Source organism: Dyadobacter sp. UC 10, assembly GCF_008369915.1.
Classification (GTDB): domain Bacteria; phylum Bacteroidota; class Bacteroidia; order Cytophagales; family Spirosomataceae; genus Dyadobacter.
This window is the reverse complement of sequence record NZ_VSRN01000001.1, coordinates 6,120,660-6,178,330: the sequence shown is the minus strand read 5'-3', so window position 1 is coordinate 6,178,330 and position 57,671 is coordinate 6,120,660. Positions and strand designations below refer to the sequence as shown.

Genomic DNA, 57,671 nt, shown 5'->3' with positions numbered 1-57,671 from the left:
CAGTCTTCCTGAGCCGACATCATTGTCCGGAATCACGTTTCCGGACGTCCGGAAATGCGTTGCAGGGCGCTTTCTGATTTCACAGGCGCTTTTTTTGTGTTTTCAAAAACATCAAAGCTGTCGAAAAATGAATGCAAAATTGCTACCGCTGATTCTCCTGATCTGGCTTTCTTCCACTGTCTGTAAATCTCAAAGCAGCGACAAAACCGCGGGGGAATTTGAAATACAAATCAATAAAAATGTGGAGCTGCTGGGCTTCGTTTATTTCCTGGGTTATGAAGGAGCGCAGGCTGAAACCAGCGATTATTCTCCCCGGACGAAAGCGCGCTACGCTTACGGACTGAATTTGTACCGCCAGTATAAATCCTTTGAAAACAGCAAAAATCTGGCAGTAGCGGTTGGTTTTGCGCAGGATATCTGGCTGGATTACTTCATCACTCTGCTGGTCCAGCTCGACGATTTTCCCCATGCAAAGCTGCACGACGATATTGATCCCGCCCATTATCTCCGGTTTTCTTCAAAAAAGGATACAGCAGAAGCGAAAACGAATGCAGTAGCATTTATAGCGGCGATGAACGGGTTGTGGCAGGAAGTAGATTTCGACATTTACCTTAAACAAAATCGGCCGAAATATGCCAATGCGATAGGACAGGTGAAGAGCGGTTTGCCCGACAGTAGCTTCATCTCAACCATGGAAAAGTTTTACCAGGCGCATCTGGACAGCTATATCCTGGTTCCGAGCCTTACCATTCCGCCGGGAATGGGTTTTGGCATCAGGTATTCGGAGCAAGGAAAAAAGTACGCTTTCCATGTATTCGGCGCGTTTCATATACCCAATTTCAAAGATTCACTGAGACTTGATATGGGTTTTGACGATCAAAAACATCTCCTGGAACTGAGCACGCATGAATTCGGGCATTCGTTCGTGAACCCGGTGATTGATAAACTTCCCGGAAATATGATTTCCGAAACGAAAAGTCTTTTTGAGCCAATTAAGGAGGTCATGTCCAACCAGGGCTATACAGCCTGGAAAGCCTGCGTTTACGAACATTTCGTGCGGGCGGGCGAAATTATGATTTCACGAAACCGCGGGAATGCAGCCGATACCGAGCGATTGAGAAAGCATTACGAGGAAGACCGGAAATTTATTTATCTGCCGCTGATATTGGCGGAACTATCGAAATACGACGAATTGAAAGAAGTAACGTATAAGCAAGCTGTCCGCAACGCAGTGGAAAAACTGGTGGAAAAGGCCACTCAAAAACAAGGTAATTAAGCAGGGTCTCTGCTTGGTTATTTGAAGAAGTTTCAATCCGTTTCGCGCATCAGAAACGCCGCACTTTCATTCCCTAGTCGCTCTTGTCTTTGAAATAAGACCGGCTGGTATCCCGAAAACTGTTTGAATTCTTTAATGAAATGCGATTGGTCCGTGTACTGCAAATAATGCGCGACTTCTGACAGGTGCGGATAATATTTGCACAGTACCAGTTCGAGCGCCTGCTCAAAGCGGATGATGCGAAGGTAGGTTTTCGGTGAGACACCTATCGATTCGCTGAATTTTCTTTCCAGGCTTCGTTCTGAAATCTCGTACCGGTTCAGGTATTTCCCGACCCTGAAATTACCACTTTCGGCATCGCGGTGAATGATGTCATTAATGACCTTATCTTCGAATTTTGTTTGGTTCAACCTGTTGACAAAGAATTGATTGAGTTGCGCTATCTTTTCCTGCGGCGTTTGTACCTCACAGATTTTTTCCAGTGTGCCGGCCGGAATAAAAAGCGACAGGTCAACGGTCTGGTCTACCAGTTCACAGCAGTCGATATTGAAAAAAACTTTTAACGCCTGAGGATAAAAACTGGCGCCAATGTGCGCGTATTCGCCGCGGACCTGATATTCTGTTGCTTTGGTGTCAATGCCGGAGAGATAGGATCCCGGTAATTGTATATTGTCCTCACGCCGGGTCACGGTGCTCTGCCCAGGCTCTCGCACGACAAGTCGGGGGTAGCGATCGGCAAAGCATTTCACCGACTTTTCAGCGGCCTGACAGTCACGGAAATCAATGATACTGTAATACCGGATATACTGCCTCAAAATTTCCGGCGCGGGGATCAGTTGACAATTCATGTTTGTAGACGTCATTTTTGACTCACAAAAATAACATAACTGCCCCGGATCCACTTATCTGTAGTTACCGGGGCACTGCCGCAATTCCTGTCTATTCAAATTGACCAGGTTTATAATTGCCTGGTACACTGCCTAATGCGCGCAACACCCTGTTCCAGGTATTGATCTGGCTGACGGCCAATATCAGGTCGGCGATTTGGGATTTGGTAAAGAAGCGGTCGAGGTCGTCGAATGCTTTTTGTGGCAAATCCTGCACATTGATATTGGTGAGTGCCTCTGCAAATGCGAATACCGCGCGCTCCGTTTCGGAATAGTAAGGCGCTTCCTTCCAGGCAGCCATTCCATGTAACCTTAAATCACTCTCGCCCAGACGTATCGCTTCTTTGGAATGCATGTCCAGACAATAGGCGCAACTATTGATCTGCGATACCCGATATTTCATCAAAACGATCATTTTAGGATCTAATTCTGACTTTTTGAGGAACATTTCATTTTTCCAGAGACCGTCCATAAGACCATGGCGGTATTCAGATTCTGAGATTCTTGGATTCATAATTCACTCTTTTGTTTCAATATTTAAACAAACCATTCCTTTTTACGCACAAAAATATAAACCCAAACTGAGCCGGAATAGTAAAAAACCGACAAATAGCGGATTGTCGGTTTTTTACTATCCTGCTGTGAAACAGCGTCCTAGTTTTGCAATATCTATTTGGTTAAAATTAAAATCCATGAAACGCCTGTATAAATACTCGATTATAAGTCAGATGGTTTTTGCCATTGGACACATTATTTACACTCCGATAGCGCATGCCAGCTTGAATGAACCGGCCGTCTGGTTTTTTTCAGGCGCTTTAACCTTGCTGTTGAGCGGATTTTTGAATTATATGAACCTTGTTATCCCCGATCGTATACTTTATCGTGTTACGGCGCTGGCGAATTTTCTTTTGGTGCTGTTCACTTCTGTGCTGGCATTTGTAGTCCCTGAACCGCAATGCATTGCGCTGGTTTTCGCAAATATTTTATTATTGATTTTTGGGTTGACCGGTTCTGCTTTCAGTCGGCCGGAAGTGAAAAGGTTCTCCGATTTCCAGTAAACAAAATTTTGATAGCCGGGATTTTCAAATAGCTTTGTCGAAACTTTAGGGGTGTCCCGATATGCGGACTGAGATAATACCCTTTGAACCTGATGCAGTTAGTACTGCCGAAGGGAAAAGTAAGAGATACTGCTATTGTATCTCAATGTATCTTTCCAAAGGTCCATTCCTGAAGTTTTTCTCACAAAACGTTTTTCAGAATGGAAATTACCGTCAACGATCAATCCAGAGAAATTCCCGACCAGTATTCGGTACAGCAGCTTTTGTCAGGTCTTTTCCCTGATACGCTCAAAGGCATTGCCGTCGCGATCAACCAATCGGTGCTTGCGAAGTCGGAGTGGGAGGGGTACCTGCTCCAACCCCACGACCGCATTACCCTGATCAAAGCCACGCAGGGCGGCTAGGGGCATTTATCAAATTAGTCAATTGAAAATATTCACCGCACCGCGCCATTCTTCGGCCGCGGCCTGCCCAAAATCCTTATTTTATGAAAGTCGAAAAAACGCCCGAAAGCGGCGTGATCACCAGAACCCCGTTCCCGGCGTCGCGGAAAATTTATGTACCCGGAAAACTGCACAACATCTCCGTCGCCATGCGCGAAATAGCGTTGCACGATACTAAAATTCACGGTCGCAACGGTGCTGTGGAGCCAAATTCGCCTGTTACCGTGTACGATACCAGCGGGCCTTTCACCGATCCCGACCTCGAAATTGATGTGAAAAAAGGACTTCCGCAGCTGAGATCAGAGTGGATTAAAGCGAGGCAGGATGTGGAGCAGCTGGAAGCGATTTCGTCGCAATACGGTCAGCAGCGGTTGGCTGACCAAAACCTCGATCAACTGCGATTTGCGCATATCAGCAAACCGCTTCGCGCGAAAGCCGGACAGAATGTTTCCCAACTGCATTATGCGAAAAAGGGCATTATCACGGCCGAAATGGAGTATATCGCAATCCGCGAAAACCAGCGTATCGAGCAGCATTTTGATACATTAAAAGAGAAATCGAACGCATTGGCGCACCAGCACGCGGGTCATAGTTTTGGCGCGAATACGCCTAAAAACTTCATTACGCCCGAGTTTGTCCGGCAGGAGGTGGCGGCGGGCCGGGCGGTGATTCCGGTCAATATCAATCACCCGGAAAGCGAGCCGATGATCATTGGCCGGAATTTTCTGGTCAAGATCAATGCCAATATCGGTAACTCTGCGGTTTCGTCGAGCATTGAAGAGGAGGTTGAAAAGGCTGTCTGGGCTTGCCGCTGGGGCGCAGACACGATCATGGACTTATCGACCGGCAAGAATATCCATGAAACGCGTGAGTGGATCATCCGAAATGCTCCGGTACCAATTGGTACTGTACCAATTTACCAGGCTTTGGAAAAAGTAAATGGAAAAGCCGAGGACCTTACGTGGGAATTGTTCCGTGATACGCTGATCGAGCAGGCCGAACAGGGGGTGGATTACTTCACGATCCATGCGGGTGTTTTGCTCCGTTACATTCCGCTGACGGCTAAAAGGCTCACAGGGATTGTGTCGCGGGGCGGCTCGATTATGGCAAAATGGTGCCTGGCCCATCACAAGGAAAACTTCCTTTACACGCATTTTGAGGATATATGCGAGATTATGAAAGCGTATGATGTAGCATTCTCACTGGGCGACGGGTTGCGTCCGGGCTGCATTGCGGATGCAAACGATGCTGCTCAATTCGCAGAACTGGAAACGCTGGGCGAGCTGACGAAAATAGCCTGGAAGCACGATGTGCAGACGATTATCGAAGGTCCGGGGCACGTGCCGATGCATCTGATCAAAGAAAACATGGAAAAGCAGCTGGAACATTGTCAGGAAGCGCCATTTTACACATTGGGACCGCTGACAACAGACATCGCGCCTGGCTATGACCACATTACATCCGCAATCGGCGCGGCGATGATCGGCTGGTTTGGTACAGCCATGCTTTGCTACGTGACGCCGAAGGAACATTTGGGGTTACCGAATAAGAAGGATGTGAAAGACGGAGTGATCACCTATAAGATCGCTGCGCACGCAGCAGACCTTGCCAAAGGACACCCGGGCGCGCAGTACCGCGACAATGCATTGAGCAAAGCCCGGTTCGAATTCCGGTGGGAAGACCAGTTTAACCTATCGCTCGATCCGGATACTGCCCGCGAATTTCACGATGAAACTTTGCCGGCCGAAGGCGCCAAGATCGCGCATTTTTGCTCGATGTGCGGACCTAATTTCTGCTCAATGAAAATCACGCAGGATGTGCGGGACTATGCAGAGGAAAACGGGCTGATGGAAGAATCGGCGCTGGCGGAGGGTATGCAGGAAAAGGCGAAGGAGTTTGCGGAGAGAGGCAGTGAAATTTATTTGTAATGATATGAAAATCATCGTCATATCCCGGTCAGACTTCTTTTCGAACGAAGCAGCAGCTATTAACCAGCTTTTCGCAGATGGATTACAAACCCTGCATCTCAGAAAACCGGATTGCGCAAAAGAAGATTTGCGGCAGCTGATAAAAAGCATTGAGCCAGCGCATTACGATAAACTGGTATTGCACCAGCACCACGATCTGGCAGAGGAGTTTGGCATTACCGGACTTCATTTTCCAGAAAATCACCGGCGTCTGACTACCGAAAAGTTATGGCAATGTCTGAAAACAAACGGTTACCAGCTGAGCACTTCCATTCATGATCTGTCGCAGCTGGAAGAGTTGTCGGATGCATTCAGTTACACGTTTTTCGGGCCGGTTTTCGATAGTATTTCCAAGAAAGGTTATGCTGGTGTTTTGGATGAAAATTTCATTTTAACGAAAGATCGGAAAGAACCGGAAGTGATCGCATTGGGAGGAATTAATGCTGATAACATTCAAAAAATCAAAAGAATGAACTTCGATGGTGCGGCTCTGCTTGGAGCAATCTGGCAAGAAAATCAATCACTTAAATCAATTGAATTTGATGAATCAAATCAATTAATTGACTCAAATAGATCAATTCATTCATATAATCTGGAAACCGGGGGCTTAAGCCCCCGGCAATTGATTGGGGCTGAGCTGCGCCAGCAGCATCTTGCTACTGGCGCAGCCCCCAAGCAATTTATTGCAAATGGGCAAAGCCCAAAAAAATCAATTGCCGGGGACTTCAGTCCCCGGACCCAGATAGGGAAGTTGCAGTTTATATCAAATGAGAATAGGGGGATGTCTCATATTCAAAGCATTTTATTGGCATTGGAGGCTGGGTGTAAATGGGTTCAGTTGCGGGTGAAGGATCGGGTGGAAGCAGAGGTTTTGGAGCTGGCTGTTGAAGCTAAGTCGGTGTGCGAAAGCTTTGGTGCGCAGCTGATCATCAATGATTTTCCAGCCGTGGCCAAAAGTGTGAAAGCTTACGGTTTGCACCTCGGATTGGACGATATGCCTTTGCCCGAGGCAAGAAAAATCGTTGGAAATGAAATGATCATCGGCGGCACAGCTAACACTTTCGAGCATGTGGTGCAGCGGATTGAGGAAGGGGCGGATTATGTCGGGCTGGGGCCTTACCGGTTTACCACTACCAAGAAAAACCTGAGCCCCGTTCTCGGCCTGGAAGGTTACCGGCGCATTTTGGAAATGCTTGCGGCCCGAAACTTGTCTGTTCCGATTGTGGCGATAGGCGGTATCCAGCAGGAGGATATTGCCGGTTTGAAAGCGGCTGGTTTGCACGGTGTGGCGATGTCTTCTGCATTGCTCGATACACAAAACAGGAAAGAAGCAGTACTTGAAATCCAGAAATTACTATGTTGAAAATAGCAGATCATTTATTCAATTCCCGGCTTTTTACGGGTACCGGAAAGTTCAGTTCTTCCGCTTTAATGGAAGAAGCGCTGGTGGCTTCGGGCTCCGAACTGGTTACGGTTGCGTTGCGGCGCGTGGACGTTGAAAATACGCAGGATGACATTTTGCGGCATTTGAATCACCCGCAGATCAAACTTTTGCCTAATACCTCAGGTGTCAGAAATGCCAGGGAAGCGGTTTTTGCGGCACAACTGGCGCGGGAGGCGCTGGAAACGAACTGGCTCAAACTGGAAATCCATCCGGATCCCAAATACCTCATGCCCGACGCGATTGAAACCCTCAAAGCGACCGAGGAACTCGCCCGGCTCGGGTTTGTGATCCTGCCTTATATGCACGCCGATCCGGTTCTTTGCAAACGACTGGAAGAAGCGGGCGCCGCGGCGGTAATGCCGCTCGGCTCGCCGATTGGAAGCAATAAGGGGCTGAAAACCATTGATTTTTTGGAGATTATCATTGAGCAAAGCAAAGTGCCCGTCATCGTCGACGCGGGCATAGGCGCGCCTTCGGATGCTGCCAAAGCCATGGAAATAGGTGCCGATGCGGTGCTGGTAAATACCGCTATCGCCGTTGCGGGAGATCCGGTGGCGATGGCGGTTGCATTCAAAATGGCAGTTGAGGCGGGTAGGATGGCCTTTGAGGCGAAGTTAGGAACACAGGGAAATCTGGCAGTTGCCAGCAGCCCGTTAACCGCATTTCTGGATGAGCTTTAAAGAGGTATTTGACCAGTACAGCTGGGACGAAGTGCGGGAAAGTATTTATTCAAAAACCGCAGGAGAGGTCGAAAAAGCACTTTTTGTACAAAAACGAACACTGGAAGATTTTAAAGCGCTGATCTCTCCCGCCGCTGCTGCCTACCTGGAACCGATGGCGCAGCTGAGCCGGAAACTGACGCAGAAACGGTTTGGAAAAACAGTGCAGATGTATATTCCGCTCTATTTGTCGAACGAATGCACGAATATCTGTACCTATTGCGGTTTTAGTCTGGATAACAAGGTTAGGCGGCGCACGCTGAACGACAAGGAGCTACTAGAAGAGGTCGCAGTGATCAAGGAACTGGGTTATGATCACGTTTTACTGGTTACCGGCGAAGCAAATCAGACGGTTCATGTCGATTATTTCAAAAGGGTACTGACACTGATCCGGCCTCATTTTTCGATGGTCTCGATGGAAGTTCAGCCGCTTGATACGAACGAGTATCAGGAGCTGATACCGTTGGGCCTGAATACCGTTCTGGTTTATCAGGAGACGTATCATCGGGAAGATTACAGAAAACATCATCCCAAAGGCAAGAAGTCGAATTTCAACTACCGCCTGGAAACGCCCGACCGACTTGGTAAGGCCGGCATACATAAAATGGGACTTGGTGTGCTGATCGGGCTGGAAGACTGGCGAACAGACAGTTTTTTTACCGCACTGCATTTAAATTATCTTGAAAAAACCTATTGGCAGACACGTTACAGCCTTTCATTCCCCAGATTAAGGCCGTTTTCCGGCGGGCTGGAACCAAAAGTTGAGATGACCGACCGGGAGCTCGTTCAGCTGATCTGCGCCTACCGCATTATGAACGAGGAAGTGGAGCTTTCGCTTTCGACCAGGGAATCTGAAAAATTCCGGGACCATTGCATTTCGCTGGGGATCACTTCGATCAGCGCGGGAAGCAAAACAAATCCGGGCGGGTATGCGGTGGCGCCGGAGTCGCTGGAACAATTTGAGATATCCGATGAAAGAACGCCCGCACAAATTGCCACACTGATCCGCAGCAAGGGATATGAGCCGGTTTGGAAGGATTGGGGCCGTTTTTTGTGATTCAATATTGCCTAAACCCGCTTTGTACACGTCAGTATGGAAAAACCCCGCTTACACCTAAAATGGCAATTGATATGATTCAACCAGTGAAAACTACAATTCAGACTTAATACCGTTTTTCCCGGTGTGCCCATTTGAGATATTTGACATACAAAATAACACCTATTAGCTACGTCAAATAAAATCACTTTCAAATGAGAACATCTGTTAGCCATGATTATTTCGCTGACCAGCGTCAGCTCAATGAGTTTCACGAATCGAATGTAATTGTTGTATACCACCTGGGAAGGGCATTAACTATTGCCGGGCGGGATGTTGCCTACCTGGAAGGGGTTGGTAATTATACTTTCGTATGTACGGCATCCAACAGGTACCTGGTGGCCAAATGCCTGAAAATCGTTCAGGAAATGCTCGGCAGCGACTTTGTCAGGGTTCACAAATCGTATTCTGTAAACCGCCACCACATTAGGCAGCGCTGGTTTGATAATATCCAGCTGCATTGCGGCAAGAGTCTTCCGATTGCCCGCCGACGCCTGAGCAGCGCGCACGAAGCGCTTTCGGCGACGTTTATTTCCCCATCCAGTTTTTAAACTCGTTCACACGCTCCCTGCTGACGATCGCTTCTTTTTCGAAGGCAGGTTTGAGCGTCAACGCCAGGCGGTTATTGTAGTATGGCTGCATTTGCATAACCGCCTGGTGGGTGACGATAATACCTCTGTTAATACGGAAAAAGCGGGCAGGGTCTAGAAATTCATCAATTTCTTCCATTTTGTAGTCGATTACAAATTTCTGGCCCTGCTGATTTTTAAAAAAACACAAGCCTTCTTCAATGTAGAAAAAAGCTATTTCGGAAGTTTCCAGCGAAAGCATCCGCGCTCCCTGCTTCACCAGGAAGCGCTTTCTGTATTCTACCGGAGGCTGGTTCAGCTTTCGCAATATGGTCTCAAGGTCCGTCGGCAGAACAGCGGGTGAGGGGCCTGTCCGGGCGCCTGTGAGGTCATAGTATTTATTGATACTCCGCAAAAGGTCCTCTTTTTGCACTGGTTTCAATAGGTAGTCAATACTTTTTACCTTGAAGGCCTGCAAGGCATATTCATCATAGGAAGTAGTGAAAATGACCGTGCTTTTGATGTCGATGCGGTTGAATATCTCAAAGCTCTGTCCGTCGGCCAGTTCGATGTCGAGAAAAATAATATCCGGCTCGCTTTGTCCTGCGGCCCGGTTTTCTGCGATCCATTCCACGGTCGCTTCGATGCTCGGTGTGGCCCCTTTGATCACGAAGTCGGGCGCAACTTCTTCCAATAGCCTGGTCAGTTTGCGTACCGCCAGTTTTTCGTCTTCAACAATTAGGATATTCATCGGTTCTCTGGTATTGCAGTGAGTAGGGGAAGCTGAACGGTGAAAAAGTCAGGTCCCGCGTTGATAGCGGGCTGGTTTTCTGATAATAGTTCGTATTTGGCTTTGATATTGGCCAGTCCGAGCCTGGTAGACAAGACCGGTGTGGATTTTTCCAAAAGATTGTTTTTCACTTGCAGTATGTTGTTACCAAGTGAGCGGATTTCGATAAAAAGGGGATTTTTTTCAAGAATGGTATTATGCTTCACGGCATTTTCGACCAATAGCTGTAAAGTGAGCGGGGGAATGAATTTATCAAAATCCGCGTCATCGATGGCAATGATCAGTTCGAGGCCCTTGTCGTGCCTGGTGCGCAGCAAATGGTAATAGGATTTGATAAAAAGGATCTCCGCCGAAAGGGTAGTGAGTGCTTCCTGATTGGTTTGCAGCAGATAACGGTACACTTTTGCCATCTCGTCCACGAATTGCTCAGCCCGTTCCGGCTCGTCGACGATCAATGCGGAAAGGGTATTGAGGCTGTTGAAAAGGAAATGCGGGCTTACCTGACTTTTCAGACTTTGCAGCTGCCCCTGCAATCCCGCTTTTTTAATGGCTTCTTTATTGGTTTTTATTTCCTTCCATTTGGTCAGCGAATAATTGACTTCGTAAAGGCAGGTCAGCAAAACGATGGCTACCAATTCAAAAAGGTACACATTCACCATTTTCCCGGGATCCAGTTGCGCATTGAGGGGGTGAAAATACATGATGAGCGCGCCGTAAACCGTCACGTACACGCCGGTAAGTACCAGAAACGACAATGCTGTATATGCAGCCCTTTTCAACGAGGAATTGAATGAGGGAAACCTGCGCGCAATGTATTGTGCAGCCCAGTCGTGAGGTATGAATGCCAGGACGGTCATTGCCAAAACCATCAGTGTGCCGAGGAGAAAGTTGGTAATGCTCGCAAGGTAAGGCGGACCAATCAGCAGGTAACTGATCGTGGGGACAAACCAGGGTACCAGAAGTACAAATATCCATCTGCCGAATAAACTGAGCCAGATCAGCCTCCCAAGACCACTGAAATTGTAACTGGCTCTCATGTGTAAATCAAAGGCAAGGTAACTGTGAAAAAACCGCCTTCTTCCCTGATCTGGATCGTGCCGGCCTGGTTGAACAGCAGCCGGTAACGCGAGATGAGCGTTGCGAGGCCGGCATTGCCGAACGGGATGCCGATAACACGTTTCTGCATATTGTTAAAAACTTCCAGCTGCCCCGTCGGCGTGGTCCGGATAGTGATCCGCAGTGGAAGGGAAGATGAGACGATGTTGTGCCTGATTGCATTATCCAGCAGCGTTTGCAGCGTAAGCGGCGCCAGCTGGCCGCTCAGGTATACTTCGGCGATTTGCACGGTGACATCGATGCCGTGTTCAAACCTTGTCTTTAAGAGATAGATATAGGATTTGACAAAACGGACTTCCGTTTCAAGCGTCACCAAACTGTCTTCCTTATCTGGTGCATTTACATTCAGAAGGTAGCGGTAAACCTGCGACATTTCGTCGACAAACTTTTCGGCCACATCCGGCGATTCGTAAATAAGAACGGAAAGCGAGTTCAGACAATTGAAAAGAAAATGCGGGTTAACCTGCTGCTTCACCACTTCCAGTTCAGTTTGCAACTGCTTATGTTCCAGCTGCTGCAATTCATGCTGATTCGTTTTCCATTGTTCAAATGCATAAAAAAGCTCCGTGAGCCCGGCAGTAACCAGCGAGCCTGCCAGCAGCGAAAGTGCCAGCCACGAAGCAGTTACCTTTTCAAATTGATACCCGAATACGTGAAAAAAGTGGTAAAGTGCGAGGCTGACAGTCAGCAAAGTGATATTGACGACCACATACAGGCCGAACCAGAAAGCAACGCGGTGAATAGATTGGTAAGTATCGGGATAAATCGCAGGAACGAGGCGGGATCCGCTGAGATTGAGAAGGTATGCAGTCAAACAAAAAAACAGGTTCAGAATGCTACCGCCGACCATCACTGCCGGATCCGAAAAAAACTTGTTACCCCACAACGCAAAGCCCACCACCGGCAGAAGGCAAACCATAACGCCGGTGCAAATGATATAATGCAGGCGATTCCGCCGGAGAGAATCCGAATACTTGTCAATAAGACCGAAACGCCTGCTCATGCCATGTTGCTGTGGAGGCTGCTTCCACGTTTCTGTTATGTGTTTATTTTCAAAAGCTGACATGCAGGGATTGCTCCCTAATATTCTGGCATTTTTTTAACCGGCCGGCTTTGTGTCAAATTTACACGCCGTGCAGATTCACCCGTTGTTTTCCTTTGTCAATTGTCAGGAAAGCACATTCAATCGTCAGATTAAGCGGGTGAAATGTTAGCCAGGTCCAGGTCGATCGCGCGCGCAACATTGATTTCTTTCAGAAAATATTCGTCGTGCGAGATGACCAGGAGCGTACCTTCGTACTCATTCACTGCCGCCGAAAGGATTTCAATATTCTGAATATCGAGGTTATTGGTCGGCTCGTCCAGTACGATCATATCGGGTGCATGGTTACTTACCGCAAGTGAGCAGAGGATGAGCCGCATTTTTTCACCTCCGCTCAGTGCGCTGCAAGGTTTTACCCAGCTCTCCTGTCCGAATAGATAGCGGTTAAGCCGGATCTTGATCTCGTGTTCCTGCAATGCCCCCGAATTGAAGCGTTGTACCTGTTCATAAACCGTAAGTGCGGGATCAATCAGTGAATATTCCTGATCAATATAGATTGCGTTGAAATCCATAATTTCCAGTAGTCCTGCCGAAGGCTGCAACGTATTGAGTACCATTCTTATCAGCGTTGTTTTACCAGATCCGTTCCGGCCTTTGATCGCAATTCTTTCACCGCTGACAATCTGAAAATCGAGGGGGAGTTTCCACAGCTGCTGACCGTCATAAGCAAAATTGACTTGCTCAGCCTTCATCAGGATCTTTCCTTTATGCAGGCCTGAATGATCAAAATCCATTTTCATTTTACCAACCTCAGGAAGCTCGCGGCGCAGGTGATGTACTTCCTGTGCGATCGCCCCGGTTTTCTCTGCGTGGACGTTTTTTATTCTGGAAGTACTTTTCTCGGCGTTATTTCGAAAGGTATTCATCGAGATGGTCGGCAGTCCTGCTTTTTCCTGCTTCTTTTTGCCTCGGGCGTCGAGCTTTTGCTGTCTTTCCACCGACTCCCGTTCTATTTCCTTCGCCTTGCGCAACGCTCTTTCCTTGTTTCGGATGTCCTGGCTGAGTGCTTCGTTCTCAATTCGTTTTTGTTCGAGATAGAAATCATAGTTGCCTCCGTACAGCGAGATACCTTGCCTGCTCAGCGCATAAACCGTTTCAGGAATGTTGAGCAACTGTCTGTCATGGCTCACTATGACCAGGGTTTGCGGGGTATGCTGCACATACTGATAAAGCTTTTTTCTGGCCGCCAGGTCTAGGTGGTTGCTGGGTTCGTCCATTAAAACAATGTCGGGACTGTGAATGTCGATTCCTGCCAGAAATACCTTCGTTTTCTGACCGCCGCTTAGTGTTTGCATGCGCTGGGACAGGTCAGGCAGATCGAGTTCCCAATTGGCGAATGCTTCCGCGCACCGCTCCTCAACCGACCAGTCGTCGCCCACGGATACCAGGTGCTCATCAGTAACTTCACCGTTGAGAATCTTCCTTAAAGCGTTGATTTTCTGATCAATATATAAAGCCTGTGCAATAGTTAGGTCGTTCGCCTGGCCAACGAGCTGAGGTATGTAATAGGGTATGGATTCGGACTTGATCAGGCCGGAAGTCGGCTGTAATACGCCCGCCATCAATTTTAGCAATGTAGACTTGCCGGTACCGTTGTGCCCGATCAGGGACACTTTTTCATTTTTATTTATGGAGATATTGATTTGCTTCAACAGCATATCCCGGTTGGGATGCGCGTAAGCGACATCTTGCAAAAAAAGCATAATTTCTTTCGTGGAATGAGTGATGAGTTGCGGGCGCAACCATGCAGGTGCCCGTTTATCTGATCTGAAAGAAATTGCTTATCACATGTAGCAGCTTGTTTATTTGAGGTTACAAATCTATTAAAAAACAATTTGACAACAAAAAATGCCTGCACATCATTCTTCCGCCAGCTCAATCCATACGGGAGCGTGGTCACTGGACTTTTCCCAACCCCTCACTTCCTTATCTACTCCGGCGTTTTGAAGTCTGTTTTTAAAATGCGGGCTCAGCAGGAAATGGTCAATGCGAAGGCCTGCGTTGCGGCCGTAGGCATTCCGGAAATAATCCCAGAAAGTGTAAATTTTCTCGTCGGGATACAGCGTCCTGAGGGCGTCTGTCCATCCCTGGTCGACCAGGGATTTGAATGCGGCTCGTGTTTCGGGGCGGAACAGTGCATCGTCCAGCCAGCGTTCTGGTTTGTAAACGTCCAGTTCGGTGGGCATCACATTGTAATCTCCGGTCAGTATCACAGGTACATCGTGGCTGAGCAATTCTGCTGCATGGTTCGCCAGCCGTTCAAACCAGCGGAGCTTGTAGTCGAATTTCGGCCCGGGAGCGGGATTTCCATTCGGCAGATACAGGCATCCGATCAGCATGTTATTAATGATAGCTTCAATGTACCGGCTGTGGGTGTCCTCCAAATCTCCCGGCAATTCGCGGCGCACTTCCTGGATCTCCAACCCGCGCGCGAGTATTGCCACGCCGTTCCAGCTTTTTTGTCCGTGCCAGATTGCCTGGTAGCCTGCATCTTCGATTGCTTTGAAAGGAAACTTCTCCTGCGGCGCTTTCAGTTCCTGAAGGCATACCACGTCAGGCGCGGCTTCCTGTAGCCAGCGGAGCAGTACCGGCAGCCTGCCATTGACGCCATTTACATTATAGGTAGCTATTTTCATTCTGATATCGGTCATGGAAACACGAAAGCATATTAAAATCAGGCCCTGCCTGACAAAAGCTATTGATCCAATCCCTGACTATAAGCAAGTAACCTTTCCAGATCATCTTCCAGCGTAAAATTGACGGGATTCTCCTTGAGATACTGGCTTATCTGGTTCTTGTACTTAGGGAAAAGTCTGACAATACTATTTTTGCCGGGTATCAGATAACGGTCATTTTTATCAACAAAAAAATACAGTGTGCGATGCCCGAAAATAGCTTCTGTATCCATTTTAAGTTTTTTTCCAGCTGGTGCATTTGCGTTTGCATAAGAACTGTAGGTAGTCACGGAAGAGGCTGTATAGGAGATACCATAAGGTCCGCCCTTTTCGTCTCCGATCCTCGTCAGGGCATGTTTCTTGGATAGTTTAATACCTCCGTAATTGGATACCATCTCACAAAAGCCGTATTGTTTATCATTATAAAAAATGGCCCCCTGAATGTCCACTACCTTCACCAATTCTTTATCAAGCAGTTCCAGCGTGTCTTTATGATCTTTCAGGAAAAGTATTTCGCCGCTCAGATAAGAGTAATTCAGCAACGCCTCCGCCATGCGACCGCCATAGAACAGCACTTTTCCTTTTTTAAATTCCGGGTACTGAAACTGTGCGGCGACCGGAATGACCTTGTCGGGATAATCCCCGGCCTTTACCTTAAAAGTAGGATTGTCTTGACCGAATGCTCCGGCAAAAACGCCGGCAAGGCAAAGTAATACGATACCGGTATATATTGGTATTTTCACTTTTGATGATTTAAAGGGTAATTATAAAAATGCTTTGAAAGGACAATTTATAGCAAAATCAGAGAAAAGCGTTATGGGACAGGCGACAGTGTCTAGTTCCTGCTGGTTGAGATGATGTAGGAAATCGGGATTCCGAATGCAATGATTAAGATCGATATTCCGAGCAGGGCGGCTTCCGGGTCGGATGGCAGCTTGGCGGAGAAGACGATCCGCAGCACACCCAGGTTCATGACCAGCCACACAAAAATCCCATACAATATCCCGCTGATCAGCCGCTGTTTTTTCAAAAATTCGAGTCCGGGGTAAATGATGTAGTAGAATGTGGAAAACAGGAATGCGATCAAGTAATGCAAAAGAAGACCAGCCAGTACCATCAGGCTACCGCCTGAAAACGCAGCTTTGCCAAATACGCCGCTGGCGATGGACATCAATATCATTGAGGGGCTTGTTTGCTCAAGCACAATGGAATAAACCAGGATAGCCGCCAGGATATCCAGCGTACCGGCAATAAATGTGGCGGCAAGAATGACGTTGATGGCTTTTTTTCGGGATGCAGGCATGGTAGAAGATGATTGATGTTCAAGTTCATTTCAGAAAAACAGACCTGGTCGGGATTTCGTCGGCGTGCGCAAAAGGCAGTTTATATTGCGCTGCGTACCTGGCAGCCAACTGGGCATTTCCCTGTGCTTTCGCAGTTTGGAACAAGCCAATCAGCGACCATCCATTTCCCGGATTTTTAGCGAGATCCGCGCGGTAAACCTGGCCCGCCAGTGCCGTCTTGCCGCTTTTTAACAAAATATGCCCTAAAAACTGCCTGCTGGGTAACGGCCAGTCTTTTGGCTCTGTGTAGACAAGATTGTCTTCCAGCTTCACCGCTGCTTCCAGACTGGCAATTGCTTTTGCCTGATCCTTTTGCGCATAATATACAACTCCGGTAAGGATCTTCTCGGCGATCCGCGCGATTTCAACGGGTGAGTTAAAAGGTATCCGTCGTTTCGTCAGAACAGGATCGTTAATCTTTTTTCTAAGACTGTCCAACTCCCGCGCTGCCGATTCGGTGTTATCTGTATTGACAAAAGCAATTCCTTTTGCAAAGTGCGAGAGAATGCCCGCATAAGTCCACCTGGGATCAGCCGCTACCGTATCGTTCAGTATTTCCTGCCATTTGCCCATTCGCACTTGCGCCATAACGGGCAGCATGAACAGATATTGATCATAAGTGGCTTCATAGGAAGGGGTGACACTTTTTCTGGCGCGCTGCGCATAACGCAATGCATCTTTATACATGCCGCCAGTTAGCGCACAATAGGTCTGCACTGCAAAGTAATGCGATGAGTGCTTGTTTAAACCGAGATTTCTGGCCAGCATGTCGTAGCGTAACAGGTTGTCATCGGCGAGATTGTTTACTTCCACTCCTTTATGATACAGTGCATTACGCTCGTATTCGTGGCTGGCCATGTGTACCATGTGCGCGACGCCAGGCAGCAAATCTCTCAGCGTTTCCGCACTGCCCAATGCAACGCCCGGATTGCGCGATGCTTCGGTCAGGTGGATGTGGTAATGCAACGCCGCCGGATGTTTTGGGCTTACTTTTAACACTTTTTCGCAAAGCTTCACAAGCTCGGGCGTCCAGGTTTTTGGCGTTCCGTCCCGGTTCCAGAAGTCCCAGGCATGCAGCAGCATCATGGCGTCGATGTACAGTATTTTGAACTCTTTTTCTTCGGGGTGTGCGGCGACAAGCGACTTTAAGCTGCGGGCGTAGGCGGTATTCAATGCCTGCCGTTCCGCATCGCCGGGGCTGTCGGAATACCTTGTGTTCATGGCTTTGATCAGCTTTTGTTCTTTGTTGGTGGCACCGGCGGCTGCTTCATTCATTCTTGCCAGAACTTCCGGGATTTCGGCGGGTTTGGTATAGCTATGCGCCGCGTTGTAATAAGGTCCCATGGCAAGTGCCTGCCCCCAGTAGGCCATCGCATTTTGCGGGTCAAGCCGGGCGGCTTCCCTGAAAGAAGCTACCGATTCCCGCATATGGTAGCTGTAATACATATTTAAACCCTGATCGAAATAAAATTGCGAGCTGTCGACAGTGGTGGTAACCGGAAAAGAATAAGAACCCCAGCCAGGCAGCACGCCGACGAACTTGCCGTTTTCATCCGCCGTTGAGTTTGCACTGTAAACGGGCCCGCACATGGTTATTTTCTCAGCAGGATTTGAAGCCGGTGTCGCAACAGGAAATAGCTTCAAGGATAAAAGCCCAAGCCAGTAAATGGCCAATGTAATAATGGGGGAAAGGGAGTTCATCGGATATTGCGTGGTGCTTTTCCGCAAAAGCGGGTTGGGAATCCTGAGTGATCATTTTTATCCTGAAATATAATCAATATTCGCTAAAAGAATTTTTGGAATACTCCGGTATCCGCAGTCGTCACGCCAGAGTTTTATCATTCTTAGTAATCATATCTAAATTAATTCTATAAAATATCGATATTTCATCTGTATTTGTAGTTGGTCCGAAAAGTCCGGTTTCAATTCTTGAGTTTACGATAAGCAGGTTACGAAGCGGAGTAGTTAACATGACAACGTATAGGCTGCATGGTGAATATTGACTTTGATTTGGTATTCGATCTGCTGCCGGCACCCTGTATAGTGCTGGAAGCAGATGCGCCGGTTTTTACAGTCCTCGCTGTAAACCGCAAGTGGCAGGAACTGACCGGTACACGTGCGGATGACGTAATTGGAAAAGGTTTTTTTGAATCAATGCCATCGCTGCGGGGAGGCAGCCGGCAGGAGTGGGACAGGCTGTTTACGGAGGTTTTGCACGCAGGAAAGCAACTGCAAATGCAGACTGATCTCTATTTGAATGATCTGAATGGTGCTGATGAGCAGGATATCCGGATACTTTCCGGAAATGTGGCCCCTTTGAGTAGCGGAAATAAGCAATTATTGGTGGTGAGTGTGACGGATGTGACGGAAATAAGAAGAGCCACGCAGAGCAAGGATCTGATCCGTACCATAGACGGAATTGTCTGGGAGGCAGATGCGGATACTTTCAGGGGCACTTTTGTGAGTGATCAGGTTGAAAAGATACTGGGTTATACTGCCGCGGAGTGGCTGGCGGATCCCGATTTTTGGGCCAATCACATGCATAGCGACGACCGTGCAGAAATACCCGCATTGATCCCGGTATTAACCGAACCTGGCGCCAACCACCGTTTCGACTACCGAATGATCCGTGCTGACGGGGAGGTAATCTGGATCAGGGACCTCGTTACCATTGTCGCGCAGGAACAGGGGCCGCTTTTGCTGCGCGGCTTTATGGTCGATATTACTGAAACCAAGCGGTTGGAAGATGTAGAACGTCTGGAAAAGGCGGTGATCGGGTTGAATGCTGAAAAAGACTTGATACTCGCTGATGTGCTGAACCGTTACCTGCTGGGGATCGAGCAGATTTTTCCGGACATGAAATGCTCCATCCTTGGTATTAAGGATAACAGGCTCGTCAATTGGGCGTCGCCCTCATTGCCTGAAACCTATATCCGGCGTATTGAGAATCTGGAAATCGGCGCCTATTCCGGGTCCTGCGGGACGGCAGCTTTTACCCGGAAACTGGTAATTGTTGACGATATCGCTACCGACCGGCGCTGGTTACTTTATAAAAACATTGCATTAGAGGCCGGGTTACTTGCATGCTGGTCGCATCCGATCATTGTCTCCGACGACACGGTAATTGCCACTTTTGCCGCCTATTACGAAAAGGTAAGGTCACCGAATGAGGAAGAATTGAAGCTGATCGATAAGGTCGTTGCCCTTTTAACGGTAATTCTTGAAAGTCGCAGGAATGCGGAATTCGTCGCCGACGCGGCGCTGCTGATTTCGCAGGGACAGGAACTGGCTCGGTTTGGCACCTGGCAGTGGGATATTGGTAACGATGAAGTCACCTGGTCTGATACACTCTATACCATCTATGGACTTGAACGCGACACATTCAAACCTTCGCTGGAAGCCTACCTGGAACTGGTTCACCCAACCGACAGAACGAAAGTGAAGGAAGGCATTCTGAATGCCATGGAATCCAAAAGCGAGATTGAATTCGAAGAGCGTATTTTCCACTCTTCCGGAGAAAGCAGGTATCTGAAAACATGGAGTAAGACCAAGCTGGACGAAAACGGTAAGGTAATCAAGATGATAGGGGCGTGCCTGGATATTACTGCCAGCAAAAAAATACAGGAAGAACTGCTCGCCAGCGAATCGAGGCTGAGGAGCCTGGTTGACTCGCAGACCAATTATGTGGTGCGTACCGATCTGGTGGGAAAATATACTTACTATAATAGCATGTTCCGGGAGGATTTTCGCTGGTTTTACAATGGCGGGGATTTTATAGGCGTAAACTGTATTCTCGTGGTTTGCCATTATCACAGGATGAATGTGATAGAAGTGGTGGGGAAATGCCTGCGTAATCCGGGAAAGATCTTTTCCGTCGAGCTCGACCATGTCCAGCAAAGTGAAAAAGCCAGGACCGTGTACTGGCATTTTATCGCGCTGACGGATTCCGACGGGCAGGCTACCGAGATACAATGCATTGGTATCGACGTTTCGGAGCGCAAGCAGGCGATTGACGACTTGCGGAAAAGCAACGAACGCTACGAACTGCTCAATATGGCCACCAACGATGCGGTCTACGACTGGGACCTGATTAACGACCATATCGAATGGGGTGAAGGATTTTTGAGGCTTTTTGGTTTACAGACCGGCATTGATAAATTTCCGATCCAAAAGTGGGTGGAGCTCCTGCACCCGACCGACCGCGATCCTATCGAGCAAAGCCTGCAGTTACATCTTGCAGACAAGAACCAGAAGAAATGGACCGCAGACTATCGTTTCAGGCGTTCCGATGGAGGTTATGCTTTTGTTGAAGAGATAGGTTACATACGTCGAAACCGGTCGGGACGGGCGGTGCGGATGATCGGTGTGCTCCGGGATATTTCGAGGCAAAAAAAGGAAGAGTACGAATTAAAATTGCTGGGTTCGGTCATTACCAATACCAGCGACGCAATTTTGATAGCAAAGTCTGACCCGGGAGATGCTACCCAGCTACGGATTTTATATGTTAATGCAGCCTTTACCCGACTTACCGGATACACATCCGCCGAAGTGACAGGCCAGAACCCAATGTCACTACGGGGCTTCGATTCGCCTCAAAACGACTTCGGGCGACTCGCCTGGGCGATCAGAAACGTAGCGCCGCTGAAAGAAGAAACGATCCGTTATCAGCAGGACGATAAGCACTATTTTATCAACCTTTCCATTCATCCGGTGGTGGACGGTGCAGGAATGCTGACGCACTGGATATCGATCGGCAGGGATGTGACTGAAAAGCGCCGCTATGTGAGCGAGATTGAGGAAAGGAACCAAAAATTGCAGGACATAGCCTGGATGCAATCTCATGTTATCCGGGCACCGCTGGCCAGACTGATGTCACTGATCGACCTGCTCAGGAACTACGAAAACTCGGAAACAGAAAAGGATGAGCTCCTCGAACATATTCTTCATTCGGCCTATTCCCTGGATGACATCATCAGGGACATTTCTTCAAAAACAGAAGATCTTGCCTAAAAAGCGAACTTCAACCCGATAGCCAGGTTCAGAATATCTCCGGGTGTCAGGAATCCGGTATTCTGGACATAACTGATCAGCATCAGATCGTAGGTGCCCAGCTCGTAATACAATTCCAGGCCGCGCCTGCGCGAGCGCACGGTCATTTCCCGCCCGATCTTACCGCCCGCAAATACACCGGGCCTGAATGCTGTTGCCCACCAGTAATAGCCTTTTGGATAATATGCCGGCCATTTCCAGTCGAACTGCGGCCCGAAAGTATAACTGAGGTACATTCCAATGGAGGCTGGTGCGAGGTAATAGTCATTTCTGAGCTTTATACGCCAGGGCGAATAAGTGGTTTTCCCTGTAATCGTGATCAAAGCATCCCCTCCGAATTGCTCCGGCAGATATCCGAAGAGCAGATCGGTTTCCAGCGTCTTATTTTTTGAATTGTACCCCGGCCCTCCTGATAAAAAGCCCGTTCCGCCTGCAAACTGCAATTTCATGTGGTCGGGCAGGTACCAGTGTTTTGCCTTTGGTCCTTGCTGTGCGTACGTTGTCAGCTGGAAAAGCGTGAGTACGAGTAGCAGATATCTGGTCATTTTATTTAAAATTCAACACGTTCAATTTCCTGTCCGCCTTTCCATACTTTGATTTTCAGATAACCACGTGCTCCCATACTTGTGGTGATGACATAGCGTACACCATCCTCATAATAGTCACCATCGCTGAATGAATGCTGGTGACCGTACAAGCTCAGGTGTACATTAGGGTTTTCGGCGAGCAGCCTTGCGTATTCATTTTCAAGGTTTTTATCAAAATCATGGTCATAGGGCGGGATGTGCGCCACCACGATCATATCCTTGTTGCCGGGGTTATCAGCCAGCTCAGCCCGCAGCCACGCCACATCCGGTACCGATCCGTCGAATGCGTATTCCCTCGAATTGGTATTGATGAATATGAACTTGTGATCGCCGTATTCGAAGGAATAGTTGAATTCCCCGTACATTTTTCGGTATGCATCGGGACCATTAGCAACTACGTCGTGGTTGCCTATGACGGTCATGTAAGGCACATTCAGTTTGGAGAGGATCCGGTTGACCCATTTGAACTCCTGCGAAAGGCCGAAATCAGAAATGTCGCCAGCATGAAGAACAAATGATATGTCGCGCTGCTTGTTGGCACTTTCCACAAAGTCTTCCGATTCGTCGTACCATCGCTGCGAATCGCCCATCAGGATAAACTTCAGAGTGTCCGATGCGGGTATCCTGTTAAGCCGTTCAATGTTGCGGGCATTCAGGTTGGATTCTCCGTTGAGAAGTTTTACCTGATTAGGGTTGTATAGAAAGAGACTGTCACAGGAAGAAAGAAGAAGCAGGCCCGGAATGAGCAAAAAACGTAAAAGGGGTTTCACTTTTCAAGAGTTTGATAATTGATTGATGAAGCATATAGTCAGGTATATGCTCAGATAACCGCCCACCCGGCGGGAAGATTCCCCAAAAGCGGCCTAAAATCGAATGATTAGATCATTTTGCGAAAAAGGATGACAAGAGAACGGGTCTCGGTATACGGGTATGATTTTTGCAATTATCATTTCATTACCTCATCTAAATATTAAAAGCAATGAAAATTACGAATGCAGTAGCAACCCTCGTTTTGACTATGCTGACTTTCTCCCTGTCGGCACAGGTTGTTTCAAATGACTCTATCAACACATTGAAAGAAAGGAAACAAACCCTGGAACTTAGTAAGCGATTGAACGACAATAAGCTGGAATTGGCAAAGCTTGAAAACGAGCTGCAAAATAAAACAGAAGAGGCGGCCAAAGCGGCTGAGGATGCGCAAAAATCAGCCGATGCAAACCGTGAGGCAGCCGAAAAATTGGGTAGTGACTCGCAGAATAAATCTAAGGCACGCCGGGCAAGCAAAAGTGCAGGCTCCGCCCACCGCGACGCAAAAAGAGCAAGACGAACAGCCGATCAGCTGGAAAGACTTAAGAAAGATATTGATAACCTCAGGGATGATATCAGCAAGGATGAAAAAAAACTCTCATCCCTGCAGTCAGGCACCGGCCGGTAGTTATTTCACTGTTATCTGATCCGGCCACGGGACCTGCTTTCCGGTGGCTTTAAAAGTGGGCCATTGCGCGTCCCACTTTTTTAGTTTGCGGGTAAACAGCGCGGCCAATTCTTTCACTTTTTCAGGATTGGAGCCGGCGAGGTTATTTTCTTCACCGATATCATTTTGCAGATCATAGAGCTCCAATGCCGCCTTTTCATAATTGTAGATCAATTTCCAGTTTCCTTTTCTGAAAGCACTCGCATAATTGATGTTAGGGCCATCTTCCGGTGTCCAGCGGTTGGGATGGTGCCACAGGAGCTCGCGCTGTTGGTTTTTCAATGCGGGATTTTTTAGAAGTTTCAGAAAACTCTCGCCGTCAGTTTGCTGCAGCATTTTCTGATTTTTAGCACCTGCCACTTCAAGAATAGTCGGAAAGAAGTCTTCGATAATCACGTATTGCTCGGCGACTGAACCTGGCCTCGTTACGCCAGGCCAGCGAACGAGCATAGGTTCCCGGATCCCGCCTTCATAAACCGAACCTTTCCCTGCCTTTAACGGGAGATTATGCGTCCAGGCTTTGCCGCCCCTGGGAGGAGTGCGGCTCAGCCCGCCATTGTCGGACATAAAAATTACGACCGTGTTTTTTGCGATGTCCTTGTTATCCAGGTAATTGAGCACATCTCCCAGGCTTTTGTCCATTCCTTCCACCAGCGTAGCATACTTCGCCTCGATGCTGTCCAGCCCCATTTTCAGATACTTTTCCAAATAACGCTTATCGGCATTAATCGGCGTGTGGACGGCATAGTGGGCGAGGTACAGGAAAAAGGGCTGCTTTTCCGTGACCGGTTTTTCAAGTGCTTTCAATGCTTCAATGGTAATCGCGTCGCTAAGGAAGACGTCGGTACCGTGATAGGCTTCCAGGCCGGGAACTGCGTTCCGGTTTGGTTTTCCTTTTACAGGCGAATCGTAATTTTTCTGGCCGAGATAGCTCGCCGGGTGGCCGATTGAGCTGCCTGCAATGTTAATGTCGAAACCAAGGTTTTTGGGGTCAGAGCCGGGTGTTCCTGAAGAACCGAAATGTGCTTTTCCACTGTGAATGGTATAGTAGCCGTTTTGACGCAGTACCGCAGGCAGCGGGGTTGCATGAAATGTATGGCCAACGCCAGCCTCCGGGCTTAATCCATTGATATTCCAGTCGACAGGGTTAAAAGTCGCGTCAGGGTGGTCCGTATTTTTGTTTTGTTCGGGAGACGTCCAGTGTGTCACACGGGTACGGGCCGCATTGACTCCCGTAAGCAGACTGACCCTCGTGGGCGTACAAACCGGCATTGCATAGGCATTGGTAAACTTCATACCCTCTTTTGCCAGGCGTTCCATGTTGGGGGTGTGGTAACGTTTATTGAAGTCGGTGGCTTTGTTCCAAAACGGCACGGAAGTATCCTGCCAACCCATATCATCTACCATAAACACAATGACATTTGGTTTTGCAGCAGGCTGAGAATGGCTGTGCAGGTTGGAAATGCACAAAAGGAAAATTACTGCGAACAGTTTTTTCATCGTAAAATATTAAGAGGTTCAGGAAATTGGTGCGACAAAATAAGCCGAATAAGGGCACCGTTCAAGTATAATTTTCAACCATTCGTCCTTTTTTGAAAAAATGGAGTACATTTGCTAAACACTGTTTAGTATATTCACAGCGTATTGTAGAAGTTATGGCGATCAAGGAACGGAAAGAGCGGGAGAAGCAGGACATGAGGAACCTGATCATTGAATCAGCTACTCAGCTATTTTTGAAGCATGGTTACGATAAGACGTCGATCCGTAACATTGCTGAGGATATTGAGTACAGTCCGGCTACCATCTACCTGTATTTCAAGGATAAAGACGAGATTTTCTACGTCATTCATGAAAATGCGTTCGATATTCTGGACAAGCTTTTCCGCAAGCACGATTCGATAGCCAATCCTGTTGAACGCCTGGGGGCATTGGGCAGGACTTATATCAAATTTGCTTTCGAAAATCCCGACTACTACGATCTGATGTTTATCATGCGAGCGCCATTATCGCAGATCAAGCATGAGGAAAAGTGGAGTGCAGGCGAATGCGCATTCGGCTACCTGCTCGAAACATTGACCCAGTGCCTGGACCAAAAGCTGATCAGGCCCGCTGATAAATACATCACTGCTATCTCGGTGTGGTCCTTCGTTCATGGACTTGTCTCCCTTTATATCAGGGAAAGAATGTGTATCCTGGAAATGCCCGACGACATGGTGCGCGGGATCGTTAATGCCTCATTTGAAAATTTTTTAGAAAGCCTGAAAACGTAAAAAAATTTACCCCTTAATGAACACCGTTTAGTAAATAAACATCACTTATTATGAATGCAATGTTTAGGTTGCCCCTGCGGCGACTGTTACAATACGCTATTGTCTTTATTTTCCTGCCAGGCAGGGCGCAGACGCAGGATGCAGTGCTGGAAAACTATATCAACCAGGGCCTGAAAAACAACCAGGGCATCAGGCAGCAGGGCTTCTTGCTGGAAAGAAATTTGTATGCATTGAAAGAGGCCAAAAGCTTCTTTCTGCCCGAGGTTAATTTCAATACTTCTTATCTCGATTCCCGGGGCGGGCGGAAAATCAGTATACCGATCGGTGATTTGCTCAATCCGGTTTACAGTTCGCTGAACCAGCTGACGAACTCTTCGGTGTTCCCGCAGGTCGAAAATGTGAGCCAGACTTTTAATCCCAACAATTATTATGATGCCAAGCTGCGTACCTCGCTTCCCGTCTACAATGCTGAGATCATTTACAATTCACGGATCCGCAAAGAACAGATCCACTTACAGCAGGCTGAGCTGGATGTGTACAAAAGGGAGCTCGTAAAGGACATCAAGCTGGGTTATTATGCGTGTTTGCAGGCTAAGGAAGCCGTTACGATCCTTGAAAATGCGGTGACGCTGGCCCGGGAAAATCTTCGCTTTAATCAGGCGCTCGTGCGAAACGACAAGGCGATCAGGACGGTAGTGAGTCGCTCGGAAAATGAGCTGATCGGGCTGGAAGCCAGGCTGGAAGATGCCAGGAACCAATCGCTGAGCGCAGTAGCCTACTTTAATTTTTTACTTAATAGCCCGCTGGATAATCCGGTAGAGTTGCCTTCTGTTCAACAGGCTGATGTTCCGGCAGGTATTACCGGGGAGGGGAGGCGGGAGGAGCTTGTCAAGCTGGAATCGCTTTCGAGGATCAACGCATTGTCGGAGCAGCTCGCGAAAGCGGCGGCGCTGCCGAAACTGTCTACATTCATCGATCTCGGATCGCAGGGGGATTTTGTGAAGTTCAATAATGATACCCGTTACTACCTGTTCGGCGTCACGCTCGACTGGCGCGTGTTTGGCGGCAACCGCACCCAGCATAGGGCCAAACAAGCGGCGCTGGAAGGTAAGGCGACCAGCCAGCAGATCGACCAGGTCGAGCAACAGCTCGCATTGCAGGTGGAGACGGCCGAAAACAGGCTGAGATCCGCTGCCCGGCTTTTCGAAGCGTCAAAAAGCCAGACTGCATTATCCCTGCAATATTATAACGACCAGCAGAAACTCTACCGGGAAGGCCAGCTGCTTTACATCGAGCTGCTGGACGCGCAAAACCGCCTGATCGGGGACCAGCTTCAGCAGAGTATTGCCTATCTCACTATACAAACCCGATCCGCCGAATTGGAAAGGGCCAAAGCCAGCTTTGTATTTTAAAATAATAACAACATGAAAACAACTATTCAAATTAATCTGATACTGTTGCTCGGCGCAGGATTGCTTCTGGCGGGCTGCAAAGAGGAAAAGAAGCCTGTGGAGACCGATACAACGATTCCAGTGAAAGTGATCAGCTCCGCTTCGCTCAATCAGGCGCAGGCTGTGGAAACCTCCGGGCTGCTGGGCTCGGAAAACGAGGCCAGGCTCTCGTTCAAGGTGGGTGGTATCATAGACAATGTTTTGGTCAAAGAAGGGGACAGGGTTCGGAAGGGACAGGTCCTGGCCACGCTTAACACCACGGAAATGAATGCACAGGCAGCCCAGGCAGAAGAGAATTTCCTGAAAGCAAAACGCGATGCGCAGCGTGTGGGTAACCTTTTCAGGGATAGTGTGAGTACGAAGGAGCAGCTCGAAAACAGCCAGACTACCATGCTGCTGGCAGAAAAACAGCTGGATATTGTCAGATACAATCTTTCTCAGACCCGGATCATTTCCACGACCGACGGGGTAGTAATCCGGAAGCTGCAGAATGCGGGCGAGCAAGTCCAGGGTGGCGCGCCTGTGCTTTTTGTGAGCAGTACCAGCAGTAAGGATTGGGTGGTGAAATGCGGGCTCACCGATAAAGACTGGGCGAAGTTGAAAGGAGGCGAAAAGGCAGAAATTACCTTCGATGCCTACCCGCAAACTTTTACAGGAAAAGTAAGTTCACTCGCACAAGGCAGCGAAGCCGGCTCTGGCTTGTATCAGGTTGAAATCCAGATCAACAAGCAGGATGCGAAGCTGGCCAGCGGGCTTTTCGCGAAAGTGAGCATTTATCCGAAGGAAAAAACAAAAATGATATCTGTTCCGATGGATGCGCTGATCGAAGGAGAAAATGACAGTGCATTCGTATTCGTCGCGGAGGCAAATAAAGCTTTGAGAAAACAGGTGAAAATTGCCTACCTGACCGGCGATAAGGCATTTATATTGTCGGGCATCGATGCAGGTGCGCGGGTGATCCGGGAAGGTTCGGCTTATCTGACAGACGGTTCGGTGATCAGGATTGTACAGTAAACGCAACAGATGAAATCATGAAATTACCCGAATTTGCCGTTAAAAATTACCAGTTTACGCTGGTCGTCTTCCTGGCTGTCATGGCATTGGGCATTTACTCGCTCTTCACAATGCCGCGCAGCGAAGATCCCGACATTCACCCGCCGCAGTTTACGGTGGTTGTGATTTACCCTGGTGCCAGCCCGAAGGATATGGAGCAGCTGGTCGTCGATCCGATGGAAAAAAAGATCAACGAGCTGGACGATATGAAGCATGTGATCACGGATATCAAGGACGGGCTGGCTGTTATGCAGGTCCAGTACAAATACAGTTCTGATCCGGACGATAAGTACCAGGAAGTGGTACGAGAAATCAACAGTCTGCGCTCGCAGCTGCCTGCCGATATTGCCGACATCCGCGTTAACAAACAGATCCCCTCCGACGTAAGCATTTACCAATATGCATTGATCAGCGAAAATGCGACATATTCGCAGTTGAAAAAGCACTCGAAGGAATTCAAGGAGCAGCTGGAAAAAATCAAAAGCCTTAAAAAGGTAGAATATTCGGGCGTTCCTGAAAGACAGGTGAATGTAGACCTGAACCTCCAAAAGATCGCCGCGCAGCAGCTTACCCAAAACCAGGTGATCGCCGCATTGCAGAGTGAAAATGTGAATGTGCCGGGCGGGAGTATCAGTATGTCTAACAAAAAGCTCAATATTAAAACGAGCGGAAATTACCGCACGCTGGACGAAATCGCCAATACGGTTGTGTCGGCAGCCAATGGCAAGATCGTTTACGTAAAAGATGTGGCCGATGTAAAACTGGGCTACGAAGACGAAACACATCTTACCCGCCTGAACGGTTACCGTTGCAGCTTTGTGAATGTAAGTCAGAAAGAAGGGGAAAATATCATCGCAGTACAGGACCAGGTTACACCGGTTGTCGAGCAATTTAAGGCTTCCTTACCGGCAAATATCGACCTGGTGAAAGTCTTCGACCAGGCAAAAAGTGTCGATACCCGGCTATCCCATTTCGCACGCGACTTCGGCATTGCGATCCTCCTGGTACTGCTTACCTTGCTGCCACTCGGTACGCGGGCGTCGGTGGTGGTGATGATTTCCATTCCGTTGTCACTCGCTATCGGGCTGACCCTCATGAACTTATTTGGGTACAATATCAACCAGCTAAGCATTGTCGGCATGATCGTCGCACTGGGCATTCTGGTTGACGACAGCATTGTTGTGGTTGAAAATATAGAGCGGTACCTGCGGATGGGCTATACCCGGGTAGAGGCGGCGGTCAAAGCTTCCTCACAGATCGGCCTGGCGGTTGTGGGTTGTACGATCCTGCTGATTTTTGCATTCCTGCCACTGGTTTTCCTGCCCGAAGGAGCGGGCGATTTTATCCGCAGCCTGCCGCTTTCCGTGATCACGACGGTATTTGCCTCCATGCTCGTTTCGCTCACGATCGTACCTTTTTTATCCAGTGTCATTTTAAAACCCCATATGAACGAAGAAGGCAACTTTTTACTTCGCGGGATGAAAAAGGTAATCCACACTACCTATGGAAGCCTGCTTGACAAGGCTTTGAGACGGCCGGTTGTTACGCTGGTTTTAGCGGGGCTGATTTTTGCAGGTTCTCTCGCACTGGTTCCGCTGATCGGCAACAGCTTGTTCCCGAAATCTGAAAAACCAATGTTTCTGGTGGATATTGAACTACCGCAGGGTACAAACCTGAAAAAAACAGACCAGGTGGCGAAGTATGTGGAAAGTATTTTAAAGCAGGAGCCACTGGTCACTTCGTTTGCGACGAATGTCGGTAAAGGCAATCCCCGGATTTATTACAATGTGATCCAGCGCAATGAAAGTGAGAATTTTGCTGAGATTTTCGTCCAGGTAGAGGGTTTGAAAACCGAGGAGAAAGTGGAAGTGATCGAGCGGCTGAGAAAGAAGCTGGAAGGTTATCCCGGCGCTGAAATCAAAGTGAAGGACTTTGAGCAGGGGCCGCTCATCGAAGCGCCGCTGGCTTACCGGGTTTATGGAGAAAACCTGGATGCGCTTCGAAAAACTGCATTTCGCGTGGCCGATCTGCTTGCCAAAACGGATGGTACGATTTATGTCAATAATCCCTTACTCGTGCAGCCTACCGATTTGCGGGTCAATATCGACAAACAAAAAGCAGGTACGCTGGGCATTTCATCCGCTGAAATTGACCGTACGGTACGGCTGGGGGCAGCCGGACTGAATGTCGCTACTTATCGCGAGGATGTTGGAAAAGCGGATAATTACAATGTGAATGTGTCGGTACCGCGCAATGCTGCGGTGCAGGATTACAGCGTTTTTGATAAATTGTATGTGACTTCCGCAACCGGTGCAAGCATTCCGCTGAAAAACGTCGCTACGATAGAGCTGGAAAGTTCTCCCAATCAGATCCGGCATTACGATAAGGACCGCTACGTAACCGTGTCGGCTTTTGTAAAGCCCGGCTACAATGTGCAGCGTCTCGATGAGGAGATCACGCAGAAGCTCCATGCTTTCAAGTTTGAAAACGGGCAGACTTTTACGGTAGCAGGCGAAAAGGAAAGTCAGGAAGAAAGTTTCGGAGGCCTGGGACTGATCATCCTCGTCACCATTTTCGGTTTCCTGGGTGTGTTGATTTTGGAATTTAAAACCTTTAAAAGCATCCTGATCGTACTTTCGGTGATCCCGCTGGGTATAGTCGGCGGCCTGGCGATGTTGTTCCTGACCGGCGAGACGCTTTCTTTTACAGCCACCATCGGTTTTATAGCCCTGGTAGGTATTGAAGTGAAAAATTCACTGCTGGTCGTCGACTTCACCAACCAGCTTCGGGAGCAGGGAAAGGGTATCGAAGAAGCGATTATCGAGGCTGGTGAAATACGTTTTGTGCCGATATTGCTCACATCGCTGACCGCGATCGGTGGCTTGCTTCCGCTGGTAATCGAGTATAGCGCGCTGTATTCGCCGCTTGCGCTGGTATTGATCGGCGGACTGATCAGTTCCACGCTGTTGTCACGGTTGGTTACCCCGGTAATGTACAAGCTGCTCCCGCCGGAAGTGAAGATCAAGTTGGTAGAGGAGGAAATCCCCGAATTAGAATACTGAAATGCTTATTAATCATCGCGCCGCTACAACTAGCGGCGCGATGATTATTTTATAGGTATCATAGCGAGACCGTGGAGTTGTTCAATGCATTTCTTTCAACAATTTTTTCCACCATTTCGCCGATTTGGATCGGGATCAGGCTGGGGCATTCAACAGGAGGGCCGGGTTTGCTGACGAGCTTTTTACTCATGGCGTCATAGCACCAGCGCGGCACTGCTGCGGTGTCGGTCGCGCTGCCGGAGGCGACCGGATATCCCGGGCAACTGAGCGACCTGGACAGAAAGAAAGCACCGAAGAGCAGCAGGGCTGTCGAGCCGAGAAAAATGCTTCTCCCGTAAAGGTTAGTATTGTAGCGTCGCCAGCGTGCCGACGCACGTTTGGAAGTAGTAGAATTTTTGAAGAGCATGGCTAAGATTTTACGGAACTGAATTAAAATCTAATGTGCTCTAAAAATCATTGCCTGCGAAGGAGCACTATTTATTCTGAGGGTTATATTATCTGAAATGACAAAAGAGCTGACCGGCGCGCAGGCACTCATCCGATTTTGCTGAGAAATGCTTTGATATTATCACGGTACCCACGTGTCCATTTAACCTTGTCTCCGGTAGACAAATGGATGATATACTCCCCGTTAAAATAGGTTTCCAGCTCGGATATATAATTCATATTCACAATATTGGAGCGACCGACCCTGATCATTACGTCGGGATCCAGGCGCGCTTCCAGGCTGCTCAGGCTTTCGTAGATCGTGTAGGTTTTCAGATTGGTAAACACTGAAATGTAATTGCCATCGGCGGAGAAATGGCTGATATCTTCCGTTTTGACCAGATACATTTTACCTGCTTCCTTTACCAGGATCCGTTGCAAATAATTGCCCGGTTTATCCTTTTGTTCGCGGAGCAGGCTATTCACCAGTTCTTCGATCTTCGGCTGCGCTCGCTGGCTCAACCGTTCTTTGGCCCGCCCCAGCGATTGATGAAACCGGATTTCGTCGAAAGGTTTGAGCAGGTAATCGATCGCGTTCACTTCGAAAGCACGGAGTGCATACTGGTCGTAAGCGGTAGTGAACACGACGAAAGGCTGGTGATGCGGCCATATTTCCTTCAATACGCCAAATCCATCCAGCTCAGGCATTTGAATATCAATAAAAATAAGGTCCGGCCGGTGTTGCAAAATTTTCACTACCGCCTCGCTGCCGTTCGAAGCTTCTCCGATTACCTCGATCGAAAGGTCATCATGCAGGAAAGTGCGGATTACTTCACGCGCCAGCACTTCGTCGTCAATGATCAGACACGTATGTTTCATTGGTTGTCGTCATATTGGTTTTGGCATCCCCTTCAAAGCAAAGTGTAACAAGCGTACCGCCGCCAGGCGCTCGTTCAAACGTGAGTCCGGCTTCTTCACCATAAGCCTGTTTCAATCGGGAAGTCGTGTTTTTGAGTCCGAGCCCCATTCCTTCGGTCGATTTTTTTGTTCCGCTGCCATTGTCAAATACCCTGATTTCCAGTCCTCTTGCGCTCACACAGCTGGTAATACGGATCAAAGCATTGGTTGTCAGATCGGAAATGCCGTGGGTAATGGAATTTTCGACCAGCGGCTGTAAAATGAGCTGCGGTACCGGATAGAGTTCGGAAGCCGGGTCAATTTCGTATTCCACCTGTAACCTGTCCTGAAACCTGATCTGCTGTATACCCAGATACTGCCGGGTCAGTTTAAGCTCTTCCTGCAGCGGAATGAAATCTGCCTTTTGGTTGATCAGTACTGCGCGCAAAAGGTCGCTCAAAGTAGTGATCATCACGATCGCCTTGCGGATATCGTTTTTGATCATCAGGCTCACCACCGCATGGAGGGTATTGAACAAAAAATGCGGGTTAAGCTGCATTTTGAGTGATTGCAGCTGAGCCGTCGCCAGTTGGCTTCGTAGTTGCTCGTTACTCAGTTCAGCCTCAAAATGCTGTTGTTTCAGTGCCTGGTAGCGGTAGATATAGGAAACGGTATTGAAACCAACTACCAGCAGCAGGTACTGCGCAAAGCTTCCGGTGAATGCGAAATAGAAGGAAAACAGGTAGCTTTCAACTGGAATTGACGTGCCGACCAGGCTGAACATCAGTGGGTTAGTGATGTAGTAATGAACCAGGTTTACAAAAATATTCAGGAATGTAACGATCAGCAGATGGATGAGCGTGGCCTTGAAAAGCGAACCTGGCGTGCCTTTGAATACAAGCGGGAATTTCAGTGAAGCCCAGAGTACAAGCGGCGTGGTCGACCACCAGAAAAGACCGTCGAGCAGCCAGATGAACATTTCATGTGGCCTGAACGAGTATCCTTCGCGCATGGGCCAGAGCATGGCAAGCTGCCACAAGGTGATTATCGCAAAAAGCCCCCAGTAATAGAAGGAGTATTGCCAGAGATCTTTCTCGGACAGCGGCAGCCGGGACTGATCGAGCAGTCGCCGGAGGAAATTTTTCGGTTTATCGGGCACTTTGTTTCAATAGAGGATGCGTATCACAAATTTACATTCAGGAAAGCATTGATTGCAGGGATTTTACGTAAAGCGTGGCCTTTGTTATCTGAAATGCATTCGCGGCCGCCAGCAAACAAAGCCCGGTTAAGCGATAGTATGTTTATTTTTTGAAATAATATAAAAATTTTTTTGCGAAAACTTTTTTGTTTAATCGATTAAATTTACATTTGAACACTTTCTTTTTCTTAAAAGGGATTTTATTGTAAATATTAAAGAGAATTTCTGATTTAATATTGAAGCGCCGCCTCCGGCCATACCAAATACCGAAACGTTCTATCATCATTTATCAAATAACCTGACTATTTAAATTCGATTATCAGTCGTATTAAATATTTAAAACTTGCTTAATCGTTTAAATATAGATCGGTAACAGTTTAGGATTTCTTCCGGATTGATTTAACTCTGGTGCCTCTCATCCGCATACGGTTTGATCGTTTGCGTGAAAGGAAAATCATTTGCGTATATAGTATATAGTTCGCTTCGTAATGAAGTCGTGTTGTCATTTTTTTGCCTATTCCTAATTCTTACAACCTGCATTCGCAGGCAAGCTTTGTTGTTCGATAGTTCACGTTATAAAACTGCTCACCAAGATGGGAAAATGTTTTACGCTTGCTATGCTGCTGTCGTTCCTCATTTCAGGTATTACCAGCGCTCAGAATAGCAGAATTACAGGAACAGTGACCGGCCAGGAAAAAGAGCCCCTGCCGGGTGTCAACATTCTGATCAGCGGTTCTTCACAGGGTACCGTTACCGATTCGGAAGGGAAATTTGTTTTGGAAGCGCCTGCTAATGCTACCCTGGTTTTCTCCTTTATAGGGTATGTCAGCCAGACGGTCAGTGCAGGTTCACGTTCAGTTATCGATGTGCAGCTTGCGCAGGAAGAGAAAAACCTGACAGAAGTAGTTGTCACCGCCCTGGGTATCAAACGTGAAGCCAAAACCCTGGGTTATGCCACCGCTACGGTGAATGCAGATCAGATCTCGACAAACCGTACGCCCAACGTAGTCAGTTCGTTACAGGGGAAAATGGCAGGGGTGAACATCTCTTCTCTGTCAAGCGGGCCGGGGGGGACGGCCAAGATCCGTATCCGCGGACAGTCGTCATTCAGCGGGCAAAACAATCCGCTGATCGTCGTGAATGGTGTGCCGATTGATAATTCCAACTTCGCAGGCGGCGGTGATTTCGGCAACCGGGCGATGAATGCGTCGGACGGCGGCGACGGGCTTTCGAGTATCAATCCGGACGATATTGAATCCATGACCGTACTAAAAGGAGCCACAGCCGCCGCACTGTACGGATCGCGTGCAAAAGACGGTGTGGTGATGATCACGACCAAATCGAGGGGAACAGGGCAGGGGATAGGGCTTGATTATAATATCAATTTTACAACGGATACGCCACTCGACTTCACCGATTTTCAGTATGAATACGGCCAGGGGGAAGGCGGTAAACGTCCCACCACGAATAATCCGACATCGGGTGTATGGAGCTTTGGTGAGAAGTTTGAGCCGGGTATGACGCAGACTTTATTCGATGGTGAAATCTGGCCTTATGAGCCGGTGCGTAACCGCGTAAAGCAGTTTTACCGCGTGGGGACCAATATGACCAATACAGTTACCGTCTCTAATAATGGCCCGAATGGTGGTTTCAGTCTGTCGCTGGCCAACCAGACGAACAAGGGGATCGTTGAAAATAACAAGTTTGATAAGAAAGTAGTGAACCTTGGATTTACACAAAATATCTCGAAAAGGCTGACTGCATTTGGTAATATCAACTATTCCAAAGAAAAGAATATCAATCCGCCGCAGATCGATACACAGGATTTTGCGATGTCGACGGTGATTTTCACGCTGGCCAATTCAATGCCTTTTGATGCTTTGCGGCAGAATCAGACTGATGCGAATGGGAACGAATTCGTTTTTTCGAGGTTCCTCGTTAGAAATAATCCATACTATTCGATGAACTACCACTTCGAAGAGATCAAGCGCGACCGGCTTTTCGGCAATGTGGCATTGAAATACCAGTTCACCGACTGGCTTTACCTGCAGGGCAGGATCGCCCAGGATTTTTATGTCCGTAATCAGGAGTACAACATCCCTAACGGTTACGCCCCGATTCCAAAAGCGCCTACCGGCTATGTTAACGGCTCATTTACACAGGATGTAAGGCGTAATACCGAGCGTAACTTTGATTTTATCCTTGGAGGTAACCATTCTTTTGGAAACATTGGCGTCGATGTAACATTGGGCGGTAACCAGCGGTATGCGAGAATGGACTATAATAGTGTAACTGTGCAGGATTTCATTCAGCCGGGACTTTACACGGTCATGAACGGGCGTGTGAAAAACCCGCTTTACAGTCTTTCCGAGAAGAAAATTAATTCACTTTACGGAGCGGCCACCATTTCCTGGAAGGAATTTATTTACCTGAATGTGACTGCCCGCAACGACTGGTTTTCAACGCTCGCACCCCAAAACCGCAGTATTTTGTATCCTTCTGTCACAGGTAGTTTCATATTCTCCCAGGCATTTCCGAATCTGCCGGCATGGATCACTTTCGGGAAGCTGAGGGCGGCGTATGCACAGGTAGGGTCCGACAATGTGAACCCGTATTCCAATGCACTCTACTACTCGGTTGACAACAATTCATTCCCCAACCCGACAGGCCAGCTGGTGCCGGTAGGCGGGATCAATGCTTCGACGGTACCTAACAAAAACCTGCGGCCGCTTCGGATCCAGGAGGCCGAGGGAGGTTTGGAAATGAAATTGTTCAACAATCAGGTCGGCTTTGATTTTACTTATTACCATAAAACAACTGACGATCAGATCCTTGCAGCACAGATTTCCGACGCATCTTCTTACACGGCACAATTGATCAATGTTGGCAGAAGTATGAACAAAGGTGTTGAGCTGCTGCTGACAGGCTCGCCGGTTAAAACCAAAGATTTCAGCTGGGATATCAGCGTGAATGTTTCGTACAATACTTCGAAAGTGCTTAAACTCGGACTGGCCGAGAAAGATACCGTGATCACTGTGGGCGGAGGCGGTGGCCGGACACTGAACATGGTCGTCGGAAAGCCGCTTGGCCAGCTGTATACGTTCATGTACCTGCGGGATGAACAGGGCAGACAGGTCTTTGATAAAAACAGCGGAATGCCACTCAGAAACAATACGTTAAGGAATGTGGGCGGCGCGCTGCCCAGGTATTTCGGTGGTATTACGAACAGCTTTACGTACAAAGGGATTTTCCTGTCTACGTTGATCGACTTCAAGCTCGGGCACAAAATGATAGCAGGACGGAACATCAATTACCTGCGTCACGGCTTGTCGAAACGCACCTTACCCGGTCGTGCGGAAGGCTTTGTGATCGGAAATGGCGTGAACCCCGACGGGGAAGTCAATCAAACGAAAGCCGCCGTGCAGCCTTTTTATGAATCGGTCAATCCGCTGGCTGTGAACGAGGATTTTGTGTCAAATGCAGGTTTCTGGAAGTTGCGCCAGATCACGCTGAGCTACGATATCAGCAAGCTGCTGCCCGAAAAATCCTTTGTGAAGGGACTTAGGCTGAGTGCGATCGCCAACAATGTTTTGGTATTGAAAAAATGGACGGAAAACATGGACCCGGAAGAAGTGCTCAACTCTTCGGATAATGCGACAGGTCTCGACTTCTGGCCCGGGCTGCCTCCGACCAGGAGTATCGGTTTCAATCTGAATGTGAAGTTTTAGGTTTCATTTCAAAATAAAAAAACATTTTACAATGAAAGCCAAATCAAAATATATACTTACTATCCTGCTGTCAATCAGTTTGATAACCGGTTGCGATCAAGGTTTTGACGAGATCAATACGAATAAAGTAGATCCTACATCGCTCGCGCCGTCGCTGATCCTGAACAAAGCAATCATTGCCACGACTTACCTCGATGGTGTCTCTACTTTGGGTATGCTCACCTATAATTTCGGTATTGTTCAGCAGATCATTACGCCGTATGGAAGCTCGCTTTCGGGCGGTAATTATAACCAGCTCAACAACTCGAATACGCCGGTTGTCTGGGTTAATTTTTACCGCAATGTGATCAAGCAGGTGGTAGCCGTAGTGGACCAAACGAAAGAAGATCCGATGCAGGCGAATATTTACAATGCCGCCCGTATCTGGAAAGCATACGCATTCATGATCCTGACAGACACGTACGGCGACATTCCATACTTTGAGGCAGGGCAAGGGTATATCAGCGAGGTGATCAGACCGAAGTATGACCCTCAGGAGGCTATTTACAAAGATATTTTAAAGGAGCTGGACGAAGCTTCCGCGGCATTAGATAAGAGTAAGGACGCCGTGACAACGGACATTTTATACGGGGGCGATGTGCCAAAATGGAAGAAGTTGGGCTACTCGCTCATGCTGCGGGCGGCAATGCGCCTGACGAAAGTCGATCCGACGACTGCGAAAACCTACGTCACGAAAGCAGTTACAGGCGGGCTTTTTGAAAGCAATGCGGACAACTCGATCATCCGACACACGGCGATTTACAACAACTATATCGCCAATCACCTGGCTGCGCGGGAGAAAACGAATTTTTACCTTGCCGAGCCTTTTGTGGATTATTTAAAAACAAACAATGACCCCAGGCTGCCCGTTTTTGCGGTAAGGCATGTAGGGGCGAAGGGCGGACCTGAGCAAACTCCCGCAATAGCTTCTTCGGACCCGAAAGTACAGATCGGTATGCCGATGGGGTATAACGACGTGACGATCAACAGTGTGCTCGCTGCCAAAGGTGTGGTGAGCTTGTGGGATTTTACGCAGGCCAACCTCCGTACCGTGCTCAAACTGGACTCCCCTGAATTCCACGTCACACACGCCCAGACCCAACTTTTACTCGCGGAAGCGGCTGTGAGAGGCTGGGTTACAGGCACGCCGTCGGAGTATTATCTGAAAGGGGTTCGCGCCAATCTGGAACAAATGGCATTGTACGATGCCAGCGCGGCGATCAGCGAAACGGCCATTCAGGCTTACCTCACTGCGCATCCGCTGGTGACAGCGACGGCCCTGGAACAGATCAATACGCAATACTGGGTAGCCAGTTTTCTGGACGGCAGCGAATTATTTGCCAATTTCAGAAGGAGCGGATTTCCGGCTCTGAAGAAAAATCCATATCCCGGAGCCGAGATCACCGAGGATTTCATCCGCAGAATGCCTTACCCCGACAGTGAGATCATCGTGAACCTGCAAAATGTGAACGATGCCAATGCACGCCAGGGTCCGAATGACCTCAATACAAGGGTTTGGTGGGACAAGAAATAATCTTTTAATCAATATTCATTTTACCTGAAATCCTATGAAAGAAAATGGAATAACCCGACGCGAAACGATGAAAGCACTGGGCCTGAGTGGTTCAGCAGGCTTATTGGGCTTGTTCGGCGGCGTTTCTGATGCGAAAGCACGCGAGGAAAGAGAGACACCGCAGTATGCAAAAGCCATGAAGCCAGTGACCATAAAAAGCGTGAGGGCTATCGCCACGGCACCGCAGGGCTCCAACCTGATCGTTGTGAAAGTGGAAACTTCGGAACCGGGTTTGTATGGTCTTGGTTGCGCCACTTTTACGCAGCGTGCGGCGGTTGTTATTGTCGCCATTAACACTTATCTGAATGAATTTTGTGCCGGAAAAGATGTGGACCAGATTGAGGATATGTGGCATGGGGCGTATGTGAGCTCCTACTGGCGCAATGGTCCGGTACTGAACAACGCATTGAGCGGGCTCGACCAGGCGCTTTGGGATATCAAGGGAAAACGCGCCGGAATGCCGCTGTACCAATTGCTGGGAGGAAAAGTGCGCTTCGCAGTGCCTTGTTACACCCATGCGAACGGCAATACTCCCGAGGCTACCGTGGAAAGTGTAAAAAGCATTCAGGAGCGCGGGTTCAAATACATCCGTATTCAGCAGGGTGGGTACGGAAATGTCGGCAGCACGAAAGAGCAGCCTGATTTTAAGAAGGAAAATTTCGGCGGGCCGACCGACAATTTCATGAATGAGGGCAGCTATCTGAAAGCGATACCGAAGCTGTTCGAAGCAGTACGTAAAAACTGCGGAGATGAAATTGAGCTATTGCACGATATCCACGAGCGCGTGCAGCCGATGAATGCGATTAACATGATTAAAAAGCTCGAAGAATTTAATCCATTTTTTATCGAAGACCCTTTTTCGCCCGAAAACATGAAGTGGTTCAAGCAGTTGAGGCAGGTTACTTCGGTACCGATCGCCATGGGTGAGTTGTTCAATAATATCAATGAATTTCTTGAACCAATGGCCAATCAATGGTTCGACTATATCCGGATACACGTGTCGCAGATCGGCGGGGTGACACCGGCTATGAAAGTAGCGCGGCTGGGCGAGTGGTTCAATGTGCGCACGGCCTGGCACGGTCCCGGCGACGTATCTCCAGTTGGACACTCGGCCCACGCACATATTGACCTGGCGGTCTGGAATTTCGGTATCCAGGAAGCAGTATCGTTTAATGAAAAGACCCTGGAAGTATTTTCCGGCTGTCCGACGATGAAAAATGGCTATATGTCTGTAAATGAGGTTCCTGGTATCGGAGTGGATATTGACGAAAAGGCGGCCGCCAAATATCCGATCACCACGAAATCAAACTGGCAGGTCCGCAAATTCGATGGTACGCTGGTCAGGCCTTAATTAGTTATTCTTCCTAATTTTTTATTCAAACAATATGAAAAAAACATCCCTGAAAGACATAGCGCAGCAAGCGGGTGTTTCGACGGCACTGGTGTCCTATGTATTGAATGGGAAAGAAAAGGAAACGCGGGTTGGTGAGGTTATTGCGAAGAAAATCAAGCAGATAGCCAAAGATTTGAATTACCAGCCTAATCATTTGGCCAAGAGTTTGAGAAGCGGAAAAACGCACACGATCGGGTTGATCATTGCTGATATTTCCAATCCTTTTTTTGCCAATATTGCGCGGGTGGTCGAGGATGAAGCAAAGCGGAACGGGTATACTGTGATCATCGGAAGCTGTGATGAAAATGCTGAAAAGTCCTGGGATCTTTTGAATGTATTGATCAACCGGCAGGTCGACGGCTTCATCATCGTTTCGTGTGAGGGTTCTGAAAATCAGGTTATTTATCTGAAAGAACGCAATATTCCCTTCGTGCTGCTCGACCGCCATTTTCCGGATATTCAGACCGATTTTGTCGCCACCAATAATTACAAGGCATCTTATGACGCAGGTGTTCATCTGATCAAAAGCGGCTATTCCCGGATTGGTATCATGGCATATAAATCGACAATGTACCACATGGAAGAGCGGGTCAGAGGATACAAGCATGCGTTGCTGGATAACCAGATTGCGTTTCAGGACGGCTGGCTGAAAGAGGTACTATTTGATGCAATGGAAGAGGAAGTAAAAGTAGCGATAGATGAAATTCTTGCCTCTGACAACAGGGTGCAAGCCTTGATATTCGCGACTTACGGACTTGCTATCAATGGATTGAAATACATCAACGAGTTGAGATTGAAGGTGCCAAGTGATCTGGCGATCGTGAGCTTCGGGCAGGCGGAAGTCTTCGACCTCTATTACTGCCCGATCACTTATCTTCGGCAGCCGCTTGAAATGCTTGGAAAAACGTCCGTCGAGTACCTATTGAAAAAACTTAAAAATCCGGAAGAAGGCATGAAGCAAATCCTGATGGAAGCCAGGCTCATCACGAGGGAGTCTTCGGGGGTGGGGGTTAAGTAGTATAGGGATGGTTATGGTTGTGATTGGTGGTCATTGGTTGTCATTGATAGTCATTTGTGGTCATTGATAGTCACCAGTGGTCATTTATTGTCTTTTTGTGATTGATGTTGTATGGGGTGTTTATTGTTTTACGAATACCATCAGGCAAAGCTCGGAAGCAATAATTCCCGCCAATTCCAACCAAACCGAACCACCCTAAACAATATCCAGCAACCAATGACCACGAGTGACAATAAATGACCATTACTGACCACCAATGACAACCAATGACCACTAATGATCACAAACACCCCTTCACGTCCTAACATTCCCCTAACCAACCCCAATCCCCCATGCAAAGACGAAATTTTATAAAAAACGCAGTATTAGGATCGGCTGCCGTGGCTACCGGTCTTCCGTTATTTAAGGCTGAGGCTGCATCCAAGATGAAGATTACAAAAATCCGCTACTATGCTGCTCCGGGTTATAATAAGCCACTTTTTAATCAGGCGCGCGGGATTGTAGAAATAGAAACCGACGGCGGGATCATCGGTATCGGCGAGGGCGGCTCCAGGGATATGATCGAGCAATGCGCACAGATGATGATCGGCGAGGACCCATTCCGGATCGAGCACATCTGGCAGAATGTGTACCGGGGGATGTTTTACCCGCCGGGACGCGAAAAGCTGCATGCACTTGGCGCGCTTGAAATGGCGCTCTGGGACATCAAAGGCAAAGCATTGAATGTGCCGGTTTATGAGCTGCTCGGCGGCGCGACGCGTGATTACGTGGAATGTTATGCGACCGGTTTCCGCGCTTCCAAAGCCAAAACCGAAGAAGAGCGCGCGCGGGATTGTATCGAAGCAGGACTTAGGTCGTACCGGATCGGGCCGACAGGTGGCAATGGTGACCAGCCATTTGATTTTTATGAAAATGTAAAAAAGACCATCGAGTTCTGTAAAAGGATTGATGAGGCAGTAGGAGGGGGCGGAAAGTGGGCGATTGACCTGCACACCCGCTTCGACCTCACGGACGGCTTGAAGATATGCACGGCGCTCGAACCGCTTGAACCTTATTTCGTAGAAGATATTGTCCGCTCCGAAAACCCGGCTGTCTACCAGAATGTGCGCGCGATGACCAAAGTGCCTATCGCTGTGGGTGAACAGTTCGGCGACCGGTGGGATTCCAACGAATTCATTGAAAAGCGCTGGATCGACTACACGCGGTTTACTTTACCGAATACGGGCGGAATAGCTGAGTTCAAGAAGCTGGCTTCGATGTGCGAAACGCATTATGTGGGCATGATCCCGCACTTTACCGGTCCGCTGTCCACGGCTACGCTTGTTCACGTGCTTGGTTCGAGCAGTCCTGCGCGGGCGATGATGGAACTGGGCGGGGGCGAACCCGAGCGGCCGCCTTATTTCAATGAAGATTTTATCAATTTCAAAAACGGTAAGCTATACCTCAACGAAGCCCCTGGACTCGGCGTAAAGTTTGACCCTAAAAAAGCCACCTTCGTGATGGAAGTAAAAGAAAAAACCAAATTCCCGCACCCGATTTTGAAGGCCCCCGATGGGTCGATTCATAATTGGTAGAAGTGAATGATTGAATGAATGAGTGAGTGAGTGAGTGAGTGAGTGAGTGAGTGAGTATTTCAAGACTAGAACACCGGATTACCTCAACCAACACCGAACCACCCCGAACAATAAATGACTACCAATGACTACCATTGACTACCATTGACTAACAATGACTACCATTGACTACCCATACCCCAATCCAATCCTTAACGATGAAAAATCCGTCCAAATCTTCCGCGCTTTCCCGTCGCAGCGTCATCCAATCACTGCTTGGTGTGGCAGCGACAACAACGATGGTTTTGCCCAAATCTTCCTATGCAGCACCGGTGATGCCTTTTCGGGAATACGGCAGCGTGAAAATCACCAGGCTGGAAACCTTTCTGGTGAAGCCGCGGTGGATCTTTTTGAAAATACATACCGATGCGGGAATCGTAGGTTTGGGTGAGCCGCTGCTGGAAGGCCGCGCGTTAACGATTAAAACTGCTATTCAGGAAGTGGAACCCTATCTGGTCGGAAAGGATCCTAGGGCTGTGGTACATCATTGGCAGGCGATTTACCGCCATGCATTTTATCGCGGCGGACCGATTCTGACCAGTGCATTGAGCGGGATCGATCAGGCTTTGTGGGATATCAAGGGAAAGCTGCTCAATGTCCCGGTTTACGAACTGCTGGGCGGCCCTACCCGTGACAGGGTGCGTGTATACGGCCGGGCGGCGAATGCGGAGGATATGAAGAAACGTAAAGCCGAAGGTTTTACGGTAATTAAAACAGGGGTAGCGAAAAAGAATCCCGCCAATATCGTCGAGAATCCGGCATTTATTAAATATGCTGCGGATAATTTTGCTTCATTACGCGAAGCCGGCGGGCCGGAAATGGATATTGCAATTGACTTCCACGGAGCGGTACCCCAGCAGACTTCCAAGGTTCTGATCAAGGAGTTGGAGCAATATCAGCCGATGTTTATCGAAGAGCCCTGCCAGGCGCAGAATGTAGACACGCTGGTGGATATTGCCCGCGGCACCCACATTCCGATTGCGACGGGTGAGCGGATTTTTACTAAATGGGGTTTCAGGGAAATTCTTGAAAAAGGCGCCGCCAGCATTTTGCAGCCCGATTTGTGCCACGCCGGCGGTATTACAGAAGGCAGGATCATCGCAGGAATGGCCGAAGCATACTACATTCCGATCGCGCCGCATAATCCGATGGGGCCGATTTCGCTGGCTACCGGCCTGCAGCTCGCTGCAAGTGTGCCCAATTTCCTGGTCCAGGAGCAGGTTTCGCTGGGTGAGGGTTATCTGAAAGAACCTTTTAAACTGCAAAAAGATGGTACCGTGATGGTGCCGACCAAGCCCGGACTGGGTGTGGAGCTGGACGAAGATAAGCTCAAAGATAAGATCGGGCACGACTGGAAGAATCCGGAACCCTACAATGCGCTCGACGGCTCCGTCGTGGACTGGTGACAGTATAAGCCCTTCTGAATTCGCGATTTGATGGATTAACCTGCCTGGCAGGATTGGATGCCTATGCTTACTGAATTCTTTAAGTAGTATTTTCTTAATTTTTAATATAAATATATTTAACAAAACCATGAGAAAACTTTTAGGTTTAGCCATGACATTTCTGGTTCTCAGCCATTGCGCAGCGATAGCCCAGAATGGAAGGGTAGCAGGAAAGGTAACCGACCAGGACAACGTCGCATTACCCGGGGTGAGCATTTTGATCAGCGGTACCTCGCAGGGGACCGTTACCGACGCAGATGGAAATTACGTTATTAATGCACCCGGCAGTGGCAATCTGGTATTTTCATTTATCGGTTACACCAGCCAGACTGTCGCGATCGGGAACCGGTCGACGATCGATTTGCAAATGGTACAGGAGTCCAAAAGTTTGGGTGAGCTGGTCGTGGTAGGTTATGGAACGCAGAAGAAGACTGACGTAACCGGCGCGTTGTCGGTGGTGTCGACCAAAGAATTTTCGCAACAGCCGATCACACGCCTCGATCAGGTATTGCAGGGCCGCGTGGCGGGTGTGCAGGTTACCCAGGCAAATGGTGCGCCCGGCGGTGATTCGCGCGTCAGGGTGCGTGGGGCCAACTCGGTTTTAGGAAATAATGATCCGCTGTATGTCATAGATGGCTTTGTAGGAGCGAATTACAATCTCCTGAATCCCAATGATATTGAATCGCTGCAGGTGTTGAAAGATGCGGCGTCGACTTCGATTTACGGTAGTCGGGGGGCGAACGGGGTCGTGATCATTACCACTAAAAAAGGTGCCAAAGGCATTAAGGTATCTTACGAAGGCCAGGGAAGTGTTTCTAATGTGATCAAAAAATTTGATATCCTGCCCGCGGGAGAGTTTGCCGAGATCGTAAATGCGCGCGCACTGGCCACCGGCTCTAATCCTCCCTTTACCAGCGAGCAGATTGAAGAGTACAAAAGAACAGGCGGCACCGATTGGCAGGACCTCATCTACCGGACCGGCAGCGGCCAGCAACACCAGGCCACGATTTCGGGAGGTAATGAAAAAACCTCTTTCCTGGTTTCGGGCAACTATGTAAACCAGCGGGGCATCGTGGAAAATACAGGTTTTAAACGTTACATTATCCGCACCAATCTTTCGACGCAGGTGAACAAAAACCTCGCATTGAAGTTCAACATTTCCGGTGCACGCACCAATAACCACAATACCGGCGGCGGCGGGCCGTTGATCGAAGCTTTGCAGTGGGCGCCGACAACACCGGCTTACGGCGCGGACGGACAACCGACTTTCGCAGATCCGATCGGCTCGGTTTCGAGAAGCCCGATCGACCAGTTGTATGATAAATCGTATGACGAAGCCCGGTGGAATATCAATGCAATCGGCGGGCTGACCTACCAGCTTCCGATCCGCGGACTTTCGCTCGACCTCCAATATGCGATTAATTACCTGGACCTGGACAACAGGAATTTTACCGGCAAACGGTTGTCGAATAATAACCCGAATGCAAACCGGTACGCTTCCGACCAGGTGACTTTGCAGAATACCAATTCGCTGAACTATACGACAACGTTTGGTGACCACAGTATCAATGCAGTGGCGGTTTTGGAAACGCAGCAATTTACCGATCGAAACTTTACAGCGACCGCAAACGGACTGCGTTTTCCGCAGCTGGGTTATGACAATATCGGCGGTAACGCTGCGGCCACTGTCAGCTCGGGCTATTCAAAATGGACCTTGCTTTCGCTGCTTGGCCGCGTTAATTATGCATTTAAAGACAAGTACCTGCTTACTGCGGCAATCAGAAGAGATGGTTCTTCAAAATTCAGTGAAGATAATCGAAACAGCGTTTTCCCGTCGATTGCAGTGGGTTGGAGACTCTCGGAAGAGCAGTTTATCAAAAACCTGAATGTGTTCAGCAATCTAAAACTCCGCGGAAGCTGGGGTATTACGGGTAGCCAGGCGATCAATCCTTATGCAACCTTATCACCTTATAACTCAACTCAGGTTGCATTCAACAATACTGGCGTGACTGCCGGTGTAATCCAGGGAAATCAGGGTAACCGGAATTTGAAATGGGAAACAACCAAACAAACCGATGTAGGGTTGGAAATGGAGTTCCTGAATGGCAGGATCCGCCTGGAAGCAGATTATTTCCATAAAAGAACGACCGATCTGCTGTTGAACGTAGCTCTGCCAAATTATGCCGGCGGCGGCACGCAAACGCGTAATGTGGGTGAGATTGAAAATAAGGGTTTCGAGTTTTCTCTTGGCGGTAGTCCTGTTGAAACCGGCAAATTCAGCTGGGAAACTAACCTGAACCTGGCGACACTTAAAAACCAGGTAGTAAGTCTGGGCGGATTACCCCGTCTCGGCGCAGGTACCGGCGCGGGCGGCGGGATGTCGATCACCAATGAATTTATGCTGATGCCCGGACAATCGCTGGGTTCTTACTGGGGCCTGAACTATCTGGGCACTTTCAAGCCGAATCAAGCGGATATTGCCGCCCTACAGGGCCGCGTTCCGGGCGATCCGCGTTATCAGGATGTAAATGGGGACAATGCGATTACTACAGATGATTTTCAGATCGTTGGCCGGGCATTTCCAAGAATGACGGGTGGCTGGAACAATACATTCACCTATGCCGGACTTACATTGAACGTGTTCTTCCAGGGCGCTTTTGGTTTGGATAAACTGAACTATACCCGCGCAGGCGCGATGTCAGGATCGGGCGAGGCAAGACAATTTTTGCTGACGGAAATTCGCGACTACTACCGTCCAGGCAATGAGGATTCGGACATTCCTGCATTCACCAAAACGTACCAGCCATTCACGCAATCGAGCCGGTTTATTGAGGATGGAAGTTTTGTTCGTTTGAAAAATATCAGCTTGTCGTACAATGTACCTACCTCCATTTTCCGGGACAAAGCGACCGTGCGTGTATTCGCTAGTGCTACCAATGTGCTGACGATCACCAACTATTCCGGTCCCGATCCCGAATCCAGCAACGTAGGTTCGAATACGGATACTGCAATGGGAATTGACAGAGGTTCGTATCCGAATGCAAAGGTGTATACGGTAGGGATTACGCTGGGGTTTTGAGTGAAGCTGTTAGCCATTAGCTGTTAGGTATTAGCCATTAGCCATTAGCTATTAGCTTTTAGCTTTTAGCCCTTGCGAGAACTTATTGCTTCGTTCAAGTCTCAGAGTCGATCTTATTATTAAATTTTAACAAAATATAACCAATAGCTAACGGCTAACAGCCAACAGCTCAGTTCAAAATCCCTAATCAATCTTGTCATAAAATCTTAAAAATAAACCGGCCAATGCCAAGGGCTAATAGCTAACCGCTAACAGCTAATGGCCAAAAGCCAACAACCAACAATGAAAAAACTAACAACATACCTGCTTGTCGCTTCCCTGCTTACCGGTACGGGATGCGAAAATTATCTCGAAGAAGATACTACCGGGCTGCTCTACGGGGAGAATGTGCTTTCTACTCAGGAAGGCCTCGAATCTGCATTAACGGGCGCTTATAAAGGCCTGGCCAACCAGTGGGGGTACGGATTTATCCACCCTTCCGCGAATGCCGCCACGCTGGGCAGCGACGACGTGACCACGCACCCGGCCAGTAACAAGGCCGACTGGCGCGAATTCGACCAGTTTAATCCGTCGACAACCAACCAGCGTTCCAATGCCGTTTACAACGGTTGCTACAAAGCGATCCAGGGGGCGAATAATGTGATCAATAACTGGGAGAAGACGGTTGGTACCAAAGCTACGATCGACATTATCGTTGGTGAAGCGCATTTTGTGCGGGCGTTTTCCTACTACTGGCTCACGCGCTTTTGGGGAAATATTCCGCTCGTTACGACGGGAGAGTACTCCGACGAGTTGCTGACGATCGGAAAATCGAGTCCGGAAGAAGTATACAAACTGATCGTGGCCGACCTGCTAGTAGCAGAAACAAATCTTCCCAATGCAAAACGAGACCCGGGGCGGCCAAACAAAGGATCTGCGAAAGCATTTCTGGCCGATGTATACCTGACGATGGCAGGCTGGCCGCTGAAACAAACGGACAAATATGATCTGGCCGCGGCCAAAGCCAAAGAAGTGATTGATAACAAGGCTGCATACGGTTTTGAATTGCTGCCCACTTTTGCAGCCGTCTTTGAAAATGACCCTGCTTCATCGGGAACGCGCGAGGCGGTTTATCAGATCAGTGGGTTTCTGGGCGGAAGCGGGACGGCCAATGCGACTTATGGCAACACGACCATGCCAGGCGAAGAAGGCGGCTGGGACGATATGTTTGCGGAGCTGAATTTCTTCCGCGATTTTCCTGCCGGGCCTCGTAAGGATGCCACATTCAGGACAGAGTTTGGGTTGGGAGATAAAAAAATTCCCTGGCAGAACAGTCTGACCAAACATCCGTACTACCTGAAATGGTACATCAAAGGTAATGTAGTCACTTCCAGCATTTCACTGCCGACGGTCATGATGCGCTACCCGCACGTACTGACCATCTACGCAGAAGCCAAAGCCCGGGGCACCGGCGGTCCCGACCAGGCGGCTTATGATGCATTGAACCAGGTAAGGTTGAGAGGCAGGGCAGCCGGTACCAAGCCGCTCGCGATTGCCGATGGACTTACCGCAGCGCAGTTTGCCGATGAAGTAGTGCAGGAACGTGCCTGGGAGTTTGCCTGCGAGCGTACCCGTTGGTTTGACCTCGTTCGTCTGGAAAAAGTAGAAGAAGCGAATGCCAAGAAAAGCCCGGACGATTTGCAGCCGATCAAGCCGATCACGAAAGCCAATTACTGGTTTCCGCTGCCTTACACCGATACTTCCATTAACCCGAATTTGAACTAAACGATTTATATGATTCTCCCGTTGAGCGAAGCCGAAACGCGGCTTCGCTCAACGGGACAACCTAGTTGCCAGTACATATTAATAACACATTTTGCCCGTGAACCGAAATTTGTTACGATCTGCCGCCCTTATTTTATTGCTATCCAATATCTCGTCCTTTGTTGGTGTTGTCACCAACGGCAATTCGCGGCACAGTGCCACGGCAGAGGATTGGCCTACCTATGGCGGTAATAATGCCGGGAGCAGGTATTCGCCTTTAAGCCAAATCAATAGTGGAAACGTTCAGAACCTGAAACCGGCCTGGACCTACGATACAGGCGAAAATAACAATCCGAACGAGCGCGGCATGGATATGCAATGCCAGCCGATCATCATCGATGGCATTATGTACGGCACGACGCCCCGTTTGAAAGTTTTCGCTATCGAGGCCGCTACCGGAAAAGAGCTCTGGAAATTTGATCCTTTTGAGGGAAAAAGACCACGTTTTCACCCGATGCGCGGCGTTGTTTATTGGAGGGAGGGAGATGATAAAAGGATCCTATTTACGGCAGGCTCCACACTTTTTGCGATCAATGCATCAGACGGAAAACCGGTGAAGTCTTTCGGGACCAATGGCGAAGTAGATTTCCACAACGGGCTGGGAGATGAAAAGACTTACGGTTATAACCTCAATAATTTTAACATCAGAAATACAACTCCGGGGATTATTTATAAAAATCTGCTCATCACCGGATCCTCCGTTTCAGAAGGAGGAGATGCGCTGCCGGGACATATCCGGGCATTTGATGTGAAGACCGGAAAAGTCGCCTGGACGTTCCGTACCATTCCGCTTCCTGGCGAATATGGATATGAAACCTGGTCAAAAGATTCCTATAAAAAGCTGGGAGGTGCCAATTGCTGGGCCGGAATGGTGCTCGACGAAAAGCGCGGTTCTGTATTCCTGGGTACCGGCTCGCCGTCGGTTGATTTTTACGGCGGGGCCAGAAAAGGGACGAACCTGTTCGCCAATTGTGTGATCGCACTCGACGCGGCAACGGGCAAACGAAAATGGCATTTCCAAACTGTACACCACGATCTCTGGGACCGGGATATTCCCTGTCCGCCTAATCTGATCACTGTCACACACAAAGGGAAAAAGGTCGATGCAGTTGCGCAGGCGACCAAAGACGGTTATATTTTTGTATTCGACCGCGACACCGGCAAGCCCCTTTTTCCTGTTAAGGAAGTGCCTGTTCCCGTGAAGAATGCATTGCCGGGCGAAGCGCCGTGGCCTACGCAGCCTGTTCCGGTTAAGCCTGCACCATTTGCATATCAATCAGTTACGGAAGCCGATATCACCAGCCGCACACCCGAGGCACGCGCGTATGTACTCGATCGGTTTAATAATAGTACAAAAGGTCCTAAAAATCAGCCTCCAAGCATTACAGGCAGCTTGCTTTATCACATAGGCGGAGGGGCGGAATGGGGTGGTGCAGCTGCTGATCCGAACGGGATTATGTACGTAAATGGGAACAATATGCTCTGGTGGCTCAAAATGCGGGATGCGAAAGACAAGCCGCAGGGACAGTTATTGTCGAAAGGCCAGGTTTTATTCAATAATAACTGCGCCGCCTGCCACGCTACGGACGCGAAAAATGCAGTAGCGACGACAGATCAGGCTTACCCCGTTTTAAAGGATATCGGTAAAAAAATGTCCCGTGACCAGATCAATGCATTGCTGGAAACCGGCAGAAACCGGATGCCTTCCTTCCAGCACCTTTCCAAAGAAGACAGGAACGAAATCATCACATTTCTTCTGAATATGGAGGCAAAGCCTGCGGCCAATGATATCCATGCGCAGACTGCCGAGGTAACTCCGAAGAAGGTCAGTGACTTTCCGTTTTCGCCTCCTTTTATCAATAATGGTAATGTACAGTTTCGCGATCAGGATAATTATCCCGGGATCAAACCGCCCTGGGGAACGTTGAATGCGGTAGATTTGAATACGGGCGAGTATTTGTGGCAGGTAACTCTCGGAGAATATCCCGAACTGACCCGCCAGGGAGTGCCACCGACAGGGACCGAAAATCACGGCGGGCCGATCGTTACAGCCGGTGGATTGCTCTTTATTGCAGCCACATACGATGAAAAACTCAGGGCTTTTGATACTAAAACCGGAAAGATAGTGTGGGAATACAAACTACCCGCAGGCGGTTTCGCGACGCCGGCTACTTATATGGTTAACGGGAAGCAATACATTGTGATAGCAGCCGGTGGTACCAGATATGGATTGAAGTCGGGCGGAAGCTATGTAGCATTCGCATTACCATAAGTTCAATTTGCTGAAAGCCGAATTTTTTAAAATAAATCAACCCGGAGAAATGAGTGCATGTATATTAAGTTGTGATTGGGGAACAACTTCTTTCCGGTTGAGATTGATCAGGAGTGCTGATCGGGAAGTGTTGGGGGAGCTGGTTTCCCGGAACGGCGTGAGCGACACGTTTTCGCTTTGGAAAGAACAACATGCCGGTTCCGTCTCGCGTATCGATTTTTTTAAAAACTATCTTAAAAAGCAGATTGAGAAACTAGGCAGTACGGCCGGGATTAAACTGGATGGTATTCCTGTCATCATTTCCGGAATGGCTTCCTCTTCGATTGGAATGCAGGAAATTGCCTACGCGGAAATCCCTTTCGCCCTCGATGGAAGCGATATTCAGACAAGTTATCTGGAAGAAGTACCTGGCTTTCCGCATGAGATCATCCTGCTCTCGGGGGTACGTAGTGACCATGATGTGATGCGCGGGGAAGAGACGCAGCTGATCGGTTTGAACGAACTGGTGGCGCTGCCGGCAGGGGAGGAGGCTATCTTCATTTTCCCGGGGACGCATTCCAAACATTTGTATGTAAGCGATGGAAAACTGGTCGGTTTCAGGACTTTTATGACGGGGGAAATTTTTGATATTGTGGCCCGTCACAGCATTTTGAAAGACTCCATTGAACCCTATCAATCTGCCGGTTTGCCTGCTCCGGCCTGGGATGCTTTCCTGAAAGGCGTGCAGGAATCGGGGGCAGGTGTTATTTTAAATTCACTTTTCAAGGTGAGAACCAACCAGCTTTTTGGTTTATTGGACAAGGAACAGAACGGAATGTACCTGAGCGGCCTTTTGATCGGTTCGGAAATGCAGACACTTGCTGCCGGGGGAAACAGGCAAGTTGTGCTTTGCAGCGGAAATAATCTTTTCGAACTATACAAAAACGCGGCGAATGCATTGGGATTGGTGGGCAAGACCATCATCGTTCCGCCTGACATTATTGACAAAGCAGCGGTCGCCGGGCATCTCCGGGTTTTCGGGCGCGGCAGTTTAACATTGAACAAATCAAATTATGAGTAAAGAAAAATTTTCGGACAAGCTGTTTAAAAAAGCCCCTTTGGTTGGAATTATCCGCAACGTTTCACTGGAAGATGTAAAGCAGATCCTGCCGATTTACCGGGAAGCGGGGTTGACGACAGTAGAAATCACGATGAATACTCCCGACGCAGCTGAAATGATCAGTTATGCGATCGCCCATGAAAGTGCAGGGCTGAATATCGGAGCGGGGACGGTCTGTACTGAAAATGACCTGAAAGCTGCATTGGAAGCGGGAGCACAATTCATTGTTACCCCGGTAATTAATAAAAAAGTAATCAAATCGTGCGTAAAAAAGGGCATTCCGATCTTTCCCGGCGCCTTCACGCCGACTGAGATTTACAATGTATGGACGCTCGGCGCGACGATGGTCAAAATTTATCCGGCCACTTCCCTTGGCCCGGAATATATCAAAGACCTGAAAGCGCCCATGAACCAGCTCAAATTGCTGCCGACAGGTGGCGTAGGACTTGAAAATATGAATGCTTTTCTGCAAGCCGGGGCAAACGGTTTGGGTATAGGCGGGCAGCTTTTTGATAAAAAACTGATTCAAAACAAAGATTGGGCAGGCTTAAAGGCACATTTCCAGCAATTTGTACATAAACTTTCTCTCTGATGAACAACTCCTCTTTCAAAGGTTACAGGTGGATTATTGTGGTCCTGCTATTTCTCGCTACAACGATCAATTACCTTGACAGGCAAATTATCGGGTTGCTGAAACCTATTCTGGAAAAGGAGTTTGTGTGGACGGAGACCGATTTTGCCCGCATTGTCATGGCATTTACCGCGGCTTATGCAGTCGGTTTGCTTGTGTTCGGCTGGCTGATCGACAAAATCGGGACTAAAATCGGCTATTCATTCACGATCGTTTTCTGGAGTATCGCGGGCATGCTGCATGCCGTAGCGAGAAGTGCGGTCGGTTTTGGGATTGCTAGAGTAGGATTGGGGCTGGGTGAAGCGGGGAATTATCCGGCCGCGGTAAAAACGGTTGCGGAGTGGTTTCCTAGAAAGGAACGCGCACTTGCGACCGGGCTTTTTAATGCGGGAACCAGTGTGGGGGTGGTGGTAGCATTACTGCTTGTTCCCTGGATATTAAGTGCATATGGCTGGCAGGAAGTGTTCTGGATCACCGGTGCGCTGGGATTTGTCTGGTTGATTTTCTGGTTGATCTTTTACGATATTCCCGTCAGACAGAAACGTTTGAGTGCTGAGGAGCTGCATTACATTACCAGCGGGCAGGATCAGGACGAGCATGAAGCGGAAAAGCAGCCGGTGAAATGGATCAAGCTTTTTACCTTTCCGCAAACCTGGGCATACATCACCGGGAAGGGCCTTATCGACCCGATTTACTGGTTTTTTCTTTTCTGGTTGCCTTCCTATTTCGCATCCACTTTCAACCTGGACCTTAAAAAATTCAGTCTCGAATTAATGATCATCTATACCGCAACCACCATCGGGAGCATCGGCGGCGGGTATCTCTCGGGCTGGTTGATCAAAAAAGGCTGGCCGACATTAAAAGCGAGAAAAGCAGTTTTACTTGCCTTCGCCGTGCTTGAATTGTCGGTAATCCTGATCCAGTTTGCGGGTAATGTGTGGGTAGCAGTCGGGCTGATCAGTTTTGCGGTGGCATTGCACCAGGCCTGGGCTACCAATGTATTCACGCTACCTTCGGACCTGTTTCCGAAACAGGCAGTGAGCTCGGTCGTGGGAATCGGCGGAATGGCCGGTGCGGTCGGGGGAATTTTGTTTCCGATCCTGATCGGCAGCCTGCTGGATTCGTACAAAGCCGCGGGGAATCTTGCCGGTGGCTACAACATCATCTTCACGATCTGTGGCTTTACGTATCTCGTAGCGTGGTTTATTATACACTTACTGACTAAAACACCGAAAGTCGTGGAGCTGGATGAATTGCGGTAAGAATGTTCAAGCAAACCCTCCGTCATTTTCCTCAAAGCTGTGCCTGCGCCTGGGCTTGAATTTGTTTTTCCACGATTCCCAGAATGTTTCCTTCCTTTTTTCGATCTGCACGTAGGGCGTGATTGTCATTTCTCCTATTTGTTTGTGAAAGGGTTTTTTGCGCAACTCTTTGTCGAAAACTACTACGCTGTCATAGAAGGAAATGCAGCTGATATTTCTGGTAATATCATTGAAGGACAGTTGATTATCGTAGTGGATGTGACTCTCGTAAAGGGTGTCGATCAGATTTTTTGAATGTTCGATAAAACTACCCGGCTTCCTTAATCCGCCATAAAACTCGGTCCAGTAGGAAGTGTGCGTGTCTTCAACAAGATAAACCCCGCCCTGCTTTACTTTGCCGAAAAGCGTCTCAAAGGATATAAGCTGCTGGTCCATCATGTGACCGCCATCGTCGATGATAATGTCCAGATCGGGGATCTGGCTGGCAACATTTTGAAGGAAGCTTTTGTCGCTTTGCGAGCCGATAAATATGGTCGTATTTTCCTCTTCGAGTTTTTTACAATCCTGGTTAATGTCGATTGCGTAAATATGTAGGCCTTCACCAAAGTATTTCTTCCAAAGCTGCATGGACCCTCCGTGCGAAATCCCGATTTCAAGGATATTCACTTTTTGTCCTTTGTACCTGGCAAAATGCTTTTCGTAAATATCAAAATAATGGTCCCACTTGTGAATGAGGTTCCCCTGGTGGGTGTAAAATAGCTCGCGGATATTCATTTGTGTTTTGTGTTGTGTAAATATCAAATGGAAGTAAGAATCATTTGCCGGTAATATCTACCCTTACTTGTCTTTTTATTTCGTATTGCCTATTTTCAAACGAACAACAATGGTCATTCTTTTGAAATCAGCGTGGCAGCATGCATAAAATAGTACGAACAACTTCTGAAAACCCGGATTTCGTAACCCTGGTGAAGGCGCTTGACGCTTATCTGGCGGTAACTGACGGAGACGAACATGCTTTTTACTCGCAATACAATAAGATTGCAAAGCTCAGGCATGTGATTGTGTGCTACGAGAATGGCATACCGATCGGCTGCGGGGCTATGAAAGCTTTTGGTGAAGATGCAATGGAAGTAAAGCGGATGTTTGTGGCTCCTGAGGGTAGAAACCGGGGAATCGCGACGCTGGTATTAGCTGAGCTGGAAAAATGGGCCGCCGAACTGGGTATGAGCCGCTGCGTGCTGGAAACAGGCAGGCGGCAAATGGAGGCGGTGGCCTTCTATCAAAAGAACGGGTACCAGGCTACACCCAATTACGGGCAATATATAGGGGTTGCAAATAGTGTTTGTTTTGAAAAGAACCTGGCTTAAAGAGCAGCACAATGCCAAAAACGGGACAAAATGACTTTTACGGAGACCAGGTCGTGAATTATCTCGGAGCGGTTACGGTCGTAGTTTCGAATACCCTGAACGTAATCGGACTAGCACTTCCATTGCTATATTCGCTAAGTCGAATATTCAAGTGGACGCTGGTGACTGGATTTTTTGAAGCTATCGGCAAGAGTTGGACACCCTTCCAATTCATTGTCTTCATGGCATCACCATTCCTTCTTTCGGCACTAATCAGAATACTTCCTTCTCTGGTTGGTAAAATCCGTAAGTCATGGCTGTACCCGAGCGGATCATTCACGCAGGAGGGCATAGGCAGGCTGATCGACAGATCCAGCAGAAAAGGCCGGAACGGGCAAAGACTTCATTTCCTAAGGATCGCTCACCCGCAGGATCAGTCGGGTGTGCAGGTTGAAGTCGATGAAGAAACCTATTTCCAACTGCGCGACGGACAAACCCTGCGCGTACGTTACCATCCGGAGAAAAGAGATATGTTGTATCTAAATGTAGCAGAAGTAAACACCATTTTATAATGTATAATGCTTTTGATACTTTTTTGATGTAAAGTAAGTATTAAGCATTTTTCTCAAACCAGCTCACAATCTCAGGATACAGATCTGCTAATACCTGTCCCTTTTTGCGGTTTTTATACAGCCTTACCAAAAACTGGTCGAATGCGGCAAATTTCTTGAAACCGCGCAGGTTGACCATCATATCCTCGGTTCGACTGATTAATTTCCCCTGCTCGGCTTTGGGCGCGTAGTCGGCATAACGCAGGCAGACCAGCGCCCAATTCATGTATTCGTTGAAGGAAGAATAGCCGTCAGCATAATACTTGGCCGGTTTTTGCATATCATTCCAGACATTCAGATCGGCAAATGCTTTATTTATCCTGGCCGCATATTCCGGCTTTTCACTTTCCGGATTGATGAATGCGTGGTTAAGCTCAGTGAACAGAATGCTTCCTGCTTGTACCAGAAACGCTTTTTTTGAATATTCTTTTGAGCCGATACCGTCCATACGCGGAAAATTGACGTGCGCCTGTGCTTCTCTGAAACCGTCGTAGTCGAAGCGAGTTGCAGACTGATTACTGCTTACCAGGGGAGAAAAAATGATCTTGAATGAATCGTACCTGGTGGAAGGGAAATTGACCGTCAGCCAGTTTTGCATTTCCTGCACGCCGATCGAATCCCGGTAGCTGGCGATCAGGCGGTCGTAGTATGGTTGATGTTTTGCGTAAAAATCGGAGAAATTGCTTTTTTGGCCAAAATCCTGCAAGCCGGCAATCTGATGTTGGAGATTATTGCCATCCGAAAACCCCAGGCGGTCATAAACAGGGCTTTTGACGACCTTTTCACCACTTAGTTCGAATGCGTAGG

General features: G+C 48.5%; 46 protein-coding genes and 1 riboswitch (1 of these 47 only partly in view). Of the genes, 28 read left to right on the top strand and 18 right to left on the bottom strand.

Annotated features, from left to right (window positions below; genetic code table 11):
- Positions 1-127 precede the first annotated feature (127 nt).
- The gene (locus FXO21_RS25595; RefSeq protein ID WP_149642749.1) at positions 128-1,276 is read left to right on the top strand and encodes a DUF4932 domain-containing protein; all 1,149 of its coding nucleotides are present in this window, start codon (positions 128-130) and stop codon (positions 1,274-1,276) included.
- A gap of 32 nt (positions 1,277-1,308) precedes the next feature.
- On the opposite strand, the gene FXO21_RS25590 is transcribed toward FXO21_RS25595, so the two are convergent.
- Together FXO21_RS25590 and FXO21_RS25585 are read right to left on the bottom strand one after the other, a co-directional pair.
- Positions 1,309-2,124, bottom strand: coding sequence for a helix-turn-helix domain-containing protein (locus tag FXO21_RS25590; protein ID WP_192579324.1), 816 nt, complete (start codon positions 2,122-2,124; stop codon positions 1,309-1,311).
- Positions 2,125-2,215: 91 nt separating this feature from the next.
- Entirely contained in the window at positions 2,216-2,677 is a 462-nt protein-coding gene (locus FXO21_RS25585) for a carboxymuconolactone decarboxylase family protein (RefSeq protein WP_149642747.1), read from the bottom strand.
- Between the two features lie 178 nt (positions 2,678-2,855).
- On the opposite strand from FXO21_RS25585, the gene FXO21_RS25580 reads away from it, so the two are divergent.
- The 7 genes from FXO21_RS25580 to FXO21_RS25550 all read left to right on the top strand — a co-directional run bounded on the left by FXO21_RS25580 (position 2,856) and on the right by FXO21_RS25550 (position 9,441).
- Entirely contained in the window at positions 2,856-3,221 is a 366-nt protein-coding gene (locus FXO21_RS25580; protein ID WP_149642746.1) for a hypothetical protein, read from the top strand.
- Positions 3,222-3,258: 37 nt separating this feature from the next.
- Positions 3,259-3,354, top strand: a riboswitch (TPP riboswitch).
- 67 nt (positions 3,355-3,421) lie between these two features.
- Positions 3,422-3,625, top strand: a complete 204-nt coding sequence (gene thiS / locus FXO21_RS25575) for a sulfur carrier protein ThiS (protein ID WP_149642745.1) — start codon at positions 3,422-3,424, stop codon at positions 3,623-3,625.
- A gap of 83 nt (positions 3,626-3,708) precedes the next feature.
- Positions 3,709-5,592 carry a phosphomethylpyrimidine synthase ThiC gene (thiC, locus tag FXO21_RS25570; RefSeq protein WP_149642744.1) on the top strand — a complete coding sequence of 628 codons (1,884 nt, stop codon included), beginning with the start codon at positions 3,709-3,711 and terminating at the stop codon, positions 5,590-5,592.
- A gap of 4 nt (positions 5,593-5,596) precedes the next feature.
- Positions 5,597-6,994 carry a thiamine phosphate synthase gene (locus tag FXO21_RS28890; RefSeq protein WP_192579323.1) on the top strand — a complete coding sequence of 466 codons (1,398 nt, stop codon included), beginning with the start codon at positions 5,597-5,599 and terminating at the stop codon, positions 6,992-6,994.
- Positions 6,988-7,755: a thiazole synthase gene (locus FXO21_RS25560; protein ID WP_192579322.1), complete on the top strand. Its 768-nt coding sequence runs from the start codon at positions 6,988-6,990 to the stop codon at positions 7,753-7,755. The genes FXO21_RS28890 and FXO21_RS25560 overlap by 7 nt, the downstream gene beginning before the upstream one ends.
- Positions 7,745-8,851, top strand: a complete 1,107-nt coding sequence (gene thiH / locus FXO21_RS25555) for a 2-iminoacetate synthase ThiH (protein WP_149642742.1) — start codon at positions 7,745-7,747, stop codon at positions 8,849-8,851. The genes FXO21_RS25560 and thiH overlap by 11 nt, the downstream gene beginning before the upstream one ends.
- Before the next feature lie 194 nt (positions 8,852-9,045).
- Positions 9,046-9,441, top strand: coding sequence for a LytR/AlgR family response regulator transcription factor (locus FXO21_RS25550; RefSeq protein WP_149642741.1), 396 nt, complete (start codon positions 9,046-9,048; stop codon positions 9,439-9,441).
- On the opposite strand, the gene FXO21_RS25545 is transcribed toward FXO21_RS25550, so the two are convergent.
- The 8 genes from FXO21_RS25545 to FXO21_RS25510 all read right to left on the bottom strand — a co-directional run bounded on the left by FXO21_RS25545 (position 9,419) and on the right by FXO21_RS25510 (position 18,186).
- The gene (locus FXO21_RS25545) at positions 9,419-10,210 is read right to left on the bottom strand and encodes a LytR/AlgR family response regulator transcription factor (protein ID WP_149642740.1); all 792 of its coding nucleotides are present in this window, start codon (positions 10,208-10,210) and stop codon (positions 9,419-9,421) included. The two genes, FXO21_RS25550 and FXO21_RS25545, sit on opposite strands and share 23 nt — an antisense overlap.
- Positions 10,207-11,286, bottom strand: a complete 1,080-nt coding sequence (locus FXO21_RS25540; protein ID WP_149642739.1) for a sensor histidine kinase — start codon at positions 11,284-11,286, stop codon at positions 10,207-10,209. The genes FXO21_RS25545 and FXO21_RS25540 overlap by 4 nt, the downstream gene beginning before the upstream one ends.
- On the bottom strand, positions 11,283-12,368 hold the full coding sequence (locus FXO21_RS25535) for a sensor histidine kinase (RefSeq protein ID WP_192579321.1): 1,086 nt from the start codon (positions 12,366-12,368) through the stop codon (positions 11,283-11,285). The genes FXO21_RS25540 and FXO21_RS25535 overlap by 4 nt, the downstream gene beginning before the upstream one ends.
- A gap of 191 nt (positions 12,369-12,559) precedes the next feature.
- The gene (locus FXO21_RS25530) at positions 12,560-14,170 is read right to left on the bottom strand and encodes an ABC-F family ATP-binding cassette domain-containing protein (protein WP_149642737.1); all 1,611 of its coding nucleotides are present in this window, start codon (positions 14,168-14,170) and stop codon (positions 12,560-12,562) included.
- A gap of 156 nt (positions 14,171-14,326) precedes the next feature.
- Positions 14,327-15,103, bottom strand: coding sequence for an exodeoxyribonuclease III (xth, locus tag FXO21_RS25525; protein ID WP_149642736.1), 777 nt, complete (start codon positions 15,101-15,103; stop codon positions 14,327-14,329).
- A 59-nt stretch (positions 15,104-15,162) separates the two neighbouring features.
- A complete protein-coding gene (locus tag FXO21_RS25520; RefSeq protein ID WP_149642735.1) occupies positions 15,163-15,885 on the bottom strand; it encodes a hypothetical protein in 723 nt (240 codons plus the stop codon).
- Between the two features lie 92 nt (positions 15,886-15,977).
- A complete protein-coding gene (locus FXO21_RS25515; RefSeq protein WP_149642734.1) occupies positions 15,978-16,445 on the bottom strand; it encodes a DUF1440 domain-containing protein in 468 nt (155 codons plus the stop codon).
- Between the two features lie 25 nt (positions 16,446-16,470).
- On the bottom strand, positions 16,471-18,186 hold the full coding sequence (locus tag FXO21_RS25510; protein WP_149642733.1) for a tetratricopeptide repeat protein: 1,716 nt from the start codon (positions 18,184-18,186) through the stop codon (positions 16,471-16,473).
- 288 nt (positions 18,187-18,474) lie between these two features.
- On the opposite strand from FXO21_RS25510, the gene FXO21_RS25505 reads away from it, so the two are divergent.
- The gene (locus FXO21_RS25505; protein WP_149642732.1) at positions 18,475-21,495 is read left to right on the top strand and encodes a PAS domain-containing protein; all 3,021 of its coding nucleotides are present in this window, start codon (positions 18,475-18,477) and stop codon (positions 21,493-21,495) included.
- Here the strand turns inward: FXO21_RS25505 and FXO21_RS25500 are convergent.
- The gene (locus tag FXO21_RS25500) at positions 21,492-22,079 is read right to left on the bottom strand and encodes a hypothetical protein (RefSeq protein WP_149642731.1); all 588 of its coding nucleotides are present in this window, start codon (positions 22,077-22,079) and stop codon (positions 21,492-21,494) included. The two genes, FXO21_RS25505 and FXO21_RS25500, sit on opposite strands and share 4 nt — an antisense overlap.
- Before the next feature lie 5 nt (positions 22,080-22,084).
- Positions 22,085-22,891, bottom strand: a complete 807-nt coding sequence (locus FXO21_RS25495) for a metallophosphoesterase family protein (protein WP_149642730.1) — start codon at positions 22,889-22,891, stop codon at positions 22,085-22,087.
- A 209-nt stretch (positions 22,892-23,100) separates the two neighbouring features.
- Here FXO21_RS25495 and FXO21_RS25490 point away from each other — a divergent pair, with 209 nt between their 5' ends.
- Complete coding sequence (locus tag FXO21_RS25490) at positions 23,101-23,556, top strand: hypothetical protein (RefSeq protein WP_149642729.1); 456 nt, start codon at positions 23,101-23,103, stop codon at positions 23,554-23,556.
- Here FXO21_RS25490 and FXO21_RS25485 read toward each other — a convergent pair whose 3' ends face one another.
- The gene (locus FXO21_RS25485) at positions 23,557-25,095 is read right to left on the bottom strand and encodes a sulfatase (protein ID WP_149642728.1); all 1,539 of its coding nucleotides are present in this window, start codon (positions 25,093-25,095) and stop codon (positions 23,557-23,559) included. It abuts the gene before it with no gap.
- A 155-nt stretch (positions 25,096-25,250) separates the two neighbouring features.
- Between FXO21_RS25485 and FXO21_RS25480 the strand changes: the two genes are divergently transcribed.
- The 4 genes from FXO21_RS25480 to FXO21_RS25465 are packed head-to-tail and all read left to right on the top strand — an operon-like array spanning position 25,251 to position 31,431.
- Positions 25,251-25,865: a TetR/AcrR family transcriptional regulator gene (locus tag FXO21_RS25480; protein ID WP_149642727.1), complete on the top strand. Its 615-nt coding sequence runs from the start codon at positions 25,251-25,253 to the stop codon at positions 25,863-25,865.
- Positions 25,866-25,915: 50 nt separating this feature from the next.
- Positions 25,916-27,277 (top strand): TolC family protein, encoded by a 1,362-nt coding sequence (locus FXO21_RS25475; protein ID WP_225865866.1) that lies wholly within the window; start codon positions 25,916-25,918, stop codon positions 27,275-27,277.
- A 12-nt stretch (positions 27,278-27,289) separates the two neighbouring features.
- Positions 27,290-28,330: an efflux RND transporter periplasmic adaptor subunit gene (locus FXO21_RS25470; RefSeq protein ID WP_149642726.1), complete on the top strand. Its 1,041-nt coding sequence runs from the start codon at positions 27,290-27,292 to the stop codon at positions 28,328-28,330.
- Between the two features lie 17 nt (positions 28,331-28,347).
- A complete protein-coding gene (locus tag FXO21_RS25465; RefSeq protein ID WP_149642725.1) occupies positions 28,348-31,431 on the top strand; it encodes an efflux RND transporter permease subunit in 3,084 nt (1,027 codons plus the stop codon).
- A 58-nt stretch (positions 31,432-31,489) separates the two neighbouring features.
- On the opposite strand, the gene FXO21_RS25460 is transcribed toward FXO21_RS25465, so the two are convergent.
- The 3 genes from FXO21_RS25460 to FXO21_RS25450 form a co-directional block, all read right to left on the bottom strand.
- Positions 31,490-31,837, bottom strand: a complete 348-nt coding sequence (locus FXO21_RS25460; protein WP_149642724.1) for a hypothetical protein — start codon at positions 31,835-31,837, stop codon at positions 31,490-31,492.
- Positions 31,838-31,965: 128 nt separating this feature from the next.
- A complete protein-coding gene (locus FXO21_RS25455; protein ID WP_149642723.1) occupies positions 31,966-32,736 on the bottom strand; it encodes a LytR/AlgR family response regulator transcription factor in 771 nt (256 codons plus the stop codon).
- The gene (locus FXO21_RS25450; RefSeq protein WP_225865865.1) at positions 32,711-33,913 is read right to left on the bottom strand and encodes a sensor histidine kinase; all 1,203 of its coding nucleotides are present in this window, start codon (positions 33,911-33,913) and stop codon (positions 32,711-32,713) included. The genes FXO21_RS25455 and FXO21_RS25450 overlap by 26 nt, the downstream gene beginning before the upstream one ends.
- Before the next feature lie 632 nt (positions 33,914-34,545).
- On the opposite strand from FXO21_RS25450, the gene FXO21_RS25445 reads away from it, so the two are divergent.
- The 12 genes from FXO21_RS25445 to FXO21_RS25390 all read left to right on the top strand — a co-directional run bounded on the left by FXO21_RS25445 (position 34,546) and on the right by FXO21_RS25390 (position 54,907).
- Positions 34,546-37,680 (top strand): SusC/RagA family TonB-linked outer membrane protein, encoded by a 3,135-nt coding sequence (locus FXO21_RS25445; protein WP_225865864.1) that lies wholly within the window; start codon positions 34,546-34,548, stop codon positions 37,678-37,680.
- Positions 37,681-37,711: 31 nt separating this feature from the next.
- Positions 37,712-39,253 carry a SusD/RagB family nutrient-binding outer membrane lipoprotein gene (locus tag FXO21_RS25440; RefSeq protein WP_149642722.1) on the top strand — a complete coding sequence of 514 codons (1,542 nt, stop codon included), beginning with the start codon at positions 37,712-37,714 and terminating at the stop codon, positions 39,251-39,253.
- 34 nt (positions 39,254-39,287) lie between these two features.
- Positions 39,288-40,643: an enolase C-terminal domain-like protein gene (locus FXO21_RS25435; protein ID WP_149642721.1), complete on the top strand. Its 1,356-nt coding sequence runs from the start codon at positions 39,288-39,290 to the stop codon at positions 40,641-40,643.
- Positions 40,644-40,677: 34 nt separating this feature from the next.
- Positions 40,678-41,703 (top strand): LacI family DNA-binding transcriptional regulator, encoded by a 1,026-nt coding sequence (locus tag FXO21_RS25430; protein WP_149642720.1) that lies wholly within the window; start codon positions 40,678-40,680, stop codon positions 41,701-41,703.
- A gap of 332 nt (positions 41,704-42,035) precedes the next feature.
- Positions 42,036-43,277, top strand: coding sequence for a mandelate racemase/muconate lactonizing enzyme family protein (locus FXO21_RS25425; protein WP_149642719.1), 1,242 nt, complete (start codon positions 42,036-42,038; stop codon positions 43,275-43,277).
- A gap of 197 nt (positions 43,278-43,474) precedes the next feature.
- The gene (gene dgoD, locus FXO21_RS25420) at positions 43,475-44,722 is read left to right on the top strand and encodes a galactonate dehydratase (RefSeq protein WP_149642718.1); all 1,248 of its coding nucleotides are present in this window, start codon (positions 43,475-43,477) and stop codon (positions 44,720-44,722) included.
- A gap of 127 nt (positions 44,723-44,849) precedes the next feature.
- Entirely contained in the window at positions 44,850-47,840 is a 2,991-nt protein-coding gene (locus FXO21_RS25415) for a SusC/RagA family TonB-linked outer membrane protein (protein WP_149642717.1), read from the top strand.
- A gap of 282 nt (positions 47,841-48,122) precedes the next feature.
- Positions 48,123-49,604: a RagB/SusD family nutrient uptake outer membrane protein gene (locus tag FXO21_RS25410; RefSeq protein WP_149642716.1), complete on the top strand. Its 1,482-nt coding sequence runs from the start codon at positions 48,123-48,125 to the stop codon at positions 49,602-49,604.
- A gap of 97 nt (positions 49,605-49,701) precedes the next feature.
- Positions 49,702-51,915, top strand: a complete 2,214-nt coding sequence (locus tag FXO21_RS25405) for an outer membrane protein assembly factor BamB family protein (protein ID WP_149642715.1) — start codon at positions 49,702-49,704, stop codon at positions 51,913-51,915.
- 49 nt (positions 51,916-51,964) lie between these two features.
- Positions 51,965-52,975 (top strand): 2-dehydro-3-deoxygalactonokinase, encoded by a 1,011-nt coding sequence (locus FXO21_RS25400; RefSeq protein ID WP_149642714.1) that lies wholly within the window; start codon positions 51,965-51,967, stop codon positions 52,973-52,975.
- Positions 52,968-53,606, top strand: a complete 639-nt coding sequence (locus tag FXO21_RS25395; protein ID WP_149642713.1) for a bifunctional 4-hydroxy-2-oxoglutarate aldolase/2-dehydro-3-deoxy-phosphogluconate aldolase — start codon at positions 52,968-52,970, stop codon at positions 53,604-53,606. The genes FXO21_RS25400 and FXO21_RS25395 overlap by 8 nt, the downstream gene beginning before the upstream one ends.
- On the top strand, positions 53,606-54,907 hold the full coding sequence (locus FXO21_RS25390; protein WP_149642712.1) for an MFS transporter: 1,302 nt from the start codon (positions 53,606-53,608) through the stop codon (positions 54,905-54,907). The genes FXO21_RS25395 and FXO21_RS25390 overlap by 1 nt, the downstream gene beginning before the upstream one ends.
- 6 nt (positions 54,908-54,913) lie before the next feature.
- On the opposite strand, the gene FXO21_RS25385 is transcribed toward FXO21_RS25390, so the two are convergent.
- Positions 54,914-55,681 (bottom strand): class I SAM-dependent methyltransferase, encoded by a 768-nt coding sequence (locus FXO21_RS25385; RefSeq protein WP_149642711.1) that lies wholly within the window; start codon positions 55,679-55,681, stop codon positions 54,914-54,916.
- Between the two features lie 140 nt (positions 55,682-55,821).
- Between FXO21_RS25385 and FXO21_RS25380 the strand changes: the two genes are divergently transcribed.
- Positions 55,822-56,274, top strand: coding sequence for a GNAT family N-acetyltransferase (locus tag FXO21_RS25380; protein ID WP_149642710.1), 453 nt, complete (start codon positions 55,822-55,824; stop codon positions 56,272-56,274).
- 11 nt (positions 56,275-56,285) lie between these two features.
- Positions 56,286-56,825, top strand: a complete 540-nt coding sequence (locus FXO21_RS25375) for a hypothetical protein (RefSeq protein WP_149642709.1) — start codon at positions 56,286-56,288, stop codon at positions 56,823-56,825.
- Between the two features lie 40 nt (positions 56,826-56,865).
- Here FXO21_RS25375 and FXO21_RS25370 read toward each other — a convergent pair whose 3' ends face one another.
- On the bottom strand, positions 56,866-57,671 hold the 3' portion of the coding sequence (locus FXO21_RS25370; RefSeq protein ID WP_149642708.1) for a DUF4932 domain-containing protein. 604 nt of this gene lie beyond the right edge of the window; 806 of the gene's 1,410 nt are visible here — the last part of the coding sequence; the start codon falls outside the window, past its right edge — the gene reads right to left on this strand; the stop codon is at positions 56,866-56,868.

Excerpts from the sequence above, each read along its gene's own strand:
- FXO21_RS25595 (WP_149642749.1), top strand. The coding sequence starts at position 128 with ATGAATGCAAAATTGCTACCGCTGATTCTCCTGATCTGGCTTTCTTCC.
- FXO21_RS25590 (WP_192579324.1), bottom strand. The coding sequence starts at position 2,124 with ATGAATTGTCAACTGATCCCCGCGCCGGAAATTTTGAGGCAGTATATC.
- FXO21_RS25585 (WP_149642747.1), bottom strand. The coding sequence starts at position 2,677 with ATGAATCCAAGAATCTCAGAATCTGAATACCGCCATGGTCTTATGGAC.
- FXO21_RS25580 (WP_149642746.1), top strand. The coding sequence starts at position 2,856 with ATGAAACGCCTGTATAAATACTCGATTATAAGTCAGATGGTTTTTGCC.
- thiS (WP_149642745.1), top strand. The coding sequence starts at position 3,422 with ATGGAAATTACCGTCAACGATCAATCCAGAGAAATTCCCGACCAGTAT.
- thiC (WP_149642744.1), top strand. The coding sequence starts at position 3,709 with ATGAAAGTCGAAAAAACGCCCGAAAGCGGCGTGATCACCAGAACCCCG.
- FXO21_RS28890 (WP_192579323.1), top strand. The coding sequence starts at position 5,597 with ATGAAAATCATCGTCATATCCCGGTCAGACTTCTTTTCGAACGAAGCA.
- FXO21_RS25560 (WP_192579322.1), top strand. The coding sequence starts at position 6,988 with ATGTTGAAAATAGCAGATCATTTATTCAATTCCCGGCTTTTTACGGGT.
- thiH (WP_149642742.1), top strand. The coding sequence starts at position 7,745 with ATGAGCTTTAAAGAGGTATTTGACCAGTACAGCTGGGACGAAGTGCGG.
- FXO21_RS25550 (WP_149642741.1), top strand. The coding sequence starts at position 9,046 with ATGAGAACATCTGTTAGCCATGATTATTTCGCTGACCAGCGTCAGCTC.
- FXO21_RS25545 (WP_149642740.1), bottom strand. The coding sequence starts at position 10,210 with ATGAATATCCTAATTGTTGAAGACGAAAAACTGGCGGTACGCAAACTG.
- FXO21_RS25540 (WP_149642739.1), bottom strand. The coding sequence starts at position 11,286 with ATGAGAGCCAGTTACAATTTCAGTGGTCTTGGGAGGCTGATCTGGCTC.
- FXO21_RS25535 (WP_192579321.1), bottom strand. The coding sequence starts at position 12,368 with ATGAGCAGGCGTTTCGGTCTTATTGACAAGTATTCGGATTCTCTCCGG.
- FXO21_RS25530 (WP_149642737.1), bottom strand. The coding sequence starts at position 14,170 with ATGCTTTTTTTGCAAGATGTCGCTTACGCGCATCCCAACCGGGATATG.
- xth (WP_149642736.1), bottom strand. The coding sequence starts at position 15,103 with ATGAAAATAGCTACCTATAATGTAAATGGCGTCAATGGCAGGCTGCCG.
- FXO21_RS25515 (WP_149642734.1), bottom strand. The coding sequence starts at position 16,445 with ATGCCTGCATCCCGAAAAAAAGCCATCAACGTCATTCTTGCCGCCACA.
- FXO21_RS25510 (WP_149642733.1), bottom strand. The coding sequence starts at position 18,186 with ATGAACTCCCTTTCCCCCATTATTACATTGGCCATTTACTGGCTTGGG.
- FXO21_RS25505 (WP_149642732.1), top strand. The coding sequence starts at position 18,475 with ATGGTGAATATTGACTTTGATTTGGTATTCGATCTGCTGCCGGCACCC.
- FXO21_RS25500 (WP_149642731.1), bottom strand. The coding sequence starts at position 22,079 with ATGACCAGATATCTGCTACTCGTACTCACGCTTTTCCAGCTGACAACG.
- FXO21_RS25490 (WP_149642729.1), top strand. The coding sequence starts at position 23,101 with ATGAAAATTACGAATGCAGTAGCAACCCTCGTTTTGACTATGCTGACT.
- FXO21_RS25485 (WP_149642728.1), bottom strand. The coding sequence starts at position 25,095 with ATGAAAAAACTGTTCGCAGTAATTTTCCTTTTGTGCATTTCCAACCTG.
- FXO21_RS25480 (WP_149642727.1), top strand. The coding sequence starts at position 25,251 with ATGGCGATCAAGGAACGGAAAGAGCGGGAGAAGCAGGACATGAGGAAC.
- FXO21_RS25475 (WP_225865866.1), top strand. The coding sequence starts at position 25,916 with ATGAATGCAATGTTTAGGTTGCCCCTGCGGCGACTGTTACAATACGCT.
- FXO21_RS25470 (WP_149642726.1), top strand. The coding sequence starts at position 27,290 with ATGAAAACAACTATTCAAATTAATCTGATACTGTTGCTCGGCGCAGGA.
- FXO21_RS25465 (WP_149642725.1), top strand. The coding sequence starts at position 28,348 with ATGAAATTACCCGAATTTGCCGTTAAAAATTACCAGTTTACGCTGGTC.
- FXO21_RS25460 (WP_149642724.1), bottom strand. The coding sequence starts at position 31,837 with ATGCTCTTCAAAAATTCTACTACTTCCAAACGTGCGTCGGCACGCTGG.
- FXO21_RS25455 (WP_149642723.1), bottom strand. The coding sequence starts at position 32,736 with ATGAAACATACGTGTCTGATCATTGACGACGAAGTGCTGGCGCGTGAA.
- FXO21_RS25445 (WP_225865864.1), top strand. The coding sequence starts at position 34,546 with ATGGGAAAATGTTTTACGCTTGCTATGCTGCTGTCGTTCCTCATTTCA.
- FXO21_RS25440 (WP_149642722.1), top strand. The coding sequence starts at position 37,712 with ATGAAAGCCAAATCAAAATATATACTTACTATCCTGCTGTCAATCAGT.
- FXO21_RS25435 (WP_149642721.1), top strand. The coding sequence starts at position 39,288 with ATGAAAGAAAATGGAATAACCCGACGCGAAACGATGAAAGCACTGGGC.
- FXO21_RS25430 (WP_149642720.1), top strand. The coding sequence starts at position 40,678 with ATGAAAAAAACATCCCTGAAAGACATAGCGCAGCAAGCGGGTGTTTCG.
- FXO21_RS25425 (WP_149642719.1), top strand. The coding sequence starts at position 42,036 with ATGCAAAGACGAAATTTTATAAAAAACGCAGTATTAGGATCGGCTGCC.
- dgoD (WP_149642718.1), top strand. The coding sequence starts at position 43,475 with ATGAAAAATCCGTCCAAATCTTCCGCGCTTTCCCGTCGCAGCGTCATC.
- FXO21_RS25415 (WP_149642717.1), top strand. The coding sequence starts at position 44,850 with ATGAGAAAACTTTTAGGTTTAGCCATGACATTTCTGGTTCTCAGCCAT.
- FXO21_RS25410 (WP_149642716.1), top strand. The coding sequence starts at position 48,123 with ATGAAAAAACTAACAACATACCTGCTTGTCGCTTCCCTGCTTACCGGT.
- FXO21_RS25400 (WP_149642714.1), top strand. The coding sequence starts at position 51,965 with ATGAGTGCATGTATATTAAGTTGTGATTGGGGAACAACTTCTTTCCGG.
- FXO21_RS25395 (WP_149642713.1), top strand. The coding sequence starts at position 52,968 with ATGAGTAAAGAAAAATTTTCGGACAAGCTGTTTAAAAAAGCCCCTTTG.
- FXO21_RS25390 (WP_149642712.1), top strand. The coding sequence starts at position 53,606 with ATGAACAACTCCTCTTTCAAAGGTTACAGGTGGATTATTGTGGTCCTG.
- FXO21_RS25385 (WP_149642711.1), bottom strand. The coding sequence starts at position 55,681 with ATGAATATCCGCGAGCTATTTTACACCCACCAGGGGAACCTCATTCAC.
- FXO21_RS25380 (WP_149642710.1), top strand. The coding sequence starts at position 55,822 with ATGCATAAAATAGTACGAACAACTTCTGAAAACCCGGATTTCGTAACC.
- FXO21_RS25375 (WP_149642709.1), top strand. The coding sequence starts at position 56,286 with ATGCCAAAAACGGGACAAAATGACTTTTACGGAGACCAGGTCGTGAAT.